Source organism: Pleomorphomonas sp. JP5 (genome assembly GCF_023721815.1).
Taxonomy (GTDB): Bacteria; Pseudomonadota; Alphaproteobacteria; order Rhizobiales; family Pleomorphomonadaceae; genus Pleomorphomonas.
The window spans coordinates 341,423-398,395 of sequence record NZ_JAMDLI010000008.1; the positions used below are offsets into that span (position 1 = coordinate 341,423).

The following is a 56,973-nucleotide window of genomic DNA, read 5'->3' on the forward strand; positions in this document are numbered from 1 at the left end:
CGAACACGCCGATCTCGTCGGTGGGGCCGAAGCGGTTCTTGACCGAGCGCAGCACTCGGAAATGGCGGGCGCCATCCCCCTCAAAGTAGAGAACGGCGTCGACCATGTGTTCGACGACGCGCGGACCGGCGATGGAGCCGTCCTTGGTGACATGGCCGACGAGCACGACCGTGGCGCCGCTCTCCTTGGCGTAGCGAACCATCGCCTGGGCAGCGGTTCTCACCTGCGTCACGGTGCCCGGCCCGGATTCGACAACTTCCGTCCACAGCGTCTGGATGGAATCGATGACGACCAGATCGGGCACAGGGCCGTCGGTGAGCGTCGTCAGTATGTCCTCGACGGAGGTCTCAGCGGCGAGCGACACCGGCGCGTCGGAAAGGCCTAGACGCTCGGCCCTGAGGCGCACCTGGGCCACCGCCTCTTCTCCCGAGACATAGACGACGCGCGCACCCTTGCGGGCCAGCGTCGCCGCCGCCTGGATAAGAAGCGTCGACTTGCCGATGCCGGGATCGCCGCCGACCAGCAGGGCCGATCCCCGCACGAAACCGCCGCCGGTGACGCGGTCCAGTTCGGCGATGCCGGATTCGAGGCGCGGCGTCTGCGCGATTTCCCCCGAGAGCTCCACCAGGGGCACCACCCGCCCCTTGCGCATCGGCCTGCCCTTCTGGCCGAAGACGGCCGATCCGATGCTGCCGCCGCCTCCCACTTCCTCGACGAAGGAGTTCCAGGCGCCGCACGCCTCGCACTTGCCCACCCAGCGCGGACTGACGGCGCCGCAGGACTGGCAGACGAATTGAGTGGTGCGCTTGGCCATGACAACTCCGACTGATGAAGGGCTCATCCAACAAATCTTTGGACAGGGTTGACGGAACATGACCGAGCGTTCCTGTTTTGTCCACGGAAAAACGCGAGGGGCTGAGATGCGTCCTTGGAAAAGCATCTTCGCTGCAATGGCTTGGAATGATGTGCCCGTTGGAAGGGCTCCAAAGGTCCCGGGCAGGCGGGACGCCTTAGTTTTGTCGTCATTAGCCAACAAACAACGCTTCTAGCGTATGTGTTCTCCCGTACCGGGGAGCCAAGGATCTACCATGAACCCGACCAAGACCATGATCGCCGATGCCCTTCGTCGCTTCCAGATCGAGGCCACGCCGGCCTGGACCAGCCTTGCGGCCAATGGCCATGCGCCCGAGCTGGATCACATCGAGCCGGATTCCAACACGATCAGCACCGTCGACTGCCTGTTCGACGGCAATGCGACCATCATCCTGAAGGGCGAGCGCGCCCTGTCCGCGCGCATCTTCGGTCGGTTCGATTCCCGTCGCGCCGAGGTCGAGCGGATCATCATCGCCGCCTGAGGGCCATAGAAAAAGCCGACCGGCGGGCCTCCGCCGATCGGCTTGGCAATGTCTGGACTGCGCGTTCAGATCACGCCGGCCACAATGGCGACGACGAATAGAAATGCCGCGCAGACAACGAGGGTGTTGAGACTACGGGTTAGGCTCATCGCGGGTCTCCTTCGTGCCTTGGCGACCCGATCCCCTGTCGATGCATGATCTTCAGGGCGATCGCCAAAACAGTACGTTTCAACCTGTTCATGAGCTCCGCCGAAGGCGGAACCGCTTTTCGCGCGCCCACCGCACCATGCGAGAGCGCCCACCCAAGCTATCGGGCTTGAGTGGATTCTTAACCAGCTCTTGCCAAAGCGCAACTAATTTCAAACCTGCGGTTATGCGCAAAAAGGCGATAGCGTTCTAACCACCTGCCAGAAAACCGAAATTTCTTACCCCAGGCTGCGACTACTTGCCGTGCGATGTGGAAAACCATCCCCGCACGCACCGAAAACCGTCGGCGTCAGGTGGTAAACAGATAGTTTCGGATCTCCGATGCCTGGTGCTCGATATCGGCCACGCGATGCTTGACGACGTCGCCGATCGACACCATTCCCACCAGTCTGCCGTCCTCGACCACCGGCAGGTGGCGGAAGCGACCGGCGGTCATCACGTCCATGAGATCCTCGACGATATCGTCGCGCGTGCAGGTGCTGACCTTGCGCGTCATGTGGGCGGTCGCGAGCTCTTCGAGCACGCGTGCTCCGTGCAGCGCCAGCGAAGCGACGATGTCTCGCTCGGACAGGATGCCTATGACATGGCGATCGTCATCGACGAAAATCAGCGCGCCGATCCGGTTACCGGCGAGGCGCGCCACCGCCTGGCCGAGCGTCATCGAGCGGTCGCCGGTAACCACGTCCTCGCCCTTGACGGATAGAATCTGTCTGACAGTCGTCATGTCCGTCCCTCCAGCTCGTTCCATGACAGGAAGTCCGCCATTCTCCGGCGGTCCTCTCCGTCGCCCTGACATAGAATGGAGCTATTCGAGGGGGCTGGCAAGGTCGACCTAAGGACTTTCCCTTAGCCGACGCGATCAATGGCCGACGGTCGGGAATCGAACAGGGAAAACAGTAGGATACCGACGATGTAGCCCAGCGCGTTCTGAAGAAGCGCCCGACCGTCAAGGCCGGAAGAGGCATAGAGGATGGCAAAAAGCGCGTTGGCGGCGAAGATGAAGCCGAGCAACTGCAGCACGCGAACGTTCGACCACATCTCGATGATGCCGAGGGCCGGCTGGCGCCAGGTATCGCCCCCCATGGTCATGATGCCGCCAAGGCCGGCCGCGTAGATGAAGCGGATGGCGGCGCCGAGCAGAGCGGCGACGACGAAGTTCGGCCCAAGCAGAACCGTCTCGCCCTTTCCCGACAGCAGCCAGAACAGGCCAGCCCCGATGGCCGCCGCCGCGGCGCAAAAGCCGATGAAGCGCCAGGGGCCGAACCGCCGGGCCACGGCCGTGCCGAAGGCAGTCAGCCAAAGGAGATCGAAGATGAGGCTCTGCAGCGTCGGGCTCAGGAAGACGTAAGTGAAGGGGCTCCATACGCCGGCCGCCCAGCCGCCGGGAAAACCATTCCCCGACATCAGATACTGGTAGCGCAGCGGCGTGAAGCAGAAGGTCAGGAGGAAGGTCGTCGCCCCGTCCCCGCCAAGGTACCACGTGCGACCGATGAAGATGCCGGCCGACAGCAGGATGAAGCCCAGGATCACCCGCGGCAGGTTGAACATCGGCTCGTGATTGTCGTTGTCACCTTGCATCGCGGCTTCCTCAACGCCCGCCGTGCCGCGAGCCACGACAGCGCTTTATCGCAAAGGCGGGAACCGTGCCAGTCCGTCTTCAAAAAGAGACACCCTGCTCGATGCCGTGCCGCGATGGCGCAGACGATCCCGGCTGGGAGAATCGCTAAAAACGCGATGGCCGCGATAACCGCTCGTAAACCAATGTTGGCGGGTGAAATCCACTCCTTGGCAACCGGCCCCATTTGGTGACGGTCACCCCGTTCAATCGCAATTTTTCCCCGCAAAAGCCCGAGAAACAGCCATCGAGGAGGCCGTCGTCGGTCAAACGCCGTTCCCTGCCCATCCCAGAAGACTGGGGACAACGGGCATCTCTTGGCACGAGGCCTGCTCGGGAATCGCCAGGTTGGGTTAGGACGGATTGCCCCTGTGCCGAAATGGCATGGCGCTTCGTCCACCACAGGCAACTTGAGCCTTGTCGGTCTGGTCTTGCGGGGATTTCGATGAAAAGCGTCGTCGCGCGTTCTCTTTATGACTATTGGACGAGCCTGCGCGGCCAGCGGGCGGCGCCGGAGCGTAACGAAGTGGATCCCGCGGCTATCCGCGGCATTTTGGGCGACACGTTCATTCTCGAGGCGCTCGACCGCCACGACTATTCCTTCCGCCTCGCCGGCACCCGTATCTGCGCGGCCTACGGTCGCGAGCTGAAGGGCCGCAACGTGCTCGACTTCTGGTCGGGCAAGGATCGCGAGTCCATCGCCTGCCTGCTGGCGGCGGTGGTTGAGGACGGCGCGGCAGCCGTCTTCGGGCTCAACGCCACCAACGATCGCGGGCAGATCATGCCGGTCGAGGTCATGTTCCTGCCGCTTCGGCATCAGGGGCCGAACCACACTCGCATTCTCGGCTGCTTTGCGCCCATGGACCAACCCTATTGGCTCGGTCTCTATCCGGTGGTCCGCCAACCCCTGCAGAGCCTCAGGCTGATCTGGCCGGACGAGAAGCCCGCTTTCCTGCTCACCAGCGAAAAGGTCGACGGCACGCATGGGCGCGCGCCGATCCGCCACGAGCCACCGGCGCTCAGCATCGATCGCCGCCGTCCGGCGCCGCATATGCTGCCGGGGCGAACCTTCCGTCATTTCCGCGTGATCGAAGGCGGACGGGTCGACTGAGCAGATCGTCAGGGCCAGAGACTAAACTCAATTTTAAGGTTGCATGCTTAGTTTTGCACGCTGAGCGGCCGCGTTTGGCCGACCTGTGGACAGCGGAATGGCAACCCTCGCGGCTCCGACGCCTCCTCGTGTGAGCAAGTTTCCGAAGCCGGAACGCCGGCGGTTCCAACGCGTCAAGATCGACGTGCTGGGCCGCTTCATGCTGCCCAATCGCAACGAGTACCCTTGCCAGGTCCAGGACATGTCGCCAGGCGGCGCAGCCCTGATCACGCCCGTGGCTGGCGAAGTGGGGCAGCGGGTCGTCGCCTATATCGACCACGTCGGCCGCATCGAAGGACAAATCACGCGTCTGTTCGAAGGCGGGTTCGCCATGACGGTGAACGCCACGGCCGGCAAGCGCGAGAAGCTGGCCGCCCAGTTGACCTGGCTCGCCAACCGCGACACCCTGAACCTGCCCGAGGATCGTCGCCACGAGCGCATCACGCCGCAGCGTCCGTTCTCGAACCTGGTTCTGCCCGACGGCCAGGAAAGCCGTTGCAAGATCATCGACGTGTCCTTGTCCGGCGCGGCCATCGCCACCACCGCGAAGCCACCGCTCGGTACTTCGATCACGCTCGGCCGCATGCGGGCGCGCGTCGTTCGCCATTTCGGTGACGGCATCGCCGTTGAGTTCGCGATGCTGCAGTCCGAGGACATGCTGAACAACAACCTCTGAGGGACGGCCCGGCCCCGCCGTCGTCCCGCGTTTCCGCTTCGATAACCACGCCGTCATTCCGACGCTGGCCGACCCAACTTTCGGCCGGGCGACGACACTGGGCCTGCGCGTCGTTGCGCACCTCGTAGAGCCCCTTCTTTTCCTTCCGCCGCCTGAGCCGACCTGTGCCAACGGAGAACACATCCGTCTGGCAGGGTTAATGCACCACCGGTCATCGGGCGTGCCGAAGCCGAACAGACTCAGGAAGCCTGCCCAGTTGGAGCGCCCCAGCGACACCCTAGGCGTTAACAGCCGCCATCGCGGGCAGAACCATGGTGGACAGAAAGTAAATCTGGAGAGCAAGAACAATATAAACAAAAGATAAAACAAGCTCAAAATTTTCGTAAACAGATCATTTCTTCAATGCGTCCGTTTTGATTTTTCGATTTCACGTGACCGAAAAACAAATGTGCCATTCTCCTGACAACAACAGGGAGACGTCACGACGATGAAAAAGATCGCGACGCTAAAGAGAACGGTTCTATTGGCTTTTGCTTTGCTTGCCAGCAATACTGCGATGGCGGCGGAAAGACTGATGAGCACCCATGGCGCTGCGGCGCCGCCAGTCGGCTACGTGCAGTTCTGCGCGACCTACCCCGCGGACTGTCGCCCCCCGAAGGATGTCGATCAGGTCGTCACCCTCACTCAGGCGGTGTGGAACCAGCTGAACCAGATCAATACAGCCGTCAACACGGCCGTCCTGCCGGCGACGGACATGGAAATCTACGGCGTCCTGGAGCACTGGGACTATCCCAAGCTTGCCGGCGACTGCGAGGATTACGTCCTCGAGAAGCGCCGGGAACTGATGCGCGCGGGATGGCCGGAAAGCGCACTGCTGATCACGGTGGTGCGCGACGAAACCGGCTCGGGCCACGCGGTGCTGACCGCCCGCACCAATCGGGGTGACGTCGTCCTCGACAACAAGACCGACAAGATCCTCGTCTGGGCCGATACCGCATATACCTATCTGAAACGCCAATCGACGCGCAATCCCAACGCCTGGGACCTCATCGAGGACGCGCGCACATCACTGGTCGGCTCTTTGAAATAATCCGCGCCACTCTTCGCCGTCGCCGCGCCCGCACCAGGAGCGGCGACGTATCGACTCCACTCGGTCGAAACATGGTTCGAAGTCGACCCGCGGGAGAGTCTGACGAGGCGCCATCAGCCCGTAGCTACGATTTCCTCAACAAAATTCACGAGAATAGAAACAACCTTAGGTATATATAGATTAGGTCTGCCAATTGGACATTTTGTCCTTCGGTCGTGGCGTCCTCCTGGGGTAGCTCTCCGTGCGGCTGAAATTTCCCACAAAACCACCGTTTCTAAAACCCTACCTCATCCCTCTCGAATTGATAATTTGTTCACCATACTCCTGTTTTTATTTCTTTTTGTTATTTTTGCCCGCTAAAATTACAACTTCCGATCGGACTACCCCACCATAGCCGATCGAACGCCTCTTACGTGCCTTGTGTTTCCGTACGGTTGACGATTTATTGTCAGGGAAGGCACCTCTTTCGTTGAGGTGAACTGAGCCATGCACAACACAAGTCAAAACGATACTATCGATGACGGAAGGGCTGTGATTCCATTGGTGGTTCACGATCTCTGCCGAACAGTCCGGGCGCTCTCGCACGAACAGCGTCTGGCCATCCTGGTGCACCTTTCCCGCAAGGAGTGCTCGGTCGGCGAACTGGAGCGGAAACTGGATCTTCCACAACCTGCGGTATCACAGCAGCTCGCTCGTCTCAGATCAGACGGCCTCGTCCTTACCCGCCGTGAAGGGCGGACCATCTATTATTGCGCGCACCGTCAGCGCATTGGCGATTTTCTCGCCGGACTGAACCGCCTGCTCGTTTGATCCCCGGTCGACTGTCGTTGACCGCCCACTCGTACGCCTCCGCCAAAAGCGAAGAACCGCGCGAAGCTTCCCTCGCGCGGTTCGGTGTTTTGGCTATCGACCAGCCGTCACTTCAGCGCGGCGTCGGTGATCTCGTGCGTCCAGGCGCCTTCCGGCTTCTTGGTGATGATCTTCTGATCGAGCACCGCCTTCTCGGTGCGGGCGTAGGCCTCCTCGTCGAGAACGCCGTTGGAGTCGCCCAGGAGCTTGGCAACTTCCTTGATCATGTAGAGCTGGTGCTCCTTGGTCTGGGCGCCGGTGGTGTCGTTCTCAAGGACGATGTCGGCGGCTTCTTCCGGGTTGTCCTTGGCGTAAGTCCACCCCTTCATCGACGCGCGCACGAAGCGGACGAGCTTGTCCTTGAAGGCGGCGTCCTTGAGGCTCGGCTCCAGAACGTAGAGGCCGTCTTCGAGAAGGTTGTCGCCCATCTCGGTGTAGGAGAAGACCGTGAGCTTTTCGGGCGTGTAGCCAGCGTCGTAGGCTTGACCGAGTTCGTTGTAGGTCATGACGTGAATGCAGTCGGCCTGTTTCTGGATGAGCGGCTGCACGTCAAAGCTCTGCTGCAGAACCTTCACGCCATCGGCGCCGCCTTCGGTGGATAGGCCATACTTGTTCATCAGCGCGAAGAACGGCACCTCGTTGCCGTAGAACCAGACGCCGATGGTGTGTCCCTTGAAGTCCTCGACCTTCTTGATCGGGCTGTCGGCGGGACAGATGATCTCCAGGCCGGCATTCTTGTAGGGCTGGGCGACATTGACGAGCGCCACACCCTTTTCGCGGGCGGCGAGCGCCGCGCCCATCCAGTCGACGATCACGTCGGCGCCACCGCCGGCGATGATCTGCTCGGGGGCGATGTTCGGGCCGCCGGGCTTGATCTCGACGTCGAGCCCTTCGGCCTCGTAGTAGCCCTTGTCCTTGGCGACGAAATATCCGGCGAACTGGGCCTGCGTCACCCACTTCAGTTGCAGGGTCAGCTTGTCGGCGGCTTCGGCGCTGAACGCCGTCAGCGCCATGGCGCCGGCCAACGCCAGCTTGGTCACGGTGTTGGTCATGTCGTTCCCCTTTTTTGATTGCCGGCGGCGATTGCCGTCGCCGGGTTTACCTCTGTCCTTTGCGAACAGATGGATGCCAGAAGGTCACGCGCCGTTCGAAAAGCGCGATGACGCCATAGAAAGCCGAGCCGAGGATGGCCGCGACGCCGATCTCCGCCCAGACCATGGCGGTGTTCATGCGGCCCATTTCGGTGGAGATGCGGAAGCCGACGCCATAGGTCGGCGCGCCGAAGAACTCCGCCACGATGGCGCCGATCAGCGCCAGGGTGGAGTTGATCTTGAGGGCGTTGAAGATGAAGGGCCATGCGGCCGGCAGGCGCAGGCGGCGCATCTCGTCGCCCCAGGTGGCGGCGTAGGTGCGCATCAGATCGCGCTCCATGTGGCCGGCGGCGGTCAGCCCGGCCTCGGTGTTGACCAGCATGGGGAAGAAGGTCATCAGCACGATCACCGCCGCCTTGGACTGCCAATCGAAGCCGAACCACATGACGGCGATCGGCGCCACGCCGACGATCGGCAGCGCCGACACGAAGTTGCCGAGCGGCAGCAGGCCTCGCTTCAGGAAACCGTTGCGGTTAATGAGGAGAGCGGCGAGGAAGCCGAGGACACAGCCGACGACATAGCCGGACAGCACCGATTTCACGAAGGTCTGCACCACATCCTCCCAGAGGGTGGGCAGAGCATTGGCCGCAGCAGCCACGATGATCGACGGCGCCGGCAACAGGATTTCCGGAATGCCGAAGCCACGGGTGACCAGTTCCCATTCGGCCACGAGCATGACGCCGAACAGGAGAGGCACCGCCAGATCGACGAAGCGCCGCGCCGCCGGGTGCCTGTCTCCGAAGTGGACAAGGTAGACGCAGAGCCAGGAGATGCCGAGCGCCACGCCGACGATGACAAGCAGGAGAAGGGGGAGCATCAGCCGGCCCTCCGTTCGGGACGGGCACCCATCAGGTGCATGACGAAGCGCTCCGACCAGCCGACCACGAGAACCAGCAGCCCGGCCAGGAAGGCCGCCGCGAACAGCGCCGCCCAGATCTGGATGGTCTGCCCGTAGTAGGAGCCGGACAGAAGCCGCGCGCCCAGTCCGGCGACGGCGCCGGTGGGCAGCTCGCCGACGATGGCGCCGATCAGGGATATGGCGATGCCGACCTTGAGCGAAGCGAACAGGAAAGGCACCGATGCCGGCCAGCGCAGCTTGGTGAAGACCTTAAAGTCGTCGGCGTTGTAGGTGCGCATCAGGTCGAGGTGGATGGCTTCCGGCGACCGCAGCCCCTTCACCATGCCGACCGCCACCGGGAAGAAGGACAGATAGGTGGAGATCAGAGCCTTGGGCAGTAGGCCCGAGATGCCGATGGCGTTGAGGACGACGATCAGCATGGGTGCCACGGCGAGGATGGGCACCGTCTGGCTGGCGATGATCCAGGGCATCAGCGACTTGTCCATCACCTTCTGGTGGACGATGCCGATGGCGAGCAGGATGCCAAGCAACGTGCCGAGCAGAAAGCCGAGCAGCGTCGCCGACAGCGTCACCCAGCCGTGGTAGACGAGGCTGCGCTTGGAGGTGATCGACAGACCCGCCGTGCTTTTCCACAGTTCGGCCACCACCTGATGCGGAGCCGGCAGCAATGGCTTGTCGAGCGCCCACGAGCGTAGCCAGGTTTCGGTGGGCGTGAATGCGAGCCCCTTGAGCTCCGCTTCGGCGATGACCATCGAATGGTTCATGAACAGGGCGGCGACATACCAGAACGCCACGAGGACGGCGAGCACCGTCAACACCGGCACGACGCTTTCGCGCAGGAAGGAAGGCTTGTTCATGCGGCCGCCCTCCCCGGCCGCGAAGCGAGTTCAGTCGTCATAGCTGTGCCCCGCTCTCAGGCCGTCGCGCACCCGCTGGGCGAGCTTCAGGAACTCCGGCGTCTCGCGGATATCGAGCGGCCGGGGCCCGCGCGGCAGGTCGCTTTCGACGATATCGTGGATGCGGCCGGGGCGTGGGCTCATCACCACGATCTTGGTTGAGAGATAGACCGCCTCGGGGATGGAGTGGGTGACGAAGACCACGGTTTTCTTGGTCTTGGCCCAGAGCTGGAGCAGTTGCTCGTTGAGATGGTCGCGAACGATTTCGTCGAGGGCGCCAAAGGGCTCGTCCATCAGCAACAGATCGGGTTCGACGGCCAGCGCCCGGGCGATCGAGGCGCGCTGCTGCATGCCGCCCGATAACTGCCAGGGGTATTTCTTCTCGAAGCCCGTGAGGTTGACCAGTTCCAGGTTGCGCGCAATGCGCTCCTCTTGCTGGGCGCGGGTGAGGCCCATGATCTCCAGCGGCAAAGCCACGTTCCGGGCGATGGTCCGCCAGGGATAGAGCGCTGGCGCCTGAAAGACGTAGCCATAGGCCCGATCGAGGCGCGCCAGCTCCGGCGTGGTGCCATTGACGGAAATCGAGCCGCCGGTCGGCTGCTCGAGGTCGGCGATGACGCGAAGAAGCGTCGTCTTGCCGCAGCCCGACGGGCCGATGAAGGAAACGAAGTCGCCCTTGGCGATCTTGAGGTCGATGTTGGAAAGCGCCTGGACCGGCCCGTCGCCAGTCTCGAACGTCAGGGATAGCGCCTCGATGTCGATGACATTCATGCTTGCCGGCACCTCGAGCATCCGTCCGAACAGTTGCAGGCTTTTCGGAGAAAGCGGATGCGTGAAGATGAAAACTGGAGCGGAAGTCCCTGCAGCCCGATCGACTTCGCCCTACTCGAATTCGGAGACAAACGTCTCCCTCGGCCGGTCGCACCACGCGACCACCCTGCCACCGCCCCGCCTCGCGGGACGGCATGACCAATCATGCAAACTCTCGCCCGGTGGACGCCCACGCCACTTGCCACAGGCCGTTATCTGGCGAAAATCAAAGCAAGAAGCGGGCCGACCGAGCCGTCTTTCAGATACCGGTGACCGGAATGCCGGCGCGCTCGACCCGGCGCGGCGACACGACTTCCTTCCACTGGCTCAGTGCCTTGGCGACAGCCGTGAAAGGCTTGCGCGGCACGAACTTGCCGTGGCCTTCCTCGGTCTTCATGGTCGCTTCCTCGACCACCACCTTGCCGCGCGACAGCGTGAAGCGCGGCAGGCCGATCACCTCGTAGCCGTCAAACACGTTATACTCGATCACCGACTGCTGGGTTTTCGGCGAGATGACCTTGGAGCGCTTGGGATCCCAGACGACGAGATCGGCGTCGGCGCCAACCAGCACGGCGCCCTTCTTGGGATACATGTTGAGGATCTTGGCACTGTTGGTGGAAGTGACCGCCACGAACTCGTTCATGGTCAGCCGGCCGGTACGCACGCCATAGGTCCACAAAAGCGGCATGCGGTCTTCAAGGCCACCGGTGCCGTTCGGAATCTTGCGGAAGTCGCCGAGCCCATTGCGCTTCTGGGCGATGGTGAAGGTGCAGTGATCGGTGGCGACGCAGCTCAGCGAACCAGCGGCGAGGCCGGCCCAAAGGCTGTCCTGATGCAGCTTGTTGCGGAACGGCGGGCTCATGACGCGCGCTGCGGAATGGTCCCAATCAGGGCTGGCATATTCGCTGTCATCGAGCAGCAGATGCTGGATCAGCGGCTCGCCATAGACGCGCATGCCCTTCTGGCGGGCACGACGGATCGCCTCATGCGCCTGTTCGCAGGACGTATGCACGACGTAGAGCGGCGCGCCGGCCATGTCGGCCAGCATGATGGCGCGGTTTGTCGCCTCGCCTTCCACTTCCGGCGGGCGGGAGTAGGCGTGCGCTTCGGGGCCGGTGTTGCCCTCGGCAAAGAGTTTCGCCTGCATCTGGGCGACGACATCGCCGTTCTCGGCATGCACCATCGGCAGGCCACCGAGTTCGCCAAGCCGCTGGAACGACTGGAACATCTCGTCGTCGTCCACCATCAACGAGCCCTTGTAGGCCATGAAGTGCTTGAAGGAGTTGATGCCCTTCTCCTCGATGACCACCTTCATCTCGTCGAAGACGGTCTTGTTCCACGAGGTCACGCACATGTGGAAGGAGTAGTCGCTGTTGGCGCGGCTCGCCCGGTTGTGCCAGCTCTGCAGGGCGCTCAGCATGGACTCGTCCGGGCGCGGGGTGATGAAGTCCACCACCATGGTCGTGCCGCCGGACAGACCGGCGCGGGTGCCGCTGTCGAAATCGTCGGCCGAATAGGTCCCCATGAAGGGCATTTCGAGGTGGGTATGCGGGTCGATGCCGCCGGGCATGATGTAGCAGCCGGTCGCGTCGAGAACCTCGTCGCCCTTGAGATCCGGACCGATCGCGACGATGCGCTCGCCCTCGATGAGGACGTCGGCTTCATACGTCAGATCGGCTGTGACGATGGTTCCACCCTTGATGACCTTCGACATGGTTCAACCCTCGTTGGACGGTTCATCCGTCAGTTTTCTTGTCATGAACAGACTGTAGGGGTTCGCGACATAATCGGCAAAAGGACCGCATTCGACGTACCCGAGCCGACGATACATCGCCACCGCCTCGGTGTTGAGCAACCCCGTCTCCAGAAAGAGCGTTTTCGCGCCACGCTCCCCCGCGATCGCCTCGAGCCGCGCCATGATTCGGCGTCCGAGACCCGATCCACGCGCCAAATCCGACACGAAGATGCGCTTCAGTTCGGCCGTGCCGTCGCCAAAGCTCTTCACCGCACCGCAGCCCTCCGCCACCCCGCCGCGCCGGGCGACGACAAAGGCGATATCCGGAGATTTCAGACCGGCGATATCGGTACCGAAGCAAGCCTCGGGCGGATAGCGCTCCCCCGCATAGGTGTCGGACGCCTCGATCAGAGCCACGACATCCGGGCCTTCGGGCGCCTCCTCCGCTATGACGTGAAGCGCACCCGTCATCAGGCGACGATCTCCGCAGTTTCCAGCACGGCATGCAGCAACACGTCGGCGCCGGCCGCAGCCCACTCGGGCGTGATCTTCTCGTCCTCGTTATGGGAGAGACCATCGACGCAGGGGCACATGATCATTGTGGTCGGCGCCACCTTGGCGGCCCAACAGGCGTCATGACCGGCACCGGAGACGATGTTCATGTGACTGTAGCCGAGCTTTTCGGTCACCGAGCGAACACGGGAGACCAGCGTCGGATCGAAAGTGACCGGATCGAAGTGGCCGACCACCTCGACGGCGCACTTGACGCCCAGGGGATCGCAAAGCTTCGGCGCTTCGGCTTCGATGATCGCCCGCATGCGGTCGAGCTTGTCCTGATCGGGCGAACGGATGTCGACGGTGAAGACCACCGTGCCGGGCAACACGTTGCGCGAATTGGGAGAGAACTTCACCTGGCCGACGCCGCCGACGGCGTTCGGCTGGCTGTCCATCGCCACCTTTTGCACCAGTTCGAAGATGCGCGACATGGCAAGACCGGCGTTGACGCGCATGTCCATCGGCGTCGAACCGGTGTGCGCCTCCTTGCCGGTCAGCGTGAACTCAAGCCACCAGAGCCCCTGGCAATGGGTGACGACGCCGATCTGCTTTTCCGCGGCTTCGAGAATGGGGCCCTGCTCGATGTGGTACTCGAAGTAGGCGTGCATCTTGCGCGCGCCCACCTCTTCCTCGCCGAGCCAGCCGATGCGCTTCAGCTCATCGCCGAACACGTTACCGTCGAGATCCTTGCGCGAATAGGCGTAGTCGAGCGTGTGGACGCCGGCAAAGACGCCCGACGCCAGCATGGCCGGCGCGAAGCGGCCGCCTTCCTCGTTGGTCCAATTGACGACGACAATCGGATGCTTGGTCTTGACTCCGAGATCGTTGAGCGAGCGGACGACTTCGAGCGCGCTCAGCACGCCAAGCACACCGTCATACTTGCCGCCGGTGGGTTGGGTGTCGAGGTGGCTGCCGACATAGACCGGAAGAGCATCCGGATCCGTGCCGGGCCGCGTGAAGAACATCGTGCCGATCTGGTCGATGCCGAGCGTCATCCCGGCCGCCTCACCCCAGGCCTTGAACAGCGCCCTGCCCTTGGCATCGGCGTCGGTCAGCGTCTGCCTGTTGCAACCGCCCCTCAGGCCCGGCCCGGTCGTCGCCATCTCCTCGAGGCTGTCCCACAGCCGCGCCCCGTTCACCCGCAAATTATCGGTCGGCGTCGTCATTGTGTTCCCCTGCTCGCGAGAGCGAAGCCGATTGAGCCGCCCCCGGCATCTCCGGCCATCCAGCCATCGGTCAAGACGGTGGATCGGCAAAACTTTTACCAATTGATAAAGGCATAGTCGGGTTTGCCTTTGAAATGGTCAAGGGTGATTTTTAAGCAAACATCTGCCTCAAAGCCTCAGTTTTCGGCGAACGCGAAAAATCTGCCGCATCACTTTGCAGTTGTCGAGAGCAAAGCCAAGGCACTCGTCCGCGCAACACTCACCACACCAGAGTACCGATCAGCGCGGATGCGGCATAGGCAGCATTGAAAACCAGGAGAAGATGAAAGCCATGCAGCAGAATGTGATGAATCGACATCGGCTGCCGGACCATCAAGTGGGCAAGGCCGATCATGGCCAGCATCAACACTCCAACGAGCGAAGCAACGATGCGGCGGGACAAGCCGCAGAAAGCGGCCACCAGCAGGGTAATGACAGTCATCGACAACACGTCCCGCTCCGACTCCGGATCGTCGCAGGCAGGCTCGATCCGGCATCAAGCCAAAAAATGACCGACGGGACGACAAAGCCGACGGCGGCATTCACTTTGCCGCGACTCTTCGAACGACCGGCTCGCCGGAACACGCGACGAGCCGGAGACCGTTCGGGACGCTTCAACTCACCTCGGTTCGGCTTCGAGGTAACCGATGGCGCTCCCGGCGGCGTCGAGCACGATGGCGACCTTGCCCACGCCGGGAATAGCCCACGGGCCCCGCATGACCTTGCCACCAGCCGGCGCCACCTTGCCGACCGCCTCGTCGATGTCATCGATGGCAATGTAGGGGAACCAGTCACGCGAACCGGCCTCGCTCTCCGGCCACTCGAAGATGCCGGCGACCGGCTTCTCCTGACCGGCAGCGAATGCCAGCGTGTATAGACCGTTTTCCCCCATGTCTTGCTCCGTAAACGTCCAGCCCAGGGCCGCGCCATAGAAAGCCTTGGCGGCGGCGACATCGGGGGTCATCAACTCGTTCCAGCAAAAACTGCCGTGCATGGTCATGGCGCTCTCCTCTCGATAGGCCAATACGGAACATATCGTGAACCAAGTGTTCGGCCAGCGCAATGACAATAATCGGTCCTAACGAAAACGCCGACCGGGAAGTCCCGGCCGGCGTCTTCTCGTCCAGCATCAGCCAACAAATCAGGGCAACGTCTTCAGCACGTCGGCGATCACGGACACCAGGAAATCGATCTGCTCCTTGGTGACGATCAACGGCGGCGACAGGGCAATGATGTCGCCGGTGGTGCGCATCATGACGCCCTTCTCATAGGCGCTGAGGAAGGCGGCGAAAGCGCGCTTGGTCGGCTCGCCCTCCATCGGCTGCAACTCGATGGCGCCGACGAGACCGATGTTGCGGATGTCGATGACGTGCGGCAGCCCCTTCAGCGAGTGCAGCGCATCCTCGAAATACTGCGCGAGCTCCGGCCCGCGATTGAGCAGCCCCTCGTTGGCGTAGATGTCGAGCGTCGCCATCGAGGCGGCGCAGGCCACCGGATGGGCCGAGTAGGTGTAGCCGTGGAACAGCTCGATGGCGTGCTCCGGCCCCGTCATGAACGCTTCGTAGATCTCCGAGGAGCAGAACACGCCGCCCATGGGTATGACGCCGTTGGTGATGCCCTTGGCCGTGGTGACGATATCCGGCACCACCCCGAAATGGTCGACGGCGAACGGCGATCCGAGACGGCCGAAACCGGTGATGACCTCGTCGAAGATCAGGAGGATGTCGTGCTTGGTGCAGATCTCCCTGAGACGCTCAAGATAGCCCTTCGGCGGCACCAGAACGCCGGTCGATCCCGACATCGGCTCGACGATGACGGCGGCGATGTTGGAGGCGTCATGCAGGTAGATGATGCGCTCGAGTTCGTCGGCGAACTCCGCGCCGTATTCCGGCTGGCCGCGCGAGTAAGCGTTGCGCTCGATGTCGTGGGTGTGGCGCATGTGGTCGACGCCGGTCAGCAGCGAGCCGAAAAACTTGCGGTTGGTGGGAATGCCACCGACCGAAATGCCGCCGAAGTTGACGCCATGATAGCCGCGCTCGCGGCCGATCAGGCGGGTCTTGCTGGCCTTGCCGCGCGCCCGCTGATAGGCGACGGCGATCTTCAGGGCCGTCTCCACAGACTCAGAACCGGAGTTGGTGAAGAACACGTGGTCGAGCGGCTTGGGCATCATCGACGTCAGCCGCGCCGCCAGCTCGAACGCCTTGGGATGGCCCATCTGGAAGGCCGGGGCGTAGTCGAGCTCACCGACCTGATTGGCGACCGCCTCGACGATCTCACGACGGCCATGACCGGCATTGACGCACCAGAGGCCGGCGGCGGCGTCGAGCAGCTTCCGCCCTTCGACGGTGGTGTAATACATGCCGGAGGCCGAGGCGAGCAGGCGTGGCGCCTTCTTGAACTGCCGGTTGGCGGTGAACGGCATCCAGAAGGCTTCGAGGTTGTTGGGAACGGGAACGTTCATGAAAATCTCCGAGCGAAGCGGACGGCGAAGCCTGAATAGCGGTCGAGCAGCGTCCGGATCGACACGTAGATAACGACATGCCCGTTTCCTGAACAAGCAGTTATCTTGTGCAGATTGCACCCCTTGCAAATGCAGGCCGTTTGTGCGGACCTGTTCGGGAAAGTGAACAACTAAACAGTGGGGGAGCGCCATGGCACTCGATCTCGGCGGCCGGCTCAGGCGGTTTCGCGAAGCGCGAGGTTTGTCGCAGCGCGAGCTGGCGCGACGCGCCGGCATCTCGAACGCCACCGTCAGCCAGATCGAATCCAACACCATCAGCCCGTCGGTCGGCGCCCTGAAGCGCATCCTCGACGCCTTGCCGGTGCCGATGTCGGACTTCTTCGCAGAGGATGAGCCGACGGCCGAGCAGATCTTCTTCAAGGCGGAAGACCTGATGGAGATCGGGCGCGGTGGGGTTTCCTATCGCCAGGTGGGGCGCGACCTGACCGGCAAGGCGCTGCAGATCCTCTCCGAACGCTACGAGGTCGGCGGCAGCTCGGGCCGCATCCACCTGCGCCACGAGGGCGAGGAAGGCGGCATCGTGCTGAAGGGACAGCTCGAGGTGATCGTCGGCGACAAGCGCCAGGTGCTCGGTCCCGGCGAAGCCTACTACTTCAAGAGCAACGAACCCCACCGCTTCCGCAACGTCGGTGACCACGTCTGCGAGGTCATCTCCGTGTGCACGCCGCCGAGCTTCTGACCATCCGGACAAATTCTTCCACCGCGACCAGCGTTTTGCCGCCGATCCGGGCTTGCCGAACTTCGGGAATGCGTGGACATTCGCTTCATGAGTTACGAAACAGCGATTGAAGGTCAGGATCTGGCCCGTGCGCGGGGCTCCAAGAAGCGGACGCGCATTCAGGCCGAAAACGAGGAGCGAATCCTCGACGCGGCGCTGGAGGTTTTCTCGCGCTATGGCTTCCGTGGCGCCACTGTCGACCAGATCGCCGAGAAGGCCGGCATGTCCAAGCCGAACCTTCTCTATTACTTCCGCCGCAAGCACGATCTCTACACGGCGGTGCTGACGCGCACGCTCGACATGTGGCTGGCGCCGTTCGGGGAAATGGCCGAGGATGGCGACCCCGAGACCGAACTCACCGGCTACATTCGCCAGAAGCTCGAACAGTCGCGCGACTTTCCCCATGAAAGCCGGCTGTTCATCGGCGAAGTGCTGCTCGGCGCGCCACATCTCGACGCGGTACTCAGGACCGACCTCAAGTCGATCGTCGAAGAAAAGGCCGAGGTCATCCGCCGCTGGATCCGGGACGGCAAGCTCCTCGACGTCGACCCGGTCCACCTGATCTTCATGATCTGGGCGACGACGCAGCATTATGCCGACTTCGACGCGCAGATCCGCTCGGTGTTGGGGCGTGGCGTCGAGGATCCCGCCACCTTCCGTGCCGCCTCCGACACGGTGATCGGCGTCTTGATGCGCGGCATACTGCCGACGCGCGGCTGATCACGCCTCCGCCCGGCGCCGAACCTCGCCGGGGGAACGACCGCATGCGGTTCTGAACATCGCAATAAAGGCGCTGACGCTCTCGTAACCGACCTCAAGAGCCACTTCGCCCACGCTGGCTCCTTCGGCCAATCGCATTGTCGCCCGATGGACAATGACCGCCCGCTTCCAGGCGGAGAAGGTCATGCCGACCTCTCGTTCAAAATGCCGCGTGAAGCTCCGGCGCGACATGGCCACGTCCTTCGCCACCACATCGATGCTCGTCTTGACGCTTGGCGACGCAAGGAAGGCCTGGGCCCATGCGCGCATGCGAGGTGGCGTCGGCAGTCTCATGCCAAGAGCGTTGCCGGCGTGGGTATTGACCTCGTGGGCAACGATATCGAGCAACGGTTTGGCGAGCTGATCACCCGCCGACAAAAGCCGCAGCCGATCCAGGGCGCCAACAAGCAGCGGAGAGGCCTCGAGCACTGCGATATGACCAGGCAACCGGCGCGCGAAGGCATCCGAAACAAGCGTCAGCCAGAAGCGGACCTCGCCGTGCGAGCGGGACGCATGCAAGACCCCGGCGGGAATCCAATGAAGACTCCCTGGAGGAACCGCCCAGACGCGCCCCTCCGCCTCCAAGCTCAGAACCCCTTGCTCGATATACGTAAGCTGCCCCTGCCCGTGGCTGTGAAGCGGCGAACAGTGGGTGGTTTCGCTCTCGATGAGACGGTTGTTGCAGGTACTCGCCACCTTGGCCCAAACTCGATATTGATTGACCAAATGCAGATAACAGACCATCGGTGACTGGGCTAGTCTTTCGGCGATCCCCACCGCCGGAGCACACCCAGTGACGGTTCTTCATATTGATTCAAGCATCCAGAAAGATGGTTCCATCTCGCGTCAGTTGACCGCTGCCATCGTCGCAGGCCTCGTCGAAGGCACGGACGAGCCGGTGATTTATCACGACATGACGACAGAGGAGTCCCCCGTGATCGACCCACGGCAGGGCGACAGCCCCGCCGCCGATGAGTTTCTCGCTGCGGACGTCATCGTCATCGGCGCACCGATGTATAACCTCGGCGTCCCGGCCCGCCTCAAGGCATGGATCGACTCGGTTTCCATCCCCCGCAAGACGTTCCGCTACACCGAGAACGGCCCGGAAGGGCTGGCCGGGGGGCGGAAAATCATTGTCGCCTATGCGAGCGGCGGCTTTCACCGTGGGCCGGAAGAAGACTTCGTCGATCCCTATCTTCGCTCCTTCTTCCGCCTGCTCGGCATCAAGGACATCGACATTGTCCGCGCCGAGGGCGTCAACATTTCCGACGACCAGCGGACACGAACGATGCGCGCCGCTCTTTCGGAGGTCGCCGGCATCACGGCCCGCATCCGAGAGGAGCGTCGGCAAGCCGTCGACGCCTGACCAATGGCTCACGCCTTGGCAAGGACGGCGGCCCGGCTCTGCCAGATACTCGGACGATCGACAACGACAAGGCCGGCGGCTTCGGCCGCCGCGCATTCCAAGGCAAAGGATGCTTCAGATACATGTCCCTGCGGCTCGGCCAGAAGCAGGCGCGCGCCTGACCTCATGACCGCCGCCGCTTCGCTGAAGAAGCCCGCGACATTGCCAAGCTCGTGAACCATCGCGAAGGCAAGCACGAAGTCGATCTCTCCTTCAAGGTCGCCAACGCCAAGGCCGTCCTCGCGCCCGAGGCGCATGTCGATCCGCGTCTCCAAGCCCGCCGATCTGGCGCGACGGGCGAGTGCGGCCAGCATGCGCGGTTCGATGTCGACCACATGAACCTTGCCGGTCGGTCCGACGAGACGCGCCAGTTCGAGCGTAAAATAGCCCATGCCGGGTCCGGGCTCCAAAACCCGGAAGCCCGGCTTGACATGCGGCTCCAGCATCCGCCCCGGATGCTGACGCAGCTTGCGCAGTGGATTGAGCAGGAAATAGCCCAGGTACCAAGGACAGCGATGCGGCATTCGTTTCTCCCCCCAGCCGGCGACGAGCCCAAAACTCGCCCGCCAGCGCCCTTCAAATGGGGGGAGTATCGCGGCACGACCATGCCGCGACCGCTCCGGATCATTGCTTAGTGTCGGCCGGTTTCACTCGGCTGCGACGGCCGAGGGGTTGTTCGGATGGGTAGTCCAGTTGGCATACTGGGGCGACACCACCTTGCCGGTGCGCGGATCGACCGAACCGGGCGCCATCGGCTGCATGGTGATGCAACCTTCGACCGGACAGACGTTGACGCAGAGATTGCAGCCGACGCACTCTTCGTCCTTCACCTCGAAGCGCCTGACGCCGTCGACCATGTGGGTAATCGCCTGATGCGAGGTGTCCTCGCAGGCGATATGGCAGCGACCGCACTTGATGCAGAGATCCTGGTCGATCTTCGCCTTTGCGATGTAGTTGAGGTTAAGGTACTTCCAGTCGGATATGTTCTTGATGGCGAGACCACGGAAATCCTCAATGGTGGAGAAGCCATGGCTGTCCATGTACTTCTTCATGCCGTCGATCATCTCCTCGACGATCTTGAAGCCGTAGGTCATCACCGCCGTGCAAACCTGCACAGTGCCGCAGCCGAGCGCGATGTATTCCGCCGCGTCGCGCCAGGTCTCGATGCCGCCGATACCGGAGATCGGCAGGCCATAGGTTTCCGGGTCGCGGGCGATCTCGCCGACCATGTTGAGGGCGATCGGCTTCACGGCCGGTCCGCAATAGCCGCCGTGACTGCCCTTGCCATCGATGGTGGGGACCGGAGCGAAGCTGTCGAGATCCACCGCGACGATGGAGTTTATGGTGTTGATGAGCGACACCGCATCCGCCCCACCCTTCTTGGCGGCGCGGGCCGGATAGCGGATGTCGGTGATGTTGGGCGTCAGCTTGACGATCACCGGCATGCGGGTGGCTTCCTTGCACCAGCGGGCGACCATCTCGATATACTCGGGCACCTGCCCCACCGCCGAGCCCATGCCGCGCTCGCTCATGCCATGCGGACAGCCGAAGTTGAGTTCGAGGCCGTCGGCGCCTGTCTCCTCGACGCGGGCGATGATCGACTTCCAGTTCCGCTCTTCGCAAGGCACCATCAGCGAGACAACCAGCGCCCTGTCGGGCCAAGCCTTCTTCACCTCGGCAATTTCGCGGAGGTTCAGTTCCAGCGGGCGGTCGGTGATCAGCTCGATGTTGTTGAGGCCGGCGAGGCGGCGATCGCCCGAATGAATCGCCCCATAACGCGGACCGTTGACGTTGACGACGGCGGGATCCTCGCCGAGCGTCTTCCAGACGACACCGCCCCAGCCGGCCCGGAAGGCGCGTTCGACATTATACTTCTTGTCGGTGGGCGGCGCCGAGGCCAGCCAGAAGGGGTTCGGCGACTTGATGCCAAGAAAATTGCTACGGAGATCGGCCATGTCGGAACTCCTTCAGACGGAAAGGGCGGCGTGGATGGAAAGGGCGGCGCGCTTGCCGTGATCGACGGCCTGAACGGTGAGGTCTTCACCGCCACGGACGCAGTCGCCACCGGCCCACACCTTGGCAAGCGACGTCCGCATCTCCTCGTCAACCGCGATCCGCCCGCCATCGAGGGCAACCGTCTCCACCACTCCGGAAACGAAGGTCTGCCCGATCGCCTTCATCACCTGGTCGGCGGTGAGGCGAAGGGCTCGGCCGGTTCCGGTGAGCCGGCCAGAGGCATCGAGCGCCGTCCGTTCGAACTCGACGGCGGAGACGGCATTGCCTTCCGACACCACCTGCCTGGGCGCCACCCAATGCAGGATGCGCACGCCGTTCACCTGGGCGAGCTCCTGCTCGTAGCGGCTGGCGCCCATTTCGGCCGGCCCGCGCCGATAGGCGATGGTGACTTCGTCGGCGCCGAGCTTCTTGGCCTGCACGGCGGCGTCCACCGCCGTCATGCCGCCGCCAATGACCACGACGCGCGAACCAACCTCGATGGCCGACTTGTCCTGCGATTGGCGGAGATCCTCGATCCAGCGAACCGCATCGACGACGCCCGCCGTCTCCTCGCCCTCGACACCGAGGGCATTGACGGCTTGAAGGCCAAGCCCGAGGAAAACGGCATCATAGTTGGAGCGAAGATCGGCCAGCGCAAAGTCGCGGCCAAGCGCCTTTCCGGACTCGACGGTGATGCCGCCGACGCCGAGAACAAAGTCCACCTCGCGCTGGGCAAAGCCATCGGTCGCCTTATAGGCGGCGATGCCGAACTCGTTCAGCCCGCCCGCCTTGCCGCGCGCTTCGATGATGGTGACGTCGTGGCCTCTCAGCGCCAGTTCGTGCGCACAGGCGAGGCCCGCCGGGCCGGCGCCGACGACTGCAACCTTGCGGCCGGTGGCCGGCGCGCGGACGCCGTAGGTCGAGTGACGCTCAATATAGGTGTCGGTGGCGTGGCGCTGGAGAAGACCGATGCGTACCGGCTTTTCCTCGGCGGCATTGCGCACGCAGGCTTCCTCGCAGAGGGTCTCCGTCGGACAGACGCGGGCGCACATACCGCCGAGAATGTTGGACTCGAATATTGTCTCGGCGGCGCCTTCGACGTTGCCCGTTCCGATCTTCCGGATGAATAGTGGTATGTCGATCGAGGTCGGGCAAGCATTGGTGCACGGCGCATCGAAGCAAAAATAACAGCGATCGCTTTCGACGACAGCCTCATGCGCGCTGAGCGGCGGATGAACATCCGAGAAGTTCTTACCGTAATCGTCCGCCGCGAGGCGTCCCGCAGAAATGTCCGGCATGAATGTTTGTCCCGTGGCTTGTGCGAAGTAATGACGAAGACAAAGAAATCCCGTTCACCGGATCAGCCAGTTTGGCGCATCCGATGTCTTTGATCCGAACGTGACTCAGGGCAGTGAAAATCGCCCCGAACCAGATGTTCCGATTGCTTTGTCCGCTATTCCCCGGCGGTTTTTCTCCGCCCTTCTGTTTCCTTGATCTTTCGGTAAAAAAAACGAAGGGTCAAGGCGCAAATTTGAGCAGAAACACGGGGATCAAGCCTTTTCCCTGAGCGACAGACGGAAGCTCAAGCTAGGCCGTGCAAGCGTGTTGGCCCCACCCTGCCGGAGATCGCGCTCACGCCAGAGAGGCAAAGGGGACCCTCCGCTCGGAATGACGGCAGCGACAATCGTCGAAAAAAGCTCGGCTTGGAGGCTGGACAAAAAAAGAGGGCTTGCGCCCTCTAGTTGTTTGGACCGCTAGTCCGCGAAACCGCGGAAAGGGGCTGCTAACCCCGCGACGAGTTGAGCCAGCAACGTTGTCGCAATTTTTATGATAGCGCGTCGCTCGCAATCTTCCAGCGCCAAAAGCCGTCACAGCCTGATTTTCGTTCGCAACATCGCAGAAACATTCAAAACACCATTCGAGTGCGACATCCTTGCAACAGGTTGCAAATGGGAGCCCGCCGTCGGCTTCTCAAGCCTATCTATTTGAATATAATACATAAAGCACCATGCAGGACTCCTTATGCCGCGAGAGAATCTCCCTCGGCAGAGGTTGGTGACGACGGTCTCGTGACGTTCTTGCCGCCACGGATCAATGGTTGTGGTGATCCGTGGCGACAAATGCTCGATTGGTTGCAGTCCATTGGACGATCGCCATTGGCATCGTCACTATTGGCCCTTTGCCTTGAACCCAACTAAACCCTGGATAGCATTCTCGACGATCACATGGCCTGCGTCCGCCGACAAGGACATGATCGATTCGGGGTGGAACTGGACGGCCGCGAAGGGTTCGCTTTGGTGCTCGATGGCCATGACCACCCGGTCTTCGGTCTCCGCCGTCACGCGGAATGCGTCGGGCAAATGCGCGCGGTCGGCGTGGAGCGAGTGGTAGCGGCCAATGACGATCTCGGACGACAGCCCCTTGAACAGCAGCGAGTTGGCGGAAACTGCGATCTTCGACGGCTTGCCGTGATAGGGGATCGAGAGCTGCGCCAGTTTGCCGCCGAAAGCCTCCACCATCGCCTGCAATCCCAGACAGACGCCAAAGACCGGCAAGCCAAGCTGCCGCGCCGCCGCGATCGTCCGCGCACAATGAAAGTCGGAAGGATTGCCCGGCCCCGGAGACATGACGAGCAGGTCGGGCTTCTCGGCGGCGATCATAGCCGGGTCGATACCCTTTCCCTTCGAGGCGCGCAGCGTCTTCACCTCGGCGCCGGTCTGCCGGAAATAGTTGGCCAGCGTGTGAACGAAGCTGTCCTCATGGTCGACCAGCACGATGCGCATGCCCGAGCCGATGGCCTCACGCGCCTCCGACGCGGCGGCGACCGGAGCATCACCGGCCTCGCGAATGGCGGCGATCAGGGCCGAGGCCTTCAGCTCGGTTTCCTTCTCCTCATCCTCCGGAACCGAGTCGTAGAGAAGCGTCGCACCGGCGCGCACCTCGGCGATGCCATCCTTGAGGCGGATCGTCCTGAGGGTCAGGCCGGTGTTGACGTCGCCATTCATCAGGAAAGCGCCGACGGCGCCGCCGTACCACGCACGACAACTCTTTTCGTTGTCCTCTATGAACTGCATGGCCCACAGTTTGGGCGCGCCGGTCACCGTCACCGCCCAGGCATGGCTCAGGAAGGCGTCGAGCCCGTCCATGCCATCGCGCAGCCGCCCCTCGATGTGATCGACGGTGTGAATGAGGCGCGAGTACATCTCGATCTGACGGCGGCCGATGACGCGGACGGAACCCGGCTCGCAGATGCGGCTCTTGTCGTTGCGGTCGACGTCCGAGCACATGGTGAGCTCGGCTTCGTCCTTCTTGGAGTTGAGTAGGATGCGGACCTGCTCCTCGTCTTCGATGGCGTTGCGGCCGCGCCGGATGGTGCCGGAGATCGGGCAGGTTTCGACACGCTTGCCATTGGTGACGCGCACAAACATCTCAGGGCTGGCGCCGATCAGATATTCGGACGCGCCGAGATTGAACATGAAGCCGAAGGGCGCGGGGTTGGTCTGCTGAAGGCGACGGGCGATGGCCGACGGCGACGAGGACGGCTTCTCATAAAACACCTGTCCCGGCACCACCTCGAACAGGTCGCCGCGCCGGAAATACTCGACGGCCTTGCTGACGGACGACGCGTATTCGCCGGGCTGGTGGTCGCCGCGCCCAGGGTCGCGATCGGCGACCTTGAAGGGCTGGGCCTCGCCGTCGCGCGGCAACCCGACGGTCAGGCGTCCTTCGACGACGAAGTCATAGGAATAGATGGTGGCGGCGGCGCGGTGATGGTCGACGACGACGATCTCGTCGGGGAAATAGAGCACGAGGTCGCGCTGGTCGTCGGGACGCGGCAGCTTGAAGTCGACGCTGTCGAACTGGAAGGCAAGATCGTAGCCGAAGGCGCCCCAGAGGCCGAGCTTGTCGTCCTCCGGCGTCGCGAACTTCGCGATGATGCGACGTAGCACGGAGAAGACCGAGGGCTGGCGCGAGCGATCCTCTTCGGCAAAGCCGCCCTCAGGCGTCTTCACCTCAAGCGAGATCAACACGTCATCAACGGAGAAAGACGCGAGATCGGGGCCGCGAACGGCGGCGACGAAAGCGGGGAGCAGGATGCGGCCACGGGCGTTGAGCGCCTCGATGGTGACCTTTCGGCCACGCGCGGTGATCGCCACCGGCGGATCGACGAAAGCGATGTCCCAGCGCGAGTATCGTCCGGGATACTCGTAGTTGGACGACAGAACGGCGCCTCGGCGCGTATCAAGCTTGTCGAAATAACCTGAAATCGCCGTCTTGTAGTGGTCGGGCCGCGCACTGCGCGCCACCTCCACGCCACCGGCGGTGACGAATGACTCTCTCTTGCCTGAAAAACCGGTTTCGGCGTCGTTCTTGACCATCGCAATCTCCCCTGTAGCCACTCAGGGAGACCGCCTAGGACACCTCAACAAAAAGGGCCGGTCCGGTCTCCCGGAGCAGCCCTCGCTCATTTCGTCCCACCTGGACACACCGCGTCGGCCGCTCTCTTCAAGAGAAGCGCCACCACCAGGATGCGTTCAGGGCGACAAAACCGTTCATGCCTCACCCATAGGCGAAGCGCGTCAGGTTGTAAAGGCTCTGCCCTTCCCTCGCCTCAAACGCGGACGAACCTCGGTTCGCCGAGCTTCATGCGGCGCCGCACGCCACTTCACGGCTTCGGGATTTGCCTTCACATCGCGACGCACTCGCAAAGATGAGTTTGCATTTGCTCCATTCGACCTTACAACCTTTGCATCGTCGACCGCCGCCGGCCACCCGATTTCGGCGCTCCGCGCCGCTTGCATTGACAATAGGTTGCACACCGTGTCCCACGAATCTTCCCCCGTCATCCGTCTCTCCGACTACAAGCCCACCCCCTACGCCATCGACAAGGTCGACCTCGACTTCAACCTGACGGCCAAGGAAACCCTGGTGGCCGCGACGCTGGCCATTTCGCCGCGCGACGGCACCTTTGGCGAGCCACTGGTCCTCGATGGCGACGAGTTGACGCTCGTTCGCGTGGCGATCGATGGCCGGGAACTCTCGCAGGACGAGTATGAGGCAACGCCCGATCATCTGACCGTCAAGGTGCCGCCCAACGGCGCCTTCCGTCTGGAAATGACCACCCGCCTCGATCCGGCCGCCAACACCAAGCTGATGGGCCTCTATCGTTCGTCCGGCACCTGGTGCACTCAGTGCGAGGCTGAGGGTTTCCGCCGCATCACCTACTATTACGACCGGCCGGACGTGCTCAGCGTGTTCACCGTGAAGATCACGGCGCCGAAGAGCGAAGCGCCGGTCCTGCTGTCCAACGGTAATCCGGTGTCGGTGGGCGATCTCGGAGATGGGCGGCACTTCGCCATCTGGCACGATCCCTGGCCAAAGCCGAGCTACCTGTTCGCGCTGGTCGCTGGCGCCCTCGCCGCCTTCGAGGACGAGTTCACGACGATGAGCGGCCGCAAGGTGATGCTTGCCGTCTATGTCGAGAAGGGCAACGCGCCGAAGGCGGCCTATGCCATGGACTCGCTGAAGCGCTCCATGAAGTGGGACGAGGAGGTTTTCGGTCGCGAGTACGACCTCGACGTTTTCAATGTCGTCGCCGTGTCCGATTTCAACATGGGGGCCATGGAAAACAAGGGCCTCAACGTCTTCAATGACAAATACGTGCTGGCCGATCCGGAAATCGCCACCGACGCCGACTATGCCGGCATCGAGGCGGTGATCGCCCACGAGTATTTCCACAACTGGACCGGCGACCGCATCACCTGCCGCGACTGGTTCCAGCTTTGCCTCAAGGAAGGTCTGACCGTTTTCCGCGACCAGGAGTTTTCCTCCGACATGCGCTCGCGGGCGGTGAAGCGCATTTCCGACGTCCGCCTGCTCAGGAGCCAGCAGTTCCCTGAGGACGGTGGCCCGTTGGCGCACCCGGTTCGGCCCGAGCAATACAAGGAAATCAATAACTTCTACACGGCGACCGTCTATGAGAAGGGCGCCGAGGTCATCCGCATGCTGAAGACGCTGATCGGCGACGACGCGTTTGCGCGCGGCATGGACCTTTATTTCACCCGGCATGACGGCGAGGCCGCCACGATCGAGCAGTTCATCGCCTGCTTTGCCGAGGCTTCCGGCCGCGATCTCGAGCCCTTCATGGTCTGGTATCGCGAGGCGGGAACGCCCATCGTCACCGTCGAGGAATCCTGGGACGAGGCATCAGGGCGTTTCACGCTGACCCTGACACAGGAAACGCCGGCCACGCCCGGACAGCAGACGAAGAAGCCGCGCGTCATCCCGGTACGCTTCGGCCTCGTCGGCCCCGATGGCGGCGACATGCACCCCTCCTCGATCGCCGGAGCCGAGGTGAATGGCGGCACGTTGGTCCTGACGCAGCCCTTGCACACCGTCACCTTCGAAGGCCTGTCGTCGCGACCTGTCCCTTCGCTGTTCCGGGGCTTCTCGGCGCCGGTCAAGGTGCGGCAGGCACTGTCGTCCGCCGACCTCATCTTCCTTCTGGCCAATGACGCCGACAGCTTCAACCGGTGGCAAGCCGGTACCACGCTGGCCATGACCGCCCTGGTCAAGGCGACCCAGCAGGTGCGCGCCGGACAGGTACCGACTTTCGAGACGGCGCCGATCGACGCGTTGGGCGCCCTGATCGACGACAGCTCGCTGGATGCCGCCTTCAAGGCCCTGCTGCTGGCGGTGCCCAGCGAGAACGACGTCGCCCGCGAAGTGGCAGAGAATGTCGACCCGGACGCCGTGGCCAACGCCCACAAGGCCTATCGGCGCACGATCGCCGATCGGCTCGGGGTGCGCCTCAAGTCGATCGTCGAGGCCGACCAGACCGCCGCCGGCCAGCCCTACGTGCCGGATGCGGCCGGCTCCGGCCGACGGGCGCTCGCCAACACCGCGCTCGACCTCCTGTCGGTCACGGGCTCGAGCGATGCCATGGATCTGGTGCGCCGACGGTTCGAGACGGCGACCAACATGACCGACCGCCTCGCGGCGTTGACCGTTCTCGTCCATCGCGGAGATGCGGGCGCCGAAGCGGCGCTTGCCGCCTTCTTCGAGCGGTTCGGCACTGTGCCGCTGGTCGTCGACAAGTGGCTGTCGGCCCAAGCGTCGGCACCACTGCCCGACACGCTAGACAGGGTCATGGCGCTGACGGAGCACCCCGCGTTCTCCTTCGGCAATCCGAACCGCGTAAGGGCCTTGGTCGGCGCCTTTGCCACCTCGAACCCCACCCAGTTCGGGCGCGCCGACGGTAAGGGCTTCGGCTTCGTCGCCGGCGTCATCTCGCGGCTCGACGCGGCCAACCCGCAGCTCGCGGCACGGCTGCTCGTCACCTTCCGCTCCTGGCGCTCCTACGAACCGAAGCGTCGGACCCTTGCGGAAGCGGCGCTGCGCTCGATCCAGACCAAGCCGCAGTTGTCGCGCGATGTGGCCGACATTCTGGAGCGGACGCTGGCCTGATCGGGTTTGATTCTGACACATCCCCTCCCCAAAATATTCCTGTGGAAGACGTTGGGGAGGGGGTGACAGATTGAAAAGGCGAACGTTTTTCAGTTCGACTCCTGCCCCCGGATTCGGCAGGAATGTCACATCCCCTCCCATTCGCCGGCGGCGATTCAAAAAGAAGATTCAACGCTCGTTAACCTATGGACAGAGCGATTCCCGATGATTCAAACTGAATGTGATTCGGGGGTTGTTTCGCGTTCCCCAACAACATGCGGCGGCGGGGCAACGACATGGCGGGCAACGACCTCAGTCGAGGGTCGGGAACGTGGAAGGCGCGTCTTTTTGGCGACGCCGAAACGGAGAGACTTCTCAAGGGACACGCCGGCCTTCTCGTCCGCCCCTCCTATCTGCGCCTGCTCCAGGCCGAGCCGCTGTTTCGGCGTTCGATCCCGGTTCTGATCTCCGCCTTCCTTCTGATGGGCGGCATCTTCCACGTCTCCAGTCTTCTGCAGCAGCGGACCGACACCTATCGTTCGGCCTCCGACATGGTGGCGCTACTGGCCGAAGCGCTGGACGCCGACCTCTCGGTTCACCCCTCGCTCGGAAAGACAGAGGCCAGCTATTCGGGCGTGATGCGCGCCGCCCTGCGCGACAGCCTGCCGCCGTCGGCGACAAGCGACGGTCGCGTCATTCTGTTCGCCGATGCCGACGGCGCCATTCGGGCAACGGCGCCGGAGGGGGCATTCGTCGGCAAAGGCACCATCTCGGACCTCTTCGGAGCCGACCAGCCGATGCTGGTGTTCGGCAAACGCGCCGGCGTCCTGGACGTGACGCTGGCCGGAGGCACCGAAGCGCTCGCCACCGTTCGCAACCTCGTGGGCGATCGCGGCACGGTCGCCGTCTATCAACCGCTGGCGCAGGTTTATGTCGGCTGGCGGCACGACGTCACCATGACGGCCGTCCTGTTCGTCGGTACGTCCCTGATCCTGATCGCCGTGGTCTACGCCTTCTTCGCCCAGATGAGCCGGGCCAGAGAGGCCGACCGCATCTACAACGCCACGCAGGCGCGCGTCGACACGGCGCTCAGGCGCGGCCGATGCGGCCTTTGGGACTGGGACCTTGCCCGGGGCCGGTTGTTCTGGTCGCCGTCCATGTACGTGATACTGGGCATGGAGCCCAACTCCGACCTGATGGGCTTCAACGACCTGCAGGGCATGATCCATCCCGACGACGTCGACCTCTACGAGCTTGCCAAGGAGGTCCTGGAAACCGGCCAGCCCTCCGTCGACCTGGAGTTCCGCATCCGCCATGCCAGCGGCGAATGGGTGTGGCTGAGGATGCGGGCCGAAGTGGTTCGCGACCATGACGGCTCGCACCACCTCATCGGCATCACCGTCGACGTCACCGAGCAGAAGACGCTGGCCCAGGAAAACGCCACCGCCGCCATCCGCCTGCGCGACGGCATCGACACCATTTCCGAAGCCTTCGTCATCTGGGACTCGGAAAACCGTCTGGTCATGTGCAACTCGAAGTACCAGAGCCTGCACCAGTTGCCCGACAGCGTCGCCCGCCCCGGCACCCCCTACGCCGATGTCATGGCTGCGGCCCGTCAGCCCAAGGTATCGAGCGAGGGCCTGCGCTATTCGATGACCGGTGGAGAGCGCTCCTACGAAGCGCGGCTTGACGACGGGCGCTGGCTGCAGATCAACGAACGCCGCACCAAGGACGGAGGTTTCGTCTCGGTCGGAACAGACATCACCCAGTTGAAGCGTCACGAAGAGAACCTCCTCGAGAGCGAGCGGCAGCTGATGGCAACCGTCGCCGATCTTCGCCAGCACCGCCACAAGATGCAGCTGCAGACCACCCAGTTGGTCGAGCTTGCCGAGAAATATGCCGAGGAGAAGGCGCGCGCCGAGGCGGCCAACCGGGCGAAGTCCGAGTTCCTGGCCTCGATGAGCCACGAGCTCAGGACGCCGCTCAATGCCATCATCGGCTTCTCGGACATCATGATGTCCGGCATGTTCGGCGATCTCGGGTCGGAGAAATACACCGACTACTGCCGCGACATCCACGACAGCGGCATCTATCTGCTCAACGTCATCTCCGACATCCTCGACATGTCCAAGATCGAGGCCGGCAGGGTCAATCTCTCGCTCGAGTCGGTGGTTGTCGACGAAGTGCTCGGCGAGTGCGTGCGCATCATGTCGTCCCAGGCAGAGGCGCGGCAGATCATCCTCGCCACCGACTTCGTGGGCCTGGAGCCGATGGTGGCCGATCGTCGCGCCGTCAAGCAGGTGGCGCTCAACCTCCTGTCCAACGCGCTGAAGTTCACGCCGGCATCCGGCACCGTGACGGTGCGCACGCGGCAAGCGGGTGACAATGTCCTGTTCTCGGTGAGCGATACCGGCATCGGCATTCCAGCCGGCTCGCTGGACCAGATCGCCAAGCCCTTCGTGCAGGTGGAAAACCAGCTGACGCGCAAGCACCCGGGTTCCGGTCTCGGTCTGGCCATCGCCCAGTCGCTGGTGGCGTTGCATGGCGGCCATATGACGATAGAATCGGTGGAGGGGGCTGGCACGACCGTCACCATTTCGATGCCGCGCATCGCATCGCCGACGGCAAGCGACGGCACCGCCGCCGTGGCGACATCGCAGGCGGGCTCGGCCGTTGCCACGGCCTATCCACGCGTCGTCGCCTCGCCCGACGTGTTCACCGAACCCCGGCGAACGGTGCACTGAGGCTCAGCCGGCGCGCCGAACCACCGGTCCGATGATCTCGACGAAGGCGTCGCGTACCGCCGCCTGACGCTCGCGAAGCTCGGCCTCGAGTTGGGCAAGCGACGGGGCCGATGCGACACGGCAGAGCACATCATGAACGCCGCGCGGTGCTTCGACCACCGATGTCTTGACCGGAAGCGTGAGGCGCTGGGCCTGCGTCAGGTCGCCGAACAGGCGAATGGCCGGCAGCAACACGTCGCGATGGGCGGACGAGAGAAGACCATGGGTCGCCGCCGACAGCAGCACCGCCTCGGTATTGCGCAGCCGTATCGCCGGCTCCCGCCAGTCGTTGACGAGGCGTAGCGTCTGGGCGATGAACTCCAGATCGACCAGCCCACCAGGAGCCCGCTTGAGGTTCCAGGGATCGGAAGACCCCTTTTCCTGTTCGAGCCGGGCCCGCATGTCCGCAGCGTCGGCGAGCACTTTCTCAGGATCTCGCTGCCGACATAGCGTCTCGGCGATCACGCGCTCCGCTTCTTGTCCGAGCCCGCCGGTGGACGCGACGACACGGGCGCGAGTCAGCGCCATATGTTCCCAGGTCCACGCCTCCTCCAGCTGGTAGCGCTCGAACGCGTCGATTCGGGTAGCGAGCGGTCCAGCGTTCCCCGAGGGGCGCAGGCGGAAATCGACGTCGTAAAGCGTGCCCTCGGCCGTCGGCGCGGTGATTGCCGTCACGAGACGCTGGGTCAGTCGCGCATAATACTGGTTCGGAGAAATCGGCCGACGCCCGTCACTCTGAAGCGCGTCGCGGTCGTGATCATAGAGCAGGATCAGATCAAGGTCCGAGGCGGCGGTGAGTTCCTCGCTGCCAAGCTTGCCCATGGCAAGCAGCGCCACCCTGCCGTCCGGTACGCAGCCGTGCTGCGCCTCGAGTTCGGCTGCGGTCGCCGCCAGCACGCGCTCAAGCAACAGGTCGGCGAGACGGGAAAAGCTGCGACCAAGCTGGCGGGCCGCCGCCGTGCCGGTAATGACGCGGACGCCGATCAGGAACTTCTGCTCCTGCGAGAAGATCCGGGCACGATCGAGCACGTCCTCGTATCCCTGCGCCTCGCCGAAGAACGCATCCATCCGGCGCGTCAACTCCTCCCGGCCAGGCAAGGTGCCGAAGAACTGGGGCTCGAGCAAGGCGTCCACCACATGCGGGCGCCGTGCGACCGTGTCGGCAAGATAGGGCGAGTTTCCCATCACCATGGCGATCAACGTCACCAGGGACTGGTTCGAGGAGAGGAGTGAGAACAGTTGCACGCCAGCCGGCAGCCGGGCGAGGAAATGGTCGAAGGCGATCAGTGCGGCGTCCGGCGCCTCGGTCTCGGAGAAGGCGACGATGAGGCGCGGCGTGATCTCGGTGAGGAGCTCGCGGGCCCGCGACGATCGCATGGCTGGGTAGCGACCGAAATGCCAGGAAGCGACGATGCGGATGGCGTCTTCCGGCCGGGCGAAGCCGAGATGGGTGAAGGTCTCGAGCGTGCCGGGGTCGATGTCGTTGCCGGTGAACACCATGTTGCCGTGCTGCGACGAGAGGTCGTCCTCCTCCTCGAACAGCTCGGAGTATTGGTCGCTGACGACGGTCAGCCATTCCCTCAGCGTGGCCGAGAACGCATCGAGGTCCTCGTAGCCCATCAGGTGGGCAACACGGGCAAGCCCCTCGGGTTCGTCGGGCAGCGTGTGAGTCTGCTCGTCGTTGAGCATCTGGATGCGATGTTCGACGCGGCGCAGGAAACGATAGGCTTCCGCCAGAAGATCGCGCGCCGGCTCGCCGAGCCAGCCCTGAACCACCAGCGCATCCAGCATGGCGAGCGTCTGCCGCCCGCGCAGGTCGACGTTGCGCCCCCCGGCGATGAGCTGCTGCGTCTGGACGAAGAACTCGATCTCGCGGATACCGCCGCGTCCCAGCTTGACGTTGTGACCGGCAACGGCGATCGCGCCGTGCCCCTTGTGGGCGTGAATCTGTCGCTTGATCGAGTGGATGTCGCGGATGGCGGCATAGTCCAGATACTTGCGCCAGACATAGGGCTTGAGCTCGGCCAGGAAATGCTCGCCTGCCTCGATATCGCCAGCTGCCGGGCGCGCCTTGATCATGGCCGCCCGTTCCCAGTTCTGGCCGGCGCTCTCGTAGTAGATCAGCGCCGCCGTCGTCGACATGGCGACCGGCGTCGCGCCGGCATCAGGCCGCAGGCGAAGATCGGTCCGGAACACGTATCCATCGACCGTACGCTCCTGAAGGATGGCGACGAGGCGGCGCGTCAGCCGCACGAACAGGGTCGTCAGATCGTCCTTGTCGGCCGCCGGAACCACGGTGGGATCGAAGAAGACGATAAGGTCGATGTCCGAGGAATAGTTGAGTTCGAAGGCGCCCTGCTTTCCCATGGCGAGCACGATCCAGCCCGAGCCCTTTTCGGGATCGGAGCGGTCCGGCAGGCTCAGCTTGCCGGCGGCGTCGGCCTCGAGCAGAAGAAAGCGGATGGCGGCGGAGAGGGATGCATCGGCAAGGCGCGTGAGGGCGCCGGTCACCTCCATGACGTCCCAGAGATCGGCGACGTCGGCCAGGGCGATGGCGAGCGCCGCTTCCGCCTTGACGCGCCGGAGGTGCCGCCGCAGCGTCGCCTCGTCGGCGGCCGGTTCGGACAGGGAGGCGATCAGACCATCGACAAGCGCCGCCGGATCGCTTGAGAGAATGCGGTGGAGGCGTTCGCCGTCACGCAGCGCCGCGTCGCGCAGGTGGGCGCTGTTGGACGTGACGGCGAGCACCAGATCGCGCGCAATCGGTACGCTCGCAAACAGCGACGCCAGTGCCTCGCCCCCCGGCCCGGCCAGGCAGTCGTCGAGAAGCGAACCGGCGATCGCCGAATCCGGCCCGATGGGGGGAACGATGGCGATGCGGTCCTTGAGCGCGCCTTCAGTCCGCTGCGTCATGCCTTCTCCAGCCCCCATTGCCCGCTCCGCCTTGCTGTCATGCGCCTCTTGGTCGAGCGCACCTTATCTCCCTGTTCTGGCATAAATCCTAACGGCGCCGCGATACGCCATAGAGCGCTATTCGACCCGATTGAATCGGATCTGCGTTTCGCGCTAACCGAGGTTGCCTTCGGCTTTCGGCAGGAAAAGGCTGGCCTTGAGGCCTGGCTCGGCTTCACCGAGCGTCACCCGACCACCATGCAGATGCGCCACGGCCGCCACCAGCGACAGACCGAGCCCCGATCCCTGCCGGCTGCGCGCGGCGTCGAGCCGGCCGAAGCGCGACAACGCCTTCTGCCGGTCGGCCTCGGCGATACCGGGGCCGTCGTCGATCACGGTCAGGCACAGGTTATCGCCTTCAACAGTGCCGGTCAGTTGGATCGACGGCCCCTCAGCCCCCTCGGACCGACCGTACTTGATGGCGTTGTCGATCAGGTTGGACAGGGCCTGGCTCAAGAGCGTGCGATTTCCCCTCAGCGGCAACGGCCGCGCCGTTTCGAGCGTCAACCGACCGCCGACGTCTTCAAGAACCGGCTCGTAGAGTTCGACGATTTCGTCGAGAATGTCGGCGGCGTCGAGTTGCTCGAAGCTATCGCCCGAGGATCCGGCCTCCATCCGGGCAATCTTGAGGAGAGCGTCGAAAATGCGAATGAGGCTGTCAGCCTCTTCCATCGCCGAGGTTATGGCCTCGCGATACTCCTCCACCTCGCCACCGCGCCGCAGGGTATCCTCCAGGCGCCCGCGAAGCCGGTTGAGTGGCGTCTTGAGGTCGTGGGCAATGTTGTCGGAAACCTCCTGCAGGCCGGTCATCAACGCCTCGATGCGATCGAGCATCTCGTTGAGGCTGAGCGCGAGATTGTCGAACTCGTCGTTCGAACCCTTGACGGCCAGGCGATGGGTCAGATCGCCGGACATGAGGCGACGCGATGTCTCGGCCATGTTCTCGACGCGCTTGAGAACGGAGCGTCCCACAAAGAACCAGGAAACGAAGCCCGTCACCACGATGACGATGATCGCATAGCGCGACGCCTCGAAGATCAGGGATCGCAATTGCCCGATTTCGCTGATGTCGCGGCCGACCAGCAGCTTGAATCCACCCGGCAGGGCAAACACTCGCACGATCGCCTCATAGCTGCGACTGGTATCGCCATCGAGGCGCTGGTAGGTGACGGATGTGGTGTCGCCATTCGACAGCCCGAGGATGGAGAGCGGCGGGTCGGCGACGTTGCCGACCACCGTGCGGCCCGAGGAGTCGGCGACGAGATAGAGACTGGCGCCCGGTCGGCGGCTGCGCAGATCGACGGCGCTGACGAGCTGACGAAGACCGCCGCGCTCGTACTGATCCGACAACGAGTTGATTTCGCTGTCGATGGTTTCGCTGATCTGGGAGTCGAGCAACTCCGCCGTGTTGTTCGAGATATAGGCGGTCAGGAACAGCGTCAGGCCGGAGAAGACAACGAGGTAGACCAGCGACAGCTTGAACGCGGTCGTCCGGATCAGCCGCCCGAGCGCGCCCATGTGGCCTCCCCACCCCTCTCGGGGCCGGCCTCACGGATCATGTAGCCGGCGCCGCGCACCGTGTGGAGCAGCGGCTTGTCGAAGCCCTTGTCGATCTTGCCGCGCAAGCGGGAGACATGAACGTCGATGACGTTGGTCTGCGGATCGAAATGATAGTCCCAGACGTTTTCCAGCAGCATGGTGCGCGTCACCACCTGCCCGGCGTTGCGCATCAGATACTCGAGCAGCCGGAACTCGCGCGGCTGCAAGGGGATCTCGGTCTCCGCGCGCGTCACGGTATGCGACAGGCGGTCAAGCACCAGATCGCCGACGCGGTAGGTGGTTTCGACCTCGGCTGGCCGGTTGCGACGGGCAAGCGCCTCGACGCGGGCAAGCAGCTCGGTGAAGGCATAGGGTTTGGTGAGATAGTCGTCGCCGCCGGCCTTGAGGCCGCGAACGCGGTCGTCGACCTGACCGAGCGCGGACAGGACCATGACCGGAGTCTGGTCGCCGGCCCGGCGCATGCCCTCGATGATGGTGAGACCATCGCGCTTGGGCAGCATGCGGTCGACGATCAACACGTCGAAGCCGCCTTCCTCGGCCATGAAGGCACCGGCCTCGCCATCGGCCGCGTGTTCGGCGATATGCCCGACCTCGCCCAGTGCCTTGACGAGATAGGCAGCCGCTTCCTTGTCGTCTTCGATCACCAGAATGCGCATATCGCCCTGCCTCGCAAAGGTGGTCGCTGACAGTTGTTTAGCGCCGACACGGGCCGGCGCAAGGAAAAAGAGTACCGGCGGGCGCCGAGCCCGCTCGCCGGTACAGGATGGAGATCAGCTATCTCACTTCCCCAAGGGGAGGGCGAGGAAGCGAACGCTGTCTCCAGATTTCACGCGTAGCAGGATGGCCTTCTTGCCGGCCTTCTCGGCTCCGGAAATCGCCTTCGAAACATCCCGGGGACCTTCGACGGTCTGACCGCCGGCCTGGAGGATGACGTCGCCCTGGCGCAGGCCGCGCTCGGACGCCTTGCCGCCCGGATCGACCTCGGTAATGACGGCCCCGCTGTCGCCGGCGCCCACGGCGTCGGCGGGGGCGAGTGTCAGTCCGTAGTCGTCAAGCGAGGTATGCTCCTCGGAGCCGCCGCTTTTCTGCGACGAGGCCACCTGCTCGTTGGGAAGCTCGCCGAGGTTCACCTTGACGATCACCTCCTTGCCGTCGCGCCACAGCGTGACGTCGACCACCGTCTTGGGCGGGAAGGCCGCGATCTTTCGGGCCAGATCCTTGGCGTCTTCCACCTCGAGCCCGTTGATGGAAAGGATGGTGTCACCGGCCTCGATCCCCGCCTTGCTGGCCGGCGAGTTGTCCTGCGGCTCGGTCACGAGGGCGCCGTGAGCCTTGTCGAGACCGATCGAGTTGGCGATTTCCTCGGTGACCGGCTGGATCTGCACGCCTAGCCAGCCACGAACCACCTTGCCGTGGTCCATCAGCGAAGCAACCACCTGTTGCGCTGTCCGGGCCGGAATGGCGAAGCCGATGCCGACCGAACCACCCGACGGCGAGTAGATGGCCGTGTTGACGCCGATCACCTCGCCACCCGCATTGAAGGCCGGTCCGCCGGAGTTGCCCTTGTTGATCGGCGCATCGATCTGCAGGAAATCGTCGTAGGGGCCGGCGCCGATGTCGCGGCCGCGTGCCGAGATGATACCCGCCGTCACGGTACCGCCAAGGCCAAACGGATTGCCGACCGCCACCACCCAGTCGCCGACGCGCGACTCGTTCGCCGCGAAGGTGACATGGGGGAAGTCCTTGCCATCGGTCACCTTGACCAGGGCAAGGTCGGTCTTGGGATCGGTGCCGATCACCTTGGCGTCATGTTCGGTGCCGTCGTCGGTTACCACCTTCACGTCGGTGGCGTTCTCCACCACGTGGTTGTTGGTGACGACGTAGCCGTCGGCCGAGATGAAGAAGCCGGAGCCCTGGGCAAGGCCATAGCGGTGCTGCGGCCCATGGTCGCGGTTACCTGGCATGCCCGGCATGCCGAACCGCTTGAAAAAGTCATAGAAGGGGCTGTCCGGCGTCAGGCCGGGCGGCAGGCCTTCAACGTCGCCTTCGCCATGTCCGACGGTCTCGTCGGTCTTGACGCGGATGGAGACAACGGCCGGCTGGACACGCTGCACCATGTCGGCGAAGGAGAACACCGCCTGGGTCTGGGGCTGGGACAGGTTCTGAGCATTGGCGGGGCTATCGAAGATCAAGGCGGTCTCGCCGGCGACGATGCCGCCGAGAGCCAGGGCGAAAACTGAACCCAACAGCAACGCCTTGACGCGGGATTTGGTCGGCTTGTCGGAAGTCCTGAGCATGGGGGAATCTCCTGGGGGAAGAACTCGGGAACCGGCTGTCGTTCCGGTCTCTATGGCGTCATATAGCCACCACGCGCCTAACCTGAAGATTGCGACGGCATTAAACTTTCGTAAGAAAGTTGCCAAAAACTAGCCTTATTTCAATAGTTTGGCGGCAGGTCTTCTTCTCTGGACAGCGCCTTCAATGCCGCTTCTTCCTCGGCGGAAAGCCTTTCCGCAACAGGGGCGACTCGACGCCTCCGAACGGCGAGAAACAGCCCGGCTCCGGCGATGAGCAGCATGGCGGGCGGCAGCACCCACAAGAGAAGCCCGACCCCGTGGGCGCGCGGCCTCAGCAACACGAACTCGCCGTAGCGGGCCACCAGGAAGTCACGGACTTCGTCATCGCTGTCCCCGGCGGCGATGCGCTCGCGAACGACAAGCCTCAGGTCCTTGGCGAGCTGGGCATCGGAGGCATCGATCGACTGGTTCTGACAAACGAGGCAACGCAGTTCCTCGGAGATGGCGCGCGCGCGCCCTTCGAGAACCGGATCGGCCAACCTTTCGGACGGGTCGACGGCGACGGCGGGCCCGGTTAGCGCAACCAGAAGGGCGAAGAAGGCGAGAAGGCGCATCGGAGTCCCTCCTTCACTCGGCGGTGGCCACTGGAGCCGCTCGCCGGGCTGGCTTCGGCGCTCCAACGCGCAGGCGGCGGTCGCTCAGCGACAGGGCGCCACCGGCCATCATGACGAGCGCACCCAGCCAGATCAGCGTCACCAGCGGCTTGTCCCACATGCGCACCACAACCGAGCCGGTGTCACGACCTTCACTCCCCAGCGTCACATAGAACTGCGACAGGCCGTGCGTGTGGATGCCAGCCTCCGTGGTCGGCATCTGGCGCACCGCATAGAAGCGCCGCGAAGGCGCGACGACGAAGCGTACGATGCCGCCTTCCCGGACCGTCATGGACGCGATGACCTCGGAATAGTTGGGGCCGGACGTGTTGCGGAGCCCGTCGAAAGTGACCGAGTAGGCGCCGATGGTGGCCGTGTCGCCCGGCTTCATCTCCAGGATGGCCTCGCTCTGGAAGGCCGATGTTGCGACGACCCCGAGCAGCGTCACGCCGAGACCGGCATGGGCGAACGCCGTGCCGAAGGCCGAGCGCGGCAATCCTGCGAGACGCCTGAAACCGCCCGAAAGCCCGGCTTCGCGAAAACGGGCGCGGGTCCACAGTTCGGCAAAGGCGCCGACCAACACCCAAGCGGCGACCCCGAGGCCGAAAACGGCGACGATGTGCGTCTCGCCGCTCATCCAGGCGACGATGATGGCGACCAGCGCGGCAATGGCGAACACCGCCCAAAGCCGCTCGAGGGCACCCAGGAGATCGCCGCGCTTCCAGGCGAGCAGTGGACCGAAGGGAACGACCAGCAGCGTCGCGCCGAACAGCGGTCCGAACACCGTGTTGAAATAGGGCGCGCCGACCGAAATGGCGCCGCCAAAGGCCGACACGATCAGCGGCACCAGCGTGCCGAACAGCACGACGCCGGCCGCCACGGTCAGGAACACGTTGTTGAGGACGAGCGCGCCTTCGCGGCTGACCGGCGCGAACAGGCCGCCCTGCCTGAGCGTTCCGGCGCGGAAAGCGAACAGGCCGAGACCGCCACCGATAAAGACGCAGAGGATGGCGAGGATGAAGACGCCGCGCGTCGGGTCGGTGGCGAAGGCGTGAACGGAGGTCAGCACGCCGGACCGCACCAGGAAGGTGCCGAGAAGCGACAGCGAGAAGGCGAGGATGGCCAGCAAAACGGTCCAGACCTTCAGCGCCTCGCGTTTTTCCATCACGACGGCCGAATGCAGCAGCGCCGTTCCCACCAGCCAGGGCATCAGCGAGGCGTTCTCCACCGGATCCCAGAACCAGAAGCCGCCCCAACCGAGTTCGTAGTAGGCCCAGTAGGATCCCATGGCGATGCCGGCGGTCAGGAATATCCATGCGGCAAGGACCCAGGGCCGGACCCAGCGCGCCCAGGCGGCGTCGATCCGCCCCTCGATCAACGCCGCGATGGCGAAGGCGAAGGCGATGGAGAAGCCGACATAGCCGAGGTAGAGGAGTGGGGGATGGATGGCGAGGCCGACATCCTGAAGGACCGGGTTGAGGTCCTTGCCCTCGATCGGCGGCTCGGCGAGGCGCAGGAACGGGTTCGACGTCGTCAGGATGAAGGCGAGAAAGGCCGTGCTGATCCAGCCCTGCACGGCCAGCACGTTGGCCTTGAGCGTCTGCGGCAGGTTGCCGCCGAAGGCCGCGACCGCCGCGCCGAATACGGCCAGGATCAACGCCCAGAGCAGCATGGAGCCTTCGTGATTGCCCCAGACGCCGGAGAACTTGTAGATCAGCGGCTTTTCCGAATGGGAGTTCTCGACCACGTTGAGAAGCGAGAAGTCGGAAACTAGATAGGCATAGGTGAGCGCGGAAAAGGCAATGGCGACGAGCAGGAGCTGCATCATCGAAGCGCGCGGCGCCACAGCCATCAGCGCCGGGTCACGGCGAAAGAACCCCACCACCGGCAGGATCGACTGGGCAACGGCGACTGCCAGGGCCAGAATCAGAGCAAAATGGCCGAATTCAACGATCATGCCGCCCTCGCCTGTAGCAACTCCAGCAAAAGTGGGTGCCGATTTTGCGCCCGGAGTTGCGTGAAAATAGTTGGATAGAGCCTGTGGGCGAACCAGAGTGCGCCAACATGCTCTAGTTCTTCGCCTTGGGCGGTATAGGTCCGCCCGGCTGGCCTTCTTCCCAAACACCCTGAGCCTTGAGCGCGTCCACGACTTCCTTCGGCATGTAGCGCTCGTCGTGCTTGGCCAGAACGGTGTCGGCTTGGAACAGGCCGCTCTGGTCGAGCTTTCCCTCTGCGACCACGCCCTGCCCTTCCTGGAACAGATCGGGCAGCAAGCCCCGGTAGGTCACGGTTACCGCGTTCGCCGTGTCCGTCACCTTGAACTCGACCTGACCGCCGTCCTTGCGCACCACGCTGCCGACCTCGACAAGACCGCCGATGCGGAGACGACGCCCGTCCGTCGCCGACTGCTCGACCACTTCGGTCGGCGTCTTGTAGAGGGTGATCTCACCCGACAAGGCGAACAGAACGAGACCGACGGCGGACGCCAGAACCGCGCCCACGGTACCAATCAGGATGAGGCGCCTCGTCTTGCGCGTCATGGCCATGGTCACTGTCCCTCCGGTTTGGTGATGCCGAACTCGGCCGCCGCGGCGTCGATCGCCGCCAATGCCTCGGCGTCGCCGGCGAAGGCTTTCCGGGCGTCGGCAAGCGCCGCTTTCGCCTTGTCGGTTCGCCCGAGCACCATGTTGGAGCGCATCAGCCGGATCCATCCATCCCGATCGCCGGGTTCGGCAGCGAGACGGGCAGCGAGACCGTCGACCATGCCTTCGATCGCCGAACTGTTCATTCCCGAGGCCGGCAGGGTCTGCGGCTCCGGCGTGTCGGCAGGCTTCTTGAGCGCGGCCAGGATTTCCCGGCGCTTTTCACGCGCGGTCTCCAGCCAGGGTGCGTCGGCCGGCGACCGACGGATCAGTTCGTCGACCTGCCTCAACGCCTCCTCGAAGGCCCCTGCCTGGCGCAGCCCTTCGGCATAGTAGAAGCGCGCACGCGCTCGTTCCGGATCGGCGGCGACGGCACGGGCCAGGATCGACTGCGCCTCGGGAGAAACGATGCCGTCGTTGGTGTCGACGAGGCCGGCGCCGTAGTTCTCAAGCGTCTCGGCATCCGCCTCACCGGCCGCGACCAGCCTGCCCCATGCCTGCACGGCATCGTCCAGGCGCCCCAGACGGGCATAAACCGGCGCAATGACGCGCCACCCCGAGAGATCGCCGGGGTTGGCGGCGAGATGCTTTTCGACACGGCCGACCAAATCGGCGACATTGCCGGCGGTGGGCGCGGCGCTCAGGCGTTCCGCCAGCGGCGCGTCTGGCATGTCGGGCTGACCGATGAAGAGATAGAGCGGCAGGGCGATGGCCGGAATAGCCACGACAGTCGCCAACGCGACCAGCCGATTGACCGCCGGCCGGGGTTTGTTGGTTTCCGGCGAGGCCTGCGCTGCGGCCAACAAGCGACGGGCAATCTCGGCACGGGCGGCGTCCGCCTCCACGCCGCCGATCAGACCGCGCTCGCGATCGCGGTCGAGTTCGCTCAGCTGATCGCGATAGACGCGGGTCTCCTCCCCACTGGGAACCGAGAAGGCGCCTGCCGGCCGAGCCATGGGAGCGATGACGACGAGAACGACCGCCGCCGTCAGCAATGCCAGCAATATCCAGAACACCATTCGCCGCTCTTTCCCGAACCGCCAGCACAGGCCGTCGCACCCGATGCCCCAAGCCGAATAGGGCAATGTCGGCGCTTTCTCAATCGACTTCTGGGCGAATTTGAGAAGGATTCTAGAAAAGGCGATCCGAACTCAGGCCGCGGGCCGCGACACCTTGAGCTGTTGCTCCTTGCTTCTGCGGAGGTGGGACGCATAATCCTCGCCGTAGAGGAAGCCGGCGGCCTTGATCAGGGAGTCGACTGCCGACAGTGCCGCCAATCGCGCCTCTCCATCGAGATCCCGCAGCTTGGCCGGCAGATCGAGGGCGTAAAGCTCAATCGCCTGATCGACCAACGGCGTCAGACGCCCGATCAGGCCGTTGACCGCCAGAATGTCGCGAGACTTGCCCGTCGCCGCGAAGAGGGCGCACAGGAACGCCGCCTCGGCTCCATCGGCCGGTCCCGGATAGGGAGCTCCCTGGATCCGGAAAGCGCGGCGCATCGCCGGAAGCAGCTTGTCGAACTCCACGAACAGCATGTCGGAGAATCGACGCTTGATGGCCACCATGCGCGGCTGCCACCCCCCATCGTTGTCGATATCCAGGCCCGTGGTGAGCTCGCCGAGAGCCGAGCGGAACACCCCGATCTGCGCCGTGGCGTCGGCGGCGTTTCGGTTACCGCGAAGGATGGCCTGGAAGCGCGATGCGGAGCGATCGGCCACGGCAAGGCCCAGGTCGACGAAGGCGGCCGCTGCCGGCGTGGCCCGGACGCGTCGGGCGGTTTCGCCACGAGCCAGCAGCTTGGCAAAGGCAATGAGAGGCGTCACGGCCCCATGGCGACGGAACACGCCACCGGCCACCCAACCGGCGGTATTCGGGTAGGTGGCAAGGTAGGTGGCGATCTGCTCGAGAAGCCCCATGTCGACCGGGCCGGTTTCAAGCAGATGCACCACGGCCGCGCTCAATGTCGGCAAGTCCTGAAGACGCTCGCGCACGGCGAGCATTTCTTCGATCTCGCGAAGGGCAACCTCGCCCCCGATGCGCGACATGAAGCGCTGCTGCAGTTTCGGCTCGTCGGCAATCGCTGCGATGTGCTTCGCCACGCTGTCGAAAAGCCGCGTCTCCAACCTTGCGGCCTCTTCCCGGAACGCGGCCTCGTTCGGCAGCGTCGGTGCTGTCGCCGGATCGTTCCATGCCGCGATCTCGGCAAGCTGGAGTTCGTTGCCCACGTAGGACCAGACGTGGGAGAGCGTGGCGGCCGTGACGAAGCCACGGACGGGAAACACCAGCCTCTCCTCGATGACGTAGGGTTCGAAACCGGAGAACACCAGCCTGCGCATGTCCGGCGGAGCGACAGACGCCGCCTGCCGGCCCGCGCCGCGGCTTTCGGCAATCGCCCGGGCGGCCTCCAGAATGAGCCGGCGTCGAGCCTCGATTTCCGAGGGAACCGTCCGGTCGCTTTCCAGCCGGCGAACCAGCATGCCGCGCGCCCGAGGGGTCAGCCCCCGCAGAAAGGTCTCGGCCTTGTCGGTTACCACCGCCCGTCCGTCCATGACGAATCCCGTAAACTGCTTCTTTACCAAACGATCCTGACGCAAGATGGTTGATGACTGGTAACGAGGCGAGCACGAAGGGACGCATGACGTGAAAAGGCCGGCTCTTTCGAGCCGGCCCATCAAAGATTTGACCCGGAGATTTCAGGCCAGGATCAGCTGACGACCTGCCAGCTACCGTCCGGATTGCGGCACGCAGTGCCGCGCACGACCTGCTGCTGACCGTCGATGAAGACGGTGTTGGTGTAAGGCCGGCAGGTGCGGTTGTTGACGTAGGCGACCGGTCCCGGCTGAACGGTACCGTAGGTTCCGGTCTGGGGGTTCTGCCACTGCTGCGGATAGCCGCTGTCCAGCGCCTGAACGCTGGCATTGTAGTTGTAGCGCTGCGAGTCGGCGTCGAGCGTGGCGCCGATCTGGTTGCCCAGGAAGCCGCCAACCAGGGCGCCGGCGGCAATCGCTGCTACCTTGCCGCTGCCCTGGCCAAAGGCCGAGCCGATGGCCGCGCCACCGACCGCGCCAGCCAGCGTGCCGAGCGTCTGGTTCTGGTTGGGGCCGCCCGTCGCGCAGCCCGCCAGCGTGGAGGCCGCCAGGCCGACGATCAAAAGTTTCTTCAACAACATCTCACCGGGTCTCCGAGATTGGAACCAATCGTTGGGCGAATCGCCCTTGGTACTTGTAATGACCTGAAACCATGGCCGAATTTTGATTAGACCTTAATCTTGTCACAAACTCCCTCCCCCTTCTGGCTACTGCTCCGATTGCTCGGCTTCCTGTCAATGGAAATCAACTCAGCGGAATGCGAAAGGTGACCGCCAGACCACCGAGTCCAGCCCGATCGAGAACCAGCGACCCACCGTAGGTTTCCGCGATTTCCGCTGCGATGGCGAGCCCGAAACCGGACCCCGGCTGCGTCTCGTCGAGCCGCTTTCCACGGCCAAGGACCTCGGCGTAGGCGGACGGCGGCAGACCTGGACCGTCATCCTCGACGCGGATCTCCACCATGGGCCTGTCACGGTCGGCCCTGTCGATCGCCAGCTCGATGCGGACCTGCTCACGGCCATACTTGCAGGCATTGTCCATCAGGTTGCCAACCAACTCCTCAAGATCGCGCCGCTCGATACGGGCCTTCGGCTGTCCGGCGCCCTCGCCCTCCAGGGATAGGCTGCTGTCCGGATAGGCACGGCTGAGGACGCGGATAAGCCCCTCCAGCGAGCGGCGAACATCGGCAACGGCGCCCACCACCTTTCGGTCGGCGGCGAGCCGGGCACGATCGAGATAGCGGTCGACCTCGGCCCGCATGACCGTCACCTGCTCGACGACCTTGTCGGCCAGCGGCCCGCCCTCGGCACGGGCTTCGTTCAGGATGACGGCGAGCGGTGTCTTCAGCGCGTGGGCAAGGTTGCCAACCTGCGTCCGCGATCGCTCGACGATGGACGTATTGGTCTCGATCAGCGCGTTGAGCTCCTTGCCTAGCGCAGCGATCTCGCGCGGCAGCCGGCCTTCGAGGCGATTGGCGCGCCCCTCGCGAATATCGGCGAGGCGTCGGCTCATGGCCGCGAGAGGTCGCAACCCGAAACTCACCTGCAGGCCGGCGGCGGCGACAAGGCCGAGGGCGAAGGCGGCGAGCGTGGCAAACACCTGGAACCGGAAGGTGGAGATCTCGTCGGCAAGCTCGGCAATGTTGCCCGTCACGTGAAGGTCGTACATCCGGCCGTTGCTGAGAAAGATGCGCTGTGCGACATGGCGCAGGGCGATGCCGGACGGATCGCGGGCCTCGTTGGTTACCGCCGCGCCGTTGTTGGGCGGCGGCGGAAGCGCCAGCACCTCGCCGAACAGGGACTGACTGGTGGCCACGGTTTGCTGCGACTTGGCGTCGATCACCACCCAGTACCAGCCTGACTGATAGCGCCCGAAACGCGGGTCGCCCATGGTGCCGGGATCGGGCACGCTGCCGTCGGGCGTCGAGGCGACCACGCCGGCCAGCGTCTTCTCGTAGACGATGATGCGCTCGTCGAAGGAGCGGATGAGGCTGGCGCGGTAAAGCTCGGTCAAGAGCCAGCCGAAAGCAGCGAGCGCAATCGTCGCCCAAAGCGCGGAGGCAAGCACGAGGCGAAGCGCCAGCGAGCTCTTCAACCATTCGCCCAGTTTTCTGAGGCGAGCGATCATTTCCCAGACGCTATTCGGTAGCCAAGGCCACGCACCGTTTCGATGAGATCGACGCCCATCTTCTTGCGAAGACGTCCGACGAAAACCTCGATGGTGTTGGAATCGCGATCGAAGTCCTGATCGTAGAGATGCTCGACCAGCTCGGTTCGCGAGACCACCTTGTCCATGTGCAGCATGAGATACTGGATCAGGCGGAACTCGTGCGACGTCAGCTTGATCGGATTGCCGTCGACAGTCAGGCGTCCGGCCTTGACGTCGAGCCGGACACTTCCGATCTCCAGCTCGTTGGAGGCGCGACCGGCGGCGCGGCGGGTCAATGCCCTGAGGCGGGCCAACACCTCCTCCATGTGGAAGGGTTTGGAGACATAGTCGTCGGCGCCGGCATCGATGCCGGCCACTTTGTCGCTCCACCTGTCGCGAGCGGTCAGAAGCAGCACCGGAGCCAGCCGGCCATCCCGCCGCCAGGCCTCAAGAACGCTGAGACCGTCCATCTTCGGCAGACCGATATCGAGGATGATCGCGTCATACGGCTCCGTATCACCAAGGAAATGCCCCTCTTCGCCATCGAAGGCGGCATCCACGGCGTAGCCGGCATCACGGCAAGCGGTCACAAGCTGCCGGCTCAGATCACGGTCGTCTTCGACCACAAGAATCCGCATGCTGAGGTTCCCGATTCAGCGAAGTTTCCGACCGGACGTCGCGTCGACAGTGATGTTGTCCACTCGTCCGCCCTCGCGCATCACCGCGAGCCGGTAAACCAGCCCGCCGCCGCCTTCGCAGAGCTGCGCATCGACGATTTCCCCGCCAACGGCACGGGCGATGACGCTCAGGCGCTGGACAGCCCCCCCGCCAACGACGGCCTGCGCCTCGGCGGGCGTCAGACAGCGCGCCTCGGCGGCGTATCCCGAAACGATCGGCACCGCCAGGAAGCACGCCAGGGCGAAAGTGAATCGCTTGCGATTGGTGTTCATGAGCAGGAGATTAGCTACCCGAGCCTGAATGGTCCATGAACACCGATGATGCCCGGCGTTCATTCGCAAGCCGTCGGCAAGCGCGCCCCTTTGCCATGAGCGACACCTGCAAGCGCCGTCGAGCGGAGCGACGTCGTCCTTGTCGGGCCACCGAAAGCACCGTCGCTTTCGGGTCCAAGGCCCTCATAGGGAAACCACTGTTGGTGAAAGGCCCGCATACCACTTTTGATCCACCTCAAGGCCTTGTTGCGACAAGGAGGTTAGCGTCGGGACAATCTGAAGAGGGGGCAGTGACATGACCATCCCGAGCGAGCTTTCCGTGGAATTCCCCGAGAGTTGGGACACCATTGAACAGCTCATGCTGTTCGACGTGGCTTTCTGCGACCTCGCCAGTGCCTATCAGGAGATCAACCGGCGCATTTATCGCATCGAGTCACTGGAGGAACCGGCCGGGCCGGACGTCCTCGCCGATCTCAAGCGCCACCGGTCTCTGCTCAAGGATGAAATCGCGGCCGCCGTTGCCGCGTCCAGACGCGCCGTGGCTTGACACCCCTCCTCGTTGGGCCCCAGCGCTATAGCCCGCGCCGTCCCCGTCCGACGGCGCGGGCTAGCTTTGTCACCTTCTTCCCGATGACCTGATCCAAGGGTGCCGCGGCTGCCGTCCCGGTTCGGGCACTGCATGTTGCGGAAGCCTCCACGGACGTTACACCACCGTAGTCCGTCGATGTCATTCGGGCGCAATCGTTCACTTTCCAGAACGCCAAATCGCAAGACCATGGCCTCTTGCTGCCCCTCGGAGTCCGCCCCACTCCGTGCGTTCATTACCCATTCGAGCACCGCTCGCTTGAGAGAAGCCCTCCCCGGACGAGAGTGCCGAGTCGTCAGGTCACTCGTCTGACAACGCACCAGCGGAGATCGGCGAGGCAACAGCTTCCCGCCAGCGCACCCGCCTCGCACAAGACGACGTGGCTTCCACTGCCGCGCCCAGATGGCCGCTATCCGCCGAGACAAACCCGGAGCAGGCAGCCGAACACAACCCTTGATAGTTACCCCGATCGTTCCGATGACTCGGTGTCTGAGACCTCTCGTTGCCCCCTGACCGACCGTCCGAGCAGTGGCGAACCGGCATCGTCCGCCTGTCAGGCAAGACGCCTTTCATGCCTTCGAGGCAAGCACTGACGAGAGCTCGCTCGCGTGTCGCTTGCCGGGCTTCGGTGCAGGAAGGGCTCTTGCCCGGCGATGATGATCGGTTCAGAGACAGACTCAACACGGCCATCGAGCAAGCCCTCTCCCGCGTTCGAGCGGGAAGGCTCCGAATGGCTTTCGGCATGAACAGGACCGGGTCGCTTTCCGCCAAAACAAGGGAAACGCGCTCGCATCCAGCCACTTCGCAAAGTGATTCAGCTAGCTCGCAAAGCGATTCCGGCAGCTGATGTGCTGATTCAAAAAGGCATCGCACGACGTCCGATCACCGTTCAGAATTTGATTCAAGTTGAAGCGGAAACATCGAGTCACTTGAATCACTTGCGAGGTGTTGTTGATACGTCGCTTCGGCGGCTCATGCAGTGATTCAGGTGACCGCCGTGATATCGAGCAGCCTCAGAATGAACCGCCAGGCACCGCTGTTTTCAGCCAGTGGCATGACCAGCTGCTGACGCATGCCCCCAGCTCTCAAGACAATGACCGCGCCAGCCAGCCCAAAGAAGCCGGCTTGAGATCGCCCCTTTCCGCCCCCTCCTCGGCCCGCATCACCGTCCGGTCGTAGGGAAGGCGACGAGGCTCGCAGTCCACCCGGCAGACACCATCGCCCCGCGACGGCGGATACCTTCGAAAGGAGCCCCGACCATGAAGCGTCGCCGCAACTCCATCGAGCTGATCCCTTCGAGCCATCGCGCCACTGCCGGCAGGCGCCAGGTACGAGCAGACTACAAGCAGGCCGACGGGAGCCAGATGAGCCATGTCGGGCGCGAGATGGGCGCTACCTGAAGATGCAATCAGAGAGCGGTCAGAGCCGCCTACCCCACCGGAGAAAAGCGGGCACTTCAACCGATCAGGATCTGGTGGGAGTCGTCATCACGGGCCGCGCCGATTTGCTCACCCACTCTCAGGCACCGTTCCGGAGGATCCCAGAACCGCGAGCCGGGCGGTCTGTCAGCGCCCCACCGCAGAGCGGGTTCGGCGCCGCTCTATCGCGTAGGGCAGGCGCTTGGGTACGGACCGATCCTCGTTACCAACCCGCAGTCAAAAGTGTCTGCAGTAAACACAGACTGATCAATATTCCAAACACCCTTGCAACTCGACGCCTGCCCTTCCCCAGCGCACGCGAAGCGCCGATCGTCATGCCGCAACCGAGGACAGCGACTGGCGGAGAGACGTCGAAGCCGACGGATCGCCTTTCCGTCAGCTACGATCGAAAGTGCAAGGCCGTCGGCTTCGCTGGGAAGCCATGCACCTTGTCCGACGGATACGGGGCGAGAAGGCCGCGTGGACGAGAGGCAAGAAGCGACTCAGAACAAAACAGGATCATTGTTGTGGACGTGGACCGTGCATGCTGGCATGATCGGAACACCTTTTTGTTGACCGAATCCATTGCCGAACTCTTGGGTCGATCCATGTCCCGCGCCGAGCGCCTTCTCACCTTGGTCCAGGCCTTACGCCGCCGTCGCCGTCCCGTCGCCGGGGCGGAGCTCGCGGCCGAGCTTGGCGTATCGCTTCGCACGCTCTATCGCGACATTCAGGCCCTGATCGGCCAGGGCGCGCCGATCGACGGCGAGGCCGGCATCGGCTATGTGCTGAGGCCCGGCTTCATGCTGCCTCCACTGATGTTCACCGAGGACGAGATCGAGGCATTGGTCTTCGGCGCGCGCCTCGCAGCGACCCGAGCCGACGAACGGCTGGCGTCATCCGCCGAGAACGCGCTTGCGAAGATCGCCGCCGTGCTGCCGCCCGACCTTGCCGACCGGATGGATGCCACCGGCCTGATCGTCGCGCCAGCCTGGAATGCCAACCGAGACGGGGTGGACCTCTCTCTGGTGCGCGGCGCCATTCGCAACGAGACGCGGCTCGAGTTCTCGTACGTCAACGAGAAGGGGCTCGCCTCCCGTCGCGTCGTCTGGCCAATCGCCGTCGCTTTCTTCGAACGCGTGCGCGTTCTCACCGCATGGTGCGAGCTGAGGGCCGACTACCGCCACTTCCGCGTCGATCGCATGTCGGACGCCATCGACCTCGGCGTCCGCTATCCGCGCCGGCGTCGCGTTCTCCTCAAGGAGTGGCGGGAGATCGAGAGCGCCGAGCCGGCCTGGAGAGAGGTGGCCGACGCGGCGGACCCGGTGGCGGTGCCGCGCCGGAAGTCCGCCTGACGCCCGGAGGCTGCTCAGTAGCCGTTGTAGCGACCCGGCTTGTGATTGACGGCCAGAACGAGGTTTAGAACCACGGCGCCCAGAACGGATAACGCCACGTTCTTCCAGTCGAGCACAAGGAAGGATGTCGCGAGGATCAGAAGGTCGGTGGTCAGCTGGAACTTGCCGGCTCGCCATCCAAGCTTTTCCTGAACGAAGGCTGCGAGGATGCCGATGCCGCCAAGGCTCGACTTGTGGCGGAACAGCATCAGCATGCCGACGCCGGTCAAGGCGCCTCCGGTGATTGCCGAGAACCAGGGAGCGCTATAGCCGATAGCGAAGGCGTCGTGCATGAAGTAGCTCTCCGCGGCGAGCAGGGCCACCGCCGCGAAGGTCTTCAGGGTGAACTCCTTGCCGAGCGTTACCCAGCCGAAGGCGTAGAACGGCAGGTTCAGCAGGAAAATGACCGGGCCGATGCCGAACTGGGTGACATAGTGGATGAGAAAAGCAGCACCAGCGGTACCGCCGGTGCCCAGATGAGCGTCGCGGAAGAACTCGATGCCGACGGCGGCAAAGAACGTCCCCATGACAATCGCCTGCACGTCGTCCCAAACACCGTGCCTGCCGTCGTCGCTCCTGTCGATGCTCACCATATACTGCTGCCTTTCTCGAACGTCGCCCTTGCGGTCTCTGTCATATCCTCGGGGTGGTTGCCAGCGGCGCGACGGAGACGAAGCGTGTCGGCGACCTGACCAGACCAGAGTTGGGCAACTCCTGTGCAATTGCCGCGCCACTGACGGCGATGTGCCACAATTGTGACGTTGCGGAACGGCGAACCCGGCCTATCCTTCCTGTTGCGGGCGCCCGCGTTGGCGGCGCTCCGTCCTCCGGCAAAACCGGCCTGAACAGGGAATGTCACCATGAAGATTTCGGCTCGCAACGTCCTCGAGGGCAAGGTCGTCAAGATCACCAAAGGCGCGACGACCGCCCATGTCGTTCTGGAGGTCGTTGGCGGCGCTAAGGTCACGGCGGCGATCACCAACGAGGCGGTCGACGATTTGGGCCTGAAAGTCGGCGACGCCGCCAAGGCGGTGGTCAAGGCATCGGACGTGCTCGTCGCCATCGACTGACCGTCCGGCGAAGGCAGCCGAGACGCTCGCCGAGCTCGCATGAGCCCACATGAGTCTCCATGACTCACCATAAGCTCCTGTGTGGCTTGTCCTTGCTTTATGCCCGGCGACGTCTCTTGCGACCCAACAGTCCCGGCAACCGCGTCGGCCATGTGACAATGCGGTCCTGCCAGTCCTCCACCGGCCAGTCCTCTTCGCGCACCGTCTTGCCGCGAACAGAGACACCGGCCCGATGAACGCTGTCCGGATCGCCCGAGACGAGCGGATGCCAGTCATAGAGATCGCGCCCTTCGGCAACGAGGCGATAGGCGCAGGTGGTCGGAAGCCAGGTGAGCGTACGCACCTCCTGCGGCGTCAGGCGCACACATTCCGGCACCGTCTCAGAGCGATGGGCATAGTCGCGGCAGCGGCAGCTTTCTCCATCGAGCAGCGAACACCCGATGTCGGTGTAGACGACGCGGCCGGTATCCTCGTCTTCCAGCTTATTGAGGCAACATCGGGCGCAGCCATCGCACAGGCTTTCCCACTCCGTGTCGGTCATTTCCTCAAGGCTTTTGGTGCGCCAGAAAGGCAGCCCGTCGTCGTTGCCTGTGTCGTCCGTCATCTTTTTCTCTGCGATCTGGTAACCGGGGCCGGAAAAGGTTAGTTTTCAGCTTCCGAACATTCCTAACGCTTGGGCTCTACCGTGCCGGAATTCAAGAGCAATCCGCGCTGGCGCCTCTGGCTTCTCCGAATCGATGCCTTCGTCGACTCGGCCGCATGGAACGCCTCGAAAGGTTTCTCGCGGTTCTGGGGCAGCCTTGTCGACTACTCCGGCCTGATCCGCATGCGCGGCTGGAAGCGCGCGGTGTTCGAGCTGGCGTCCGAAGGAGCGACGCTCGGCGCGGCCGGATCCATCGTCCTGTTGTTGTTCGCCATTCCGGCTTTCAAGGCGACGGAGGGCGACTGGCGCGCTCGCGGCGATTATGCCGTCACCTTCGAGGACAAGACGGGCGCAATCATCGGCCGGCGCGGCATGTTTCTCGATGACAGCGTACCGCTCTCGGCAATGCCGCCCTACCTCATCGAGGCGACGCTCGCCACCGAGGACCGGCGCTTCTACGACCATTTCGGCATCGACCCTCTCGGCACCCTGCGCGCCATCGTATCGAACGCCAGGGCCGGCGGCGTCGTCCAGGGCGGTTCGACCATCACCCAGCAGCTCGCCAAAAACCTCTTCCTTTCGAACGAGCGCACCCTCCAGCGCAAGATCAACGAAGCCTATCTCGCTCTCTGGCTCGAAGCACAGCTGTCCAAGGACGAGATCCTGAAACTCTATCTCGACCGCGCCTACATGGGCGGCGGCACACATGGCGTCGCAGCGGCGTCGGAGTTCTATTTCGGCAAGTCGGTCAGGTCGCTGACGCTGGCTGAGGCGGCCATGCTGTCCGGCCTTTACAAGGCGCCCACCAAATACTCGCCCAACAACAACCTCGCCGCCGCTCGCGCCCGCGCCAATCAGGTGCTGTCCAACCTCGTCGAAGGCGGCTTCATGACGGAGGCGCAGGTTGCGTCAGCTCGTCGCAACCCGGCAACGCCGGTGCCCTCGGCCAACGGTAATGCGCCGGACTGGTTCCTCGACTGGGCCTTCGAAGAGGTGAAGCGCATCGCCCCCCCCGGCGATCGGACCATTACCGTTCGAACCACGCTTGACCCGATGGTTCAGAAGACGGCCGATGCCGCCGTCGCCGAAAGCCTCCGGAAGTATGGCCAGCAGTACAAGGTGAAGCAGGCCGCCACCGTCGTTCAGAGCCTGGACGGCGCCGTCCGGGCTATGGTCGGTGGCAGCGACTATGGCGAAAGCCTGTTCAACCGCGCGGTCTACGCGTTGCGTCAGCCGGGATCGTCGTTCAAGCCCTTTGTCTATGCCACGGCTTTCATGAACGGCTACGCCCCCGAAGACATGATCTCCGATGCGCCGATCACAATCGGAAACTGGAGCCCGCGCAACTATGGCCGCTCCTATGCAGGCCGGGTCTCGCTCAGAACGGCCATCGCCAAGTCGATCAATACGGTGCCGGTCCGGCTCGCCGAGAGCATGGGGCGCGGCAAGATCGTGGACACCGCGCACAAGCTGGGTATCCGCACTGAGCTCAAGATCACACGCGCCTTGCCGCTCGGCGTGGCCGAGGTCACTGCGCTCGACATGGTCGGCGCCTATTCCGGCTTTGCCACCGGTGGAATCAAGTCGACGCCCTATGCCATCGAATGGACCAAGACGCGTGCCGGCGCGATCACCTACGACCGGGCGCGCGACGAGCCGCCGCCCGAGCAGGTGTTGCCCGAGGAGATCGCCTACGAGATGAACAGCGTACTGTCGACGGTGGTGAACGCCGGCACCGGGGGACGCGCGAAGTTCCCCGGGCAAATGCAGGCCGGCAAGACCGGCACGACGCAGGCCTATCGCGATGCCTGGTTCGTCGGCTACACCGGCTGGTATGCGGCCTCGGTGTGGTTCGGCAACGACGACTATACCTCGACCGCCAGAATGACCGGCGGCAGCCTGCCGGCCATAACCTGGCACTCCATCATGGAACCGATTCACGCCGGTCTCAGCTTCAAGCCAATCCCGGGCGTCCCAGTATCGGCCGACGTTCTTGCCTCGGCCGGCAAGCCGGCCGAGGTGGCCGCGGTCGCTCCCGCGACGGCCGTTTCCCCGCAGTCCCTGACGCCGGCGGCGGCGGCGGTGATCCGCGATGTCGGCGAGAGCATGCGTGCCCGTCTTCCTGCGACGCGGCCTCGGGAAGCAGCCCTCGTGCCGGCTGCCGACAGCGAACCGATCAGCCTTCGGACTCCATCCGATGCCGGACGATCGAATATCCTTCTCAACGGCCTTTCGCTGCTCGGTGCATCCGACGCCGCGTCGCCTCGCTGACCGGTCGCGACTGTGTTTTCAACCATCCGCTTCATCGTGGTTACGCTCGCCGGCGTCTTTCTCGGCCTCGCTTCGGCATGGTGGGCCGTCGGCAACCTCCATTTCAAAGGCGCCCAGACCATCGGGCAGTGGTCGGTTGTGGAAGATGATGCCAAGGCCAACCCTTACGAAGCGGCAAGGGCGGCTCGGCGTGGTGGCGGCGGCCTCGGGCCAAGCGAGGGGATAGAGCTCATCACCGAGACAAGCGCCGACAACAAGCCTCTCCAGGCAGCTTGCGCCTATCTGGTCACCGGCCCGATGCCACAGGGCGTGCTCTGGACACTGACGGTCTCCGATCGCGACGGTCACTTGCCAGCCAATCCGGCGCGCCGCTTCGGCTTCACCTCGCTCGATGCGATGACCTTCGGCCCGGCGCGTCAGGTTCGCATATCGATCGGGCGGGAGGTTCGGCCCGGCGACTTCGTGGCCACGACCGACCTTTCGAGCCTGCGATTGACCCTTCGCCTCTATTCGCCAACCCTGGCCGCGCGCGCGCCAAGCCGCGACCAGCTGCCATCAGTGACGCCACTTGGCTGCGAGCAAAAGGACGCGTCATGATCGACACCGGTCTTCGCTGGCTCGCCGCGACGCTGTGCATTGCCGGGCTTACCCATATCGCAGCCGTCCTTCTTGCGCCCAGTCATTCCCGCGACTTGGCGTTCACCGGCGTCGATTTCGGCGGGACGGACGGCAAGCTCGTTCTCGTCGACAACAGCAACACATCCGCCGACCTGGACCCGGCCTTTCTCAATGCCGTCTGCCGCTTCGATGATGAAACCGGGCCGGTTCGCCTCACGGGCATCATGCCCGGCACATACTGGTCCGTCGCGGCGATGTCGGAAGACGGCCGAATTCTCTCGACGCTGTCCCGGGAAGACTTGCGCGGCGCCGATATCGATCTCCTGGTCGGTCGCACCGCCGCGCTCGACGCCGTCAGACAGTCGGTCGGTCTCGACTCCGTCGAGACGATGTCGCTGCCAGTCAGCCGAGGCTTCGTGCTGCTCCGACTGTTCGCTGGCAGCCTCGACGATCGAGGTCTCGCCGAAGGCGCCTTCGAGGATCTTCAGTGTCGCCCCGCCCTTTCGGAGTGAAGACCGACGCTTATTTCTGCGGCACCGGCTCGTCGAAGGGATCGGGAGCATTCAAAAGGCGAGAGTGCCTGTACGGAGCGCTGGGTACCGCCGTCTTGATCGGCGGCGCCCCAACGCACTTCGAAAAGACCAGCGTGTCATAGGCCCGGTTGGCGGCGAACAGCTGATCGGATGGCGCTTCCACCTGGAAGTGGTCGATGGCGTATCGATAGGACGCCGCTCTATAGCCCAGCGCCTGCCAAACCCACGAGATGGCTTCCTCATTCTCCCAAACCCGCGCCTCGGCCCCTTCATGGAGGCGGGCCTCGACAAGGCGCTGGCGCCTGAGGGCACCGAGGCGCTCGATATCGGCGCGTCGTACGCGGGCGGCGACCTGGCAGAACGGCTGGATCAGAGCGCTATCGGAACCGGCATCATTTATGACCCGCGTCCAAAGGGTCTCCGTCGAGATGCGCCCGTCCGAGAGAAGGTAGCGATGATAGCGACCGCGATCGTAGGCCGGCTCAATGAGCGGCAAGGCGATCTCGGGGAACATGGAAGCGGTCTCCGTCGATATGGAGGCGCCTCCCTTGAGGATCGGCAGGATTCGCGTTCGCTCGCCTTCAACCAGGCTATCGAGCCACCAGTCCCGCACATGCGGCGCCCGCACGAAAGCCCAGACGCGATTGCGCAACTCGATCTCGTCATCGGTCAGCGGGAAGCCGGAGACCGGCTCCTTTCGCACATGTTCCGCAACCAGGTTGCCGGCCGTCGGCAACAGCGTATCGTGCAGGAAAGAGGGTTCGGCGCGCCCGAAATCACCCGTCGGTCGGCCGCAGGCGGTGACCGCAAGCAGAACCAGAGCCAGCGCACCGCCAGCCCTCAAGTCACTCAAAAGCGCGGCCACAATGC

At 63.9% G+C, this 56,973-nt stretch carries 51 protein-coding genes (1 of these 51 running past the window's edge); 17 read left to right on the forward strand and 34 right to left on the reverse strand.

What is annotated here, in order from left to right; all coding sequences use genetic code 11:
• Positions 1-814 carry the 5' portion of a DNA repair protein RadA gene (radA, locus tag M4J40_RS12905; protein WP_251754551.1) on the reverse strand. The gene continues 602 nt to the left of window position 1, outside the view, so 814 of the gene's 1,416 nt are visible here — the first part of the coding sequence; the start codon lies at positions 812-814; its stop codon lies off the left edge, out of view.
• A gap of 274 nt (positions 815-1,088) precedes the next feature.
• Between radA and M4J40_RS12910 the strand changes: the two genes are divergently transcribed.
• On the forward strand, positions 1,089-1,355 hold the full coding sequence (locus M4J40_RS12910; RefSeq protein ID WP_251754552.1) for a hypothetical protein: 267 nt from the start codon (positions 1,089-1,091) through the stop codon (positions 1,353-1,355).
• A 496-nt stretch (positions 1,356-1,851) separates the two neighbouring features.
• On the opposite strand, the gene M4J40_RS12915 is transcribed toward M4J40_RS12910, so the two are convergent.
• Together M4J40_RS12915 and M4J40_RS12920 are read right to left on the reverse strand one after the other, a co-directional pair.
• Complete coding sequence (locus tag M4J40_RS12915; protein ID WP_251754553.1) at positions 1,852-2,286, reverse strand: CBS domain-containing protein; 435 nt, start codon at positions 2,284-2,286, stop codon at positions 1,852-1,854.
• A 122-nt stretch (positions 2,287-2,408) separates the two neighbouring features.
• On the reverse strand, positions 2,409-3,140 hold the full coding sequence (locus tag M4J40_RS12920; RefSeq protein ID WP_251754554.1) for a rhomboid family intramembrane serine protease: 732 nt from the start codon (positions 3,138-3,140) through the stop codon (positions 2,409-2,411).
• A gap of 482 nt (positions 3,141-3,622) precedes the next feature.
• Here M4J40_RS12920 and M4J40_RS12925 point away from each other — a divergent pair, with 482 nt between their 5' ends.
• The 4 genes from M4J40_RS12925 to M4J40_RS12940 all read left to right on the forward strand — a co-directional run bounded on the left by M4J40_RS12925 (position 3,623) and on the right by M4J40_RS12940 (position 6,903).
• Positions 3,623-4,288: a PAS domain-containing protein gene (locus M4J40_RS12925; RefSeq protein WP_251754555.1), complete on the forward strand. Its 666-nt coding sequence runs from the start codon at positions 3,623-3,625 to the stop codon at positions 4,286-4,288.
• Between the two features lie 97 nt (positions 4,289-4,385).
• Positions 4,386-5,003, forward strand: coding sequence for a PilZ domain-containing protein (locus M4J40_RS12930; RefSeq protein WP_251754556.1), 618 nt, complete (start codon positions 4,386-4,388; stop codon positions 5,001-5,003).
• Positions 5,004-5,490: 487 nt separating this feature from the next.
• The gene (locus tag M4J40_RS12935; RefSeq protein ID WP_251754557.1) at positions 5,491-6,093 is read left to right on the forward strand and encodes a transglutaminase-like cysteine peptidase; all 603 of its coding nucleotides are present in this window, start codon (positions 5,491-5,493) and stop codon (positions 6,091-6,093) included.
• Between the two features lie 486 nt (positions 6,094-6,579).
• Positions 6,580-6,903 (forward strand): helix-turn-helix transcriptional regulator, encoded by a 324-nt coding sequence (locus M4J40_RS12940; RefSeq protein ID WP_251754558.1) that lies wholly within the window; start codon positions 6,580-6,582, stop codon positions 6,901-6,903.
• 107 nt (positions 6,904-7,010) lie between these two features.
• On the opposite strand, the gene M4J40_RS12945 is transcribed toward M4J40_RS12940, so the two are convergent.
• The 10 genes from M4J40_RS12945 to M4J40_RS12990 form a co-directional block, all read right to left on the reverse strand.
• On the reverse strand, positions 7,011-7,994 hold the full coding sequence (locus M4J40_RS12945; RefSeq protein WP_405030750.1) for an ABC transporter substrate-binding protein: 984 nt from the start codon (positions 7,992-7,994) through the stop codon (positions 7,011-7,013).
• A gap of 46 nt (positions 7,995-8,040) precedes the next feature.
• Entirely contained in the window at positions 8,041-8,910 is an 870-nt protein-coding gene (locus M4J40_RS12950; RefSeq protein WP_251754559.1) for an ABC transporter permease, read from the reverse strand.
• Positions 8,910-9,809 carry an ABC transporter permease gene (locus M4J40_RS12955; protein WP_251754560.1) on the reverse strand — a complete coding sequence of 300 codons (900 nt, stop codon included), beginning with the start codon at positions 9,807-9,809 and terminating at the stop codon, positions 8,910-8,912. The genes M4J40_RS12950 and M4J40_RS12955 overlap by 1 nt, the downstream gene beginning before the upstream one ends.
• Before the next feature lie 30 nt (positions 9,810-9,839).
• Positions 9,840-10,619 (reverse strand): ABC transporter ATP-binding protein, encoded by a 780-nt coding sequence (locus M4J40_RS12960; RefSeq protein WP_251754561.1) that lies wholly within the window; start codon positions 10,617-10,619, stop codon positions 9,840-9,842.
• Between the two features lie 298 nt (positions 10,620-10,917).
• Entirely contained in the window at positions 10,918-12,372 is a 1,455-nt protein-coding gene (hydA, locus tag M4J40_RS12965; protein ID WP_251754562.1) for a dihydropyrimidinase, read from the reverse strand.
• 3 nt (positions 12,373-12,375) lie between these two features.
• Positions 12,376-12,864 (reverse strand): GNAT family N-acetyltransferase, encoded by a 489-nt coding sequence (locus tag M4J40_RS12970; protein ID WP_251754563.1) that lies wholly within the window; start codon positions 12,862-12,864, stop codon positions 12,376-12,378.
• A complete protein-coding gene (locus tag M4J40_RS12975; RefSeq protein ID WP_251754564.1) occupies positions 12,864-14,114 on the reverse strand; it encodes a Zn-dependent hydrolase in 1,251 nt (416 codons plus the stop codon). Before M4J40_RS12975 ends, M4J40_RS12970 begins: the two co-directional genes overlap by 1 nt.
• Positions 14,115-14,373: 259 nt before the next feature.
• Positions 14,374-14,604: a hypothetical protein gene (locus M4J40_RS12980; RefSeq protein ID WP_251754565.1), complete on the reverse strand. Its 231-nt coding sequence runs from the start codon at positions 14,602-14,604 to the stop codon at positions 14,374-14,376.
• A 168-nt stretch (positions 14,605-14,772) separates the two neighbouring features.
• Positions 14,773-15,153: a VOC family protein gene (locus M4J40_RS12985; RefSeq protein WP_251754566.1), complete on the reverse strand. Its 381-nt coding sequence runs from the start codon at positions 15,151-15,153 to the stop codon at positions 14,773-14,775.
• A gap of 141 nt (positions 15,154-15,294) precedes the next feature.
• Positions 15,295-16,614 (reverse strand): aspartate aminotransferase family protein, encoded by a 1,320-nt coding sequence (locus M4J40_RS12990; RefSeq protein WP_257235214.1) that lies wholly within the window; start codon positions 16,612-16,614, stop codon positions 15,295-15,297.
• A gap of 190 nt (positions 16,615-16,804) precedes the next feature.
• Between M4J40_RS12990 and M4J40_RS12995 the strand changes: the two genes are divergently transcribed.
• Positions 16,805-17,353 (forward strand): cupin domain-containing protein, encoded by a 549-nt coding sequence (locus M4J40_RS12995; RefSeq protein ID WP_251754567.1) that lies wholly within the window; start codon positions 16,805-16,807, stop codon positions 17,351-17,353.
• A gap of 87 nt (positions 17,354-17,440) precedes the next feature.
• Positions 17,441-18,112: a TetR family transcriptional regulator C-terminal domain-containing protein gene (locus M4J40_RS13000; RefSeq protein ID WP_251754568.1), complete on the forward strand. Its 672-nt coding sequence runs from the start codon at positions 17,441-17,443 to the stop codon at positions 18,110-18,112.
• Here M4J40_RS13000 and M4J40_RS13005 read toward each other — a convergent pair whose 3' ends face one another.
• Positions 18,113-18,928: a helix-turn-helix transcriptional regulator gene (locus M4J40_RS13005; protein WP_251754569.1), complete on the reverse strand. Its 816-nt coding sequence runs from the start codon at positions 18,926-18,928 to the stop codon at positions 18,113-18,115.
• A 16-nt stretch (positions 18,929-18,944) separates the two neighbouring features.
• Here M4J40_RS13005 and M4J40_RS13010 point away from each other — a divergent pair, with 16 nt between their 5' ends.
• Positions 18,945-19,517 carry an NAD(P)H-dependent oxidoreductase gene (locus tag M4J40_RS13010; RefSeq protein ID WP_251754570.1) on the forward strand — a complete coding sequence of 191 codons (573 nt, stop codon included), beginning with the start codon at positions 18,945-18,947 and terminating at the stop codon, positions 19,515-19,517.
• Between the two features lie 8 nt (positions 19,518-19,525).
• On the opposite strand, the gene M4J40_RS13015 is transcribed toward M4J40_RS13010, so the two are convergent.
• The 4 genes from M4J40_RS13015 to M4J40_RS13030 all read right to left on the reverse strand — a co-directional run bounded on the left by M4J40_RS13015 (position 19,526) and on the right by M4J40_RS13030 (position 25,930).
• Positions 19,526-20,080, reverse strand: coding sequence for a methyltransferase domain-containing protein (locus tag M4J40_RS13015; RefSeq protein ID WP_251754571.1), 555 nt, complete (start codon positions 20,078-20,080; stop codon positions 19,526-19,528).
• Between the two features lie 123 nt (positions 20,081-20,203).
• Positions 20,204-21,511, reverse strand: coding sequence for an NAD-dependent dihydropyrimidine dehydrogenase subunit PreA (gene preA / locus M4J40_RS13020; protein ID WP_251754572.1), 1,308 nt, complete (start codon positions 21,509-21,511; stop codon positions 20,204-20,206).
• 12 nt (positions 21,512-21,523) lie between these two features.
• A complete protein-coding gene (locus tag M4J40_RS13025) occupies positions 21,524-22,849 on the reverse strand; it encodes an NAD(P)-dependent oxidoreductase (RefSeq protein WP_251754573.1) in 1,326 nt (441 codons plus the stop codon).
• A gap of 870 nt (positions 22,850-23,719) precedes the next feature.
• Entirely contained in the window at positions 23,720-25,930 is a 2,211-nt protein-coding gene (locus tag M4J40_RS13030; RefSeq protein WP_251754574.1) for an anthranilate synthase component I, read from the reverse strand.
• Between the two features lie 442 nt (positions 25,931-26,372).
• On the opposite strand from M4J40_RS13030, the gene pepN reads away from it, so the two are divergent.
• Both pepN and M4J40_RS13040 read left to right on the forward strand, forming a co-directional pair.
• The gene (gene pepN, locus M4J40_RS13035) at positions 26,373-29,018 is read left to right on the forward strand and encodes an aminopeptidase N (RefSeq protein WP_251754575.1); all 2,646 of its coding nucleotides are present in this window, start codon (positions 26,373-26,375) and stop codon (positions 29,016-29,018) included.
• A 275-nt stretch (positions 29,019-29,293) separates the two neighbouring features.
• Positions 29,294-31,741, forward strand: coding sequence for an ATP-binding protein (locus tag M4J40_RS13040; protein WP_251754576.1), 2,448 nt, complete (start codon positions 29,294-29,296; stop codon positions 31,739-31,741).
• Between the two features lie 3 nt (positions 31,742-31,744).
• Here M4J40_RS13040 and M4J40_RS13045 read toward each other — a convergent pair whose 3' ends face one another.
• The 13 genes from M4J40_RS13045 to M4J40_RS13105 all read right to left on the reverse strand — a co-directional run bounded on the left by M4J40_RS13045 (position 31,745) and on the right by M4J40_RS13105 (position 47,570).
• Entirely contained in the window at positions 31,745-34,693 is a 2,949-nt protein-coding gene (locus M4J40_RS13045; protein WP_251754577.1) for a bifunctional [glutamine synthetase] adenylyltransferase/[glutamine synthetase]-adenylyl-L-tyrosine phosphorylase, read from the reverse strand.
• 153 nt (positions 34,694-34,846) lie between these two features.
• On the reverse strand, positions 34,847-36,250 hold the full coding sequence (locus M4J40_RS13050) for an ATP-binding protein (RefSeq protein WP_251754578.1): 1,404 nt from the start codon (positions 36,248-36,250) through the stop codon (positions 34,847-34,849).
• The gene (locus tag M4J40_RS13055; protein ID WP_251754579.1) at positions 36,229-36,948 is read right to left on the reverse strand and encodes a response regulator transcription factor; all 720 of its coding nucleotides are present in this window, start codon (positions 36,946-36,948) and stop codon (positions 36,229-36,231) included. The genes M4J40_RS13050 and M4J40_RS13055 overlap by 22 nt, the downstream gene beginning before the upstream one ends.
• A 123-nt stretch (positions 36,949-37,071) precedes the next feature.
• The gene (locus M4J40_RS13060; protein ID WP_251754580.1) at positions 37,072-38,589 is read right to left on the reverse strand and encodes a Do family serine endopeptidase; all 1,518 of its coding nucleotides are present in this window, start codon (positions 38,587-38,589) and stop codon (positions 37,072-37,074) included.
• A gap of 140 nt (positions 38,590-38,729) precedes the next feature.
• Positions 38,730-39,203: a cytochrome c-type biogenesis protein gene (locus M4J40_RS13065; protein ID WP_251754581.1), complete on the reverse strand. Its 474-nt coding sequence runs from the start codon at positions 39,201-39,203 to the stop codon at positions 38,730-38,732.
• A gap of 13 nt (positions 39,204-39,216) precedes the next feature.
• Entirely contained in the window at positions 39,217-41,199 is a 1,983-nt protein-coding gene (locus M4J40_RS13070) for a heme lyase CcmF/NrfE family subunit (RefSeq protein WP_251754582.1), read from the reverse strand.
• A gap of 112 nt (positions 41,200-41,311) precedes the next feature.
• Positions 41,312-41,782, reverse strand: a complete 471-nt coding sequence (gene ccmE, locus M4J40_RS13075) for a cytochrome c maturation protein CcmE (protein ID WP_251755600.1) — start codon at positions 41,780-41,782, stop codon at positions 41,312-41,314.
• 8 nt (positions 41,783-41,790) lie between these two features.
• Entirely contained in the window at positions 41,791-42,903 is a 1,113-nt protein-coding gene (gene ccmI, locus M4J40_RS13080; protein ID WP_251754583.1) for a c-type cytochrome biogenesis protein CcmI, read from the reverse strand.
• 132 nt (positions 42,904-43,035) lie between these two features.
• On the reverse strand, positions 43,036-44,433 hold the full coding sequence (locus M4J40_RS13085; RefSeq protein ID WP_251754584.1) for a hypothetical protein: 1,398 nt from the start codon (positions 44,431-44,433) through the stop codon (positions 43,036-43,038).
• Positions 44,434-44,588: 155 nt separating this feature from the next.
• Positions 44,589-45,053 carry an RT0821/Lpp0805 family surface protein gene (locus M4J40_RS13090; RefSeq protein WP_251754585.1) on the reverse strand — a complete coding sequence of 155 codons (465 nt, stop codon included), beginning with the start codon at positions 45,051-45,053 and terminating at the stop codon, positions 44,589-44,591.
• Positions 45,054-45,216: 163 nt separating this feature from the next.
• The gene (locus tag M4J40_RS13095; protein WP_251754586.1) at positions 45,217-46,599 is read right to left on the reverse strand and encodes a HAMP domain-containing sensor histidine kinase; all 1,383 of its coding nucleotides are present in this window, start codon (positions 46,597-46,599) and stop codon (positions 45,217-45,219) included.
• Entirely contained in the window at positions 46,596-47,258 is a 663-nt protein-coding gene (locus M4J40_RS13100; RefSeq protein WP_251754587.1) for a response regulator transcription factor, read from the reverse strand. Before M4J40_RS13100 ends, M4J40_RS13095 begins: the two co-directional genes overlap by 4 nt.
• Before the next feature lie 15 nt (positions 47,259-47,273).
• Positions 47,274-47,570 (reverse strand): PepSY domain-containing protein, encoded by a 297-nt coding sequence (locus tag M4J40_RS13105; RefSeq protein WP_251754588.1) that lies wholly within the window; start codon positions 47,568-47,570, stop codon positions 47,274-47,276.
• Between the two features lie 295 nt (positions 47,571-47,865).
• On the opposite strand from M4J40_RS13105, the gene M4J40_RS13110 reads away from it, so the two are divergent.
• The 3 genes from M4J40_RS13110 to M4J40_RS13120 all read left to right on the forward strand — a co-directional run bounded on the left by M4J40_RS13110 (position 47,866) and on the right by M4J40_RS13120 (position 50,929).
• Positions 47,866-48,117, forward strand: coding sequence for a YdcH family protein (locus M4J40_RS13110; RefSeq protein WP_251754589.1), 252 nt, complete (start codon positions 47,866-47,868; stop codon positions 48,115-48,117).
• A 1,298-nt stretch (positions 48,118-49,415) separates the two neighbouring features.
• Positions 49,416-49,556 (forward strand): hypothetical protein, encoded by a 141-nt coding sequence (locus M4J40_RS13115; protein ID WP_251754590.1) that lies wholly within the window; start codon positions 49,416-49,418, stop codon positions 49,554-49,556.
• A gap of 626 nt (positions 49,557-50,182) precedes the next feature.
• Complete coding sequence (locus M4J40_RS13120) at positions 50,183-50,929, forward strand: YafY family protein (RefSeq protein ID WP_251754591.1); 747 nt, start codon at positions 50,183-50,185, stop codon at positions 50,927-50,929.
• A gap of 14 nt (positions 50,930-50,943) precedes the next feature.
• Here M4J40_RS13120 and M4J40_RS13125 read toward each other — a convergent pair whose 3' ends face one another.
• Positions 50,944-51,561: a YitT family protein gene (locus M4J40_RS13125; RefSeq protein WP_251754592.1), complete on the reverse strand. Its 618-nt coding sequence runs from the start codon at positions 51,559-51,561 to the stop codon at positions 50,944-50,946.
• A 267-nt stretch (positions 51,562-51,828) separates the two neighbouring features.
• Here M4J40_RS13125 and M4J40_RS13130 point away from each other — a divergent pair, with 267 nt between their 5' ends.
• Positions 51,829-52,038: a molybdopterin-binding protein gene (locus tag M4J40_RS13130; RefSeq protein ID WP_251754593.1), complete on the forward strand. Its 210-nt coding sequence runs from the start codon at positions 51,829-51,831 to the stop codon at positions 52,036-52,038.
• Between the two features lie 97 nt (positions 52,039-52,135).
• Here the strand turns inward: M4J40_RS13130 and M4J40_RS13135 are convergent, their stop codons facing one another.
• Complete coding sequence (locus tag M4J40_RS13135) at positions 52,136-52,642, reverse strand: YcgN family cysteine cluster protein (protein WP_251754594.1); 507 nt, start codon at positions 52,640-52,642, stop codon at positions 52,136-52,138.
• 81 nt (positions 52,643-52,723) lie between these two features.
• Here M4J40_RS13135 and M4J40_RS13140 point away from each other — a divergent pair, with 81 nt between their 5' ends.
• From M4J40_RS13140 to M4J40_RS13150, 3 genes are read left to right on the forward strand one after another with little or no spacing between them, the layout of a single operon-like run.
• A complete protein-coding gene (locus M4J40_RS13140) occupies positions 52,724-54,952 on the forward strand; it encodes a transglycosylase domain-containing protein (protein ID WP_251754595.1) in 2,229 nt (742 codons plus the stop codon).
• A gap of 12 nt (positions 54,953-54,964) precedes the next feature.
• On the forward strand, positions 54,965-55,549 hold the full coding sequence (locus tag M4J40_RS22540) for a DUF1214 domain-containing protein (protein WP_251754596.1): 585 nt from the start codon (positions 54,965-54,967) through the stop codon (positions 55,547-55,549).
• On the forward strand, positions 55,546-56,082 hold the full coding sequence (locus M4J40_RS13150) for a hypothetical protein (protein ID WP_251754597.1): 537 nt from the start codon (positions 55,546-55,548) through the stop codon (positions 56,080-56,082). Before M4J40_RS22540 ends, M4J40_RS13150 begins: the two co-directional genes overlap by 4 nt.
• A gap of 10 nt (positions 56,083-56,092) precedes the next feature.
• Here M4J40_RS13150 and M4J40_RS13155 read toward each other — a convergent pair whose 3' ends face one another.
• On the reverse strand, positions 56,093-56,968 hold the full coding sequence (locus M4J40_RS13155; protein WP_251754598.1) for a hypothetical protein: 876 nt from the start codon (positions 56,966-56,968) through the stop codon (positions 56,093-56,095).
• Positions 56,969-56,973: the final 5 nt, after the last annotated feature.

What these genes read in the sequence shown, in the direction of transcription:
- M4J40_RS13130 (WP_251754593.1), top strand. Translation starts at nt 51,829, where the DNA reads ATGAAGATTTCGGCTCGCAACGTCCTCGAGGGCAAGGTCGTCAAGATC.
- M4J40_RS13105 (WP_251754588.1), bottom strand. Translation starts at nt 47,570, where the DNA reads ATGAACACCAATCGCAAGCGATTCACTTTCGCCCTGGCGTGCTTCCTG.
- preA (WP_251754572.1), bottom strand. Translation starts at nt 21,511, where the DNA reads ATGGCCGATCTCCGTAGCAATTTTCTTGGCATCAAGTCGCCGAACCCC.
- M4J40_RS12910 (WP_251754552.1), top strand. Translation starts at nt 1,089, where the DNA reads ATGAACCCGACCAAGACCATGATCGCCGATGCCCTTCGTCGCTTCCAG.
- M4J40_RS13030 (WP_251754574.1), bottom strand. Translation starts at nt 25,930, where the DNA reads ATGGTCAAGAACGACGCCGAAACCGGTTTTTCAGGCAAGAGAGAGTCA.
- M4J40_RS12970 (WP_251754563.1), bottom strand. Translation starts at nt 12,864, where the DNA reads ATGACGGGTGCGCTTCACGTCATAGCGGAGGAGGCGCCCGAAGGCCCG.
- M4J40_RS12945 (WP_405030750.1), bottom strand. Translation starts at nt 7,994, where the DNA reads ATGACCAACACCGTGACCAAGCTGGCGTTGGCCGGCGCCATGGCGCTG.
- M4J40_RS12990 (WP_257235214.1), bottom strand. Translation starts at nt 16,614, where the DNA reads ATGAACGTTCCCGTTCCCAACAACCTCGAAGCCTTCTGGATGCCGTTC.
- M4J40_RS12940 (WP_251754558.1), top strand. Translation starts at nt 6,580, where the DNA reads ATGCACAACACAAGTCAAAACGATACTATCGATGACGGAAGGGCTGTG.
- M4J40_RS12920 (WP_251754554.1), bottom strand. Translation starts at nt 3,140, where the DNA reads ATGCAAGGTGACAACGACAATCACGAGCCGATGTTCAACCTGCCGCGG.
- ccmI (WP_251754583.1), bottom strand. Translation starts at nt 42,903, where the DNA reads ATGGTGTTCTGGATATTGCTGGCATTGCTGACGGCGGCGGTCGTTCTC.
- M4J40_RS13000 (WP_251754568.1), top strand. Translation starts at nt 17,441, where the DNA reads ATGAGTTACGAAACAGCGATTGAAGGTCAGGATCTGGCCCGTGCGCGG.
- M4J40_RS12950 (WP_251754559.1), bottom strand. Translation starts at nt 8,910, where the DNA reads ATGCTCCCCCTTCTCCTGCTTGTCATCGTCGGCGTGGCGCTCGGCATC.
- M4J40_RS13065 (WP_251754581.1), bottom strand. Translation starts at nt 39,203, where the DNA reads ATGCGCCTTCTCGCCTTCTTCGCCCTTCTGGTTGCGCTAACCGGGCCC.
- M4J40_RS13050 (WP_251754578.1), bottom strand. Translation starts at nt 36,250, where the DNA reads ATGGGCGCGCTCGGGCGGCTGATCCGGACGACCGCGTTCAAGCTGTCG.
- M4J40_RS13055 (WP_251754579.1), bottom strand. Translation starts at nt 36,948, where the DNA reads ATGCGCATTCTGGTGATCGAAGACGACAAGGAAGCGGCTGCCTATCTC.
- M4J40_RS13045 (WP_251754577.1), bottom strand. Translation starts at nt 34,693, where the DNA reads ATGACGCAGCGGACTGAAGGCGCGCTCAAGGACCGCATCGCCATCGTT.
- M4J40_RS12960 (WP_251754561.1), bottom strand. Translation starts at nt 10,619, where the DNA reads ATGAATGTCATCGACATCGAGGCGCTATCCCTGACGTTCGAGACTGGC.
- M4J40_RS13095 (WP_251754586.1), bottom strand. Translation starts at nt 46,599, where the DNA reads ATGATCGCTCGCCTCAGAAAACTGGGCGAATGGTTGAAGAGCTCGCTG.
- M4J40_RS12930 (WP_251754556.1), top strand. Translation starts at nt 4,386, where the DNA reads ATGGCAACCCTCGCGGCTCCGACGCCTCCTCGTGTGAGCAAGTTTCCG.
- M4J40_RS12975 (WP_251754564.1), bottom strand. Translation starts at nt 14,114, where the DNA reads ATGACGACGCCGACCGATAATTTGCGGGTGAACGGGGCGCGGCTGTGG.
- M4J40_RS12935 (WP_251754557.1), top strand. Translation starts at nt 5,491, where the DNA reads ATGAAAAAGATCGCGACGCTAAAGAGAACGGTTCTATTGGCTTTTGCT.
- M4J40_RS13060 (WP_251754580.1), bottom strand. Translation starts at nt 38,589, where the DNA reads ATGCTCAGGACTTCCGACAAGCCGACCAAATCCCGCGTCAAGGCGTTG.
- M4J40_RS13015 (WP_251754571.1), bottom strand. Translation starts at nt 20,080, where the DNA reads ATGCCGCATCGCTGTCCTTGGTACCTGGGCTATTTCCTGCTCAATCCA.
- hydA (WP_251754562.1), bottom strand. Translation starts at nt 12,372, where the DNA reads ATGTCGAAGGTCATCAAGGGTGGAACCATCGTCACAGCCGATCTGACG.
- M4J40_RS13085 (WP_251754584.1), bottom strand. Translation starts at nt 44,433, where the DNA reads ATGGACGGACGGGCGGTGGTAACCGACAAGGCCGAGACCTTTCTGCGG.
- M4J40_RS12915 (WP_251754553.1), bottom strand. Translation starts at nt 2,286, where the DNA reads ATGACGACTGTCAGACAGATTCTATCCGTCAAGGGCGAGGACGTGGTT.
- M4J40_RS12955 (WP_251754560.1), bottom strand. Translation starts at nt 9,809, where the DNA reads ATGAACAAGCCTTCCTTCCTGCGCGAAAGCGTCGTGCCGGTGTTGACG.
- M4J40_RS12925 (WP_251754555.1), top strand. Translation starts at nt 3,623, where the DNA reads ATGAAAAGCGTCGTCGCGCGTTCTCTTTATGACTATTGGACGAGCCTG.
- M4J40_RS13125 (WP_251754592.1), bottom strand. Translation starts at nt 51,561, where the DNA reads ATGGTGAGCATCGACAGGAGCGACGACGGCAGGCACGGTGTTTGGGAC.
- M4J40_RS13070 (WP_251754582.1), bottom strand. Translation starts at nt 41,199, where the DNA reads ATGATCGTTGAATTCGGCCATTTTGCTCTGATTCTGGCCCTGGCAGTC.
- ccmE (WP_251755600.1), bottom strand. Translation starts at nt 41,782, where the DNA reads ATGACGCGCAAGACGAGGCGCCTCATCCTGATTGGTACCGTGGGCGCG.
- M4J40_RS12985 (WP_251754566.1), bottom strand. Translation starts at nt 15,153, where the DNA reads ATGACCATGCACGGCAGTTTTTGCTGGAACGAGTTGATGACCCCCGAT.
- M4J40_RS13100 (WP_251754587.1), bottom strand. Translation starts at nt 47,258, where the DNA reads ATGCGGATTCTTGTGGTCGAAGACGACCGTGATCTGAGCCGGCAGCTT.
- M4J40_RS13150 (WP_251754597.1), top strand. Translation starts at nt 55,546, where the DNA reads ATGATCGACACCGGTCTTCGCTGGCTCGCCGCGACGCTGTGCATTGCC.
- M4J40_RS12995 (WP_251754567.1), top strand. Translation starts at nt 16,805, where the DNA reads ATGGCACTCGATCTCGGCGGCCGGCTCAGGCGGTTTCGCGAAGCGCGA.
- M4J40_RS13110 (WP_251754589.1), top strand. Translation starts at nt 47,866, where the DNA reads ATGACCATCCCGAGCGAGCTTTCCGTGGAATTCCCCGAGAGTTGGGAC.
- M4J40_RS13135 (WP_251754594.1), bottom strand. Translation starts at nt 52,642, where the DNA reads ATGACGGACGACACAGGCAACGACGACGGGCTGCCTTTCTGGCGCACC.
- M4J40_RS13090 (WP_251754585.1), bottom strand. Translation starts at nt 45,053, where the DNA reads ATGTTGTTGAAGAAACTTTTGATCGTCGGCCTGGCGGCCTCCACGCTG.
- M4J40_RS13040 (WP_251754576.1), top strand. Translation starts at nt 29,294, where the DNA reads ATGGCGGGCAACGACCTCAGTCGAGGGTCGGGAACGTGGAAGGCGCGT.
- M4J40_RS13115 (WP_251754590.1), top strand. Translation starts at nt 49,416, where the DNA reads ATGAAGCGTCGCCGCAACTCCATCGAGCTGATCCCTTCGAGCCATCGC.
- M4J40_RS13120 (WP_251754591.1), top strand. Translation starts at nt 50,183, where the DNA reads ATGTCCCGCGCCGAGCGCCTTCTCACCTTGGTCCAGGCCTTACGCCGC.
- M4J40_RS13025 (WP_251754573.1), bottom strand. Translation starts at nt 22,849, where the DNA reads ATGCCGGACATTTCTGCGGGACGCCTCGCGGCGGACGATTACGGTAAG.